Source organism: Streptosporangium sp. NPDC002721, from assembly GCF_042888905.1.
Classification (GTDB): Bacteria; Actinomycetota; Actinomycetes; order Streptosporangiales; family Streptosporangiaceae; genus Streptosporangium.
Map to the genome: position 1 here is coordinate 197266 of NZ_JBIAQI010000014.1, position 57044 is coordinate 254309.

General features: G+C 71.3%; 47 protein-coding genes and 1 pseudogene (1 of these 48 running past the window's edge). 31 read left to right on the forward strand and 17 right to left on the reverse strand.

Annotation, left to right across the window (positions count from 1 at the left end; all coding sequences use genetic code 11):
* Positions 1 to 178 precede the first annotated feature (178 nt).
* Positions 179 to 1114 carry a type I pantothenate kinase gene (coaA, locus tag ACFYWM_RS21825; RefSeq protein WP_389917265.1) on the reverse strand — a complete coding sequence of 312 codons (936 nt, stop codon included), beginning with the start codon at positions 1112 to 1114 and terminating at the stop codon, positions 179 to 181.
* Between the two features lie 314 nt (positions 1115 to 1428).
* Between coaA and glmS the strand changes: the two genes are divergently transcribed.
* Entirely contained in the window at positions 1429 to 3276 is a 1848-nt protein-coding gene (gene glmS / locus ACFYWM_RS21830; protein ID WP_389917266.1) for a glutamine--fructose-6-phosphate transaminase (isomerizing), read from the forward strand.
* Positions 3277 to 3453: 177 nt separating this feature from the next.
* On the forward strand, positions 3454 to 4869 hold the full coding sequence (locus ACFYWM_RS21835) for a PhoX family protein (protein ID WP_389917267.1): 1416 nt from the start codon (positions 3454 to 3456) through the stop codon (positions 4867 to 4869).
* A gap of 24 nt (positions 4870 to 4893) precedes the next feature.
* Here the strand turns inward: ACFYWM_RS21835 and ACFYWM_RS21840 are convergent, their stop codons facing one another.
* Complete coding sequence (locus tag ACFYWM_RS21840) at positions 4894 to 5583, reverse strand: SDR family NAD(P)-dependent oxidoreductase (protein WP_389917268.1); 690 nt, start codon at positions 5581 to 5583, stop codon at positions 4894 to 4896.
* Positions 5584 to 5737: 154 nt separating this feature from the next.
* Between ACFYWM_RS21840 and ACFYWM_RS21845 the strand changes: the two genes are divergently transcribed.
* The 10 genes from ACFYWM_RS21845 to tsaD all read left to right on the forward strand — a co-directional run bounded on the left by ACFYWM_RS21845 (position 5738) and on the right by tsaD (position 14199).
* A complete protein-coding gene (locus tag ACFYWM_RS21845) occupies positions 5738 to 6088 on the forward strand; it encodes a holo-ACP synthase (protein WP_389917269.1) in 351 nt (116 codons plus the stop codon).
* A 10-nt stretch (positions 6089 to 6098) separates the two neighbouring features.
* On the forward strand, positions 6099 to 7799 hold the full coding sequence (locus ACFYWM_RS21850) for an NAD(P)H-hydrate dehydratase (RefSeq protein WP_389917270.1): 1701 nt from the start codon (positions 6099 to 6101) through the stop codon (positions 7797 to 7799).
* On the forward strand, positions 7796 to 8923 hold the full coding sequence (gene alr / locus ACFYWM_RS21855) for an alanine racemase (RefSeq protein ID WP_389917271.1): 1128 nt from the start codon (positions 7796 to 7798) through the stop codon (positions 8921 to 8923). The genes ACFYWM_RS21850 and alr overlap by 4 nt, the downstream gene beginning before the upstream one ends.
* Positions 8924 to 8943: 20 nt before the next feature.
* Complete coding sequence (locus ACFYWM_RS21860) at positions 8944 to 10035, forward strand: alpha/beta fold hydrolase (RefSeq protein ID WP_389917272.1); 1092 nt, start codon at positions 8944 to 8946, stop codon at positions 10033 to 10035.
* Between the two features lie 61 nt (positions 10036 to 10096).
* Positions 10097 to 10549: a tRNA (adenosine(37)-N6)-threonylcarbamoyltransferase complex ATPase subunit type 1 TsaE gene (gene tsaE, locus ACFYWM_RS21865; RefSeq protein WP_344742967.1), complete on the forward strand. Its 453-nt coding sequence runs from the start codon at positions 10097 to 10099 to the stop codon at positions 10547 to 10549.
* A 214-nt stretch (positions 10550 to 10763) separates the two neighbouring features.
* Positions 10764 to 11432 carry a hypothetical protein gene (locus ACFYWM_RS21870; protein ID WP_389917273.1) on the forward strand — a complete coding sequence of 223 codons (669 nt, stop codon included), beginning with the start codon at positions 10764 to 10766 and terminating at the stop codon, positions 11430 to 11432.
* Between the two features lie 6 nt (positions 11433 to 11438).
* On the forward strand, positions 11439 to 11999 hold the full coding sequence (locus tag ACFYWM_RS21875; RefSeq protein ID WP_389917274.1) for a class F sortase: 561 nt from the start codon (positions 11439 to 11441) through the stop codon (positions 11997 to 11999).
* A gap of 64 nt (positions 12000 to 12063) precedes the next feature.
* Positions 12064 to 12726, forward strand: coding sequence for a tRNA (adenosine(37)-N6)-threonylcarbamoyltransferase complex dimerization subunit type 1 TsaB (gene tsaB / locus ACFYWM_RS21880; RefSeq protein WP_389917275.1), 663 nt, complete (start codon positions 12064 to 12066; stop codon positions 12724 to 12726).
* A complete protein-coding gene (gene rimI, locus ACFYWM_RS21885; RefSeq protein ID WP_389917276.1) occupies positions 12723 to 13175 on the forward strand; it encodes a ribosomal protein S18-alanine N-acetyltransferase in 453 nt (150 codons plus the stop codon). Before tsaB ends, rimI begins: the two co-directional genes overlap by 4 nt.
* Entirely contained in the window at positions 13168 to 14199 is a 1032-nt protein-coding gene (tsaD, locus tag ACFYWM_RS21890) for a tRNA (adenosine(37)-N6)-threonylcarbamoyltransferase complex transferase subunit TsaD (RefSeq protein ID WP_389917277.1), read from the forward strand. Before rimI ends, tsaD begins: the two co-directional genes overlap by 8 nt.
* A 122-nt stretch (positions 14200 to 14321) precedes the next feature.
* Here tsaD and ACFYWM_RS21895 read toward each other — a convergent pair whose 3' ends face one another.
* Positions 14322 to 15380: an alkene reductase gene (locus tag ACFYWM_RS21895; protein ID WP_389917278.1), complete on the reverse strand. Its 1059-nt coding sequence runs from the start codon at positions 15378 to 15380 to the stop codon at positions 14322 to 14324.
* Between the two features lie 108 nt (positions 15381 to 15488).
* Here ACFYWM_RS21895 and ACFYWM_RS21900 point away from each other — a divergent pair, with 108 nt between their 5' ends.
* Positions 15489 to 16148 (forward strand): MarR family winged helix-turn-helix transcriptional regulator, encoded by a 660-nt coding sequence (locus tag ACFYWM_RS21900; RefSeq protein WP_389917279.1) that lies wholly within the window; start codon positions 15489 to 15491, stop codon positions 16146 to 16148.
* A 222-nt stretch (positions 16149 to 16370) separates the two neighbouring features.
* Here ACFYWM_RS21900 and ACFYWM_RS21905 read toward each other — a convergent pair whose 3' ends face one another.
* Together ACFYWM_RS21905 and ACFYWM_RS21910 are read right to left on the reverse strand one after the other, a co-directional pair.
* Positions 16371 to 17660: a hypothetical protein gene (locus ACFYWM_RS21905; protein ID WP_389917280.1), complete on the reverse strand. Its 1290-nt coding sequence runs from the start codon at positions 17658 to 17660 to the stop codon at positions 16371 to 16373.
* 238 nt (positions 17661 to 17898) lie between these two features.
* Positions 17899 to 19065 carry a methyltransferase domain-containing protein gene (locus ACFYWM_RS21910; protein WP_389917281.1) on the reverse strand — a complete coding sequence of 389 codons (1167 nt, stop codon included), beginning with the start codon at positions 19063 to 19065 and terminating at the stop codon, positions 17899 to 17901.
* A 243-nt stretch (positions 19066 to 19308) separates the two neighbouring features.
* Between ACFYWM_RS21910 and groES the strand changes: the two genes are divergently transcribed.
* The 3 genes from groES to ACFYWM_RS21925 all read left to right on the forward strand — a co-directional run bounded on the left by groES (position 19309) and on the right by ACFYWM_RS21925 (position 22292).
* Positions 19309 to 19620 carry a co-chaperone GroES gene (gene groES, locus ACFYWM_RS21915; protein WP_329090052.1) on the forward strand — a complete coding sequence of 104 codons (312 nt, stop codon included), beginning with the start codon at positions 19309 to 19311 and terminating at the stop codon, positions 19618 to 19620.
* Between the two features lie 91 nt (positions 19621 to 19711).
* Positions 19712 to 21334: a chaperonin GroEL gene (gene groL, locus ACFYWM_RS21920; RefSeq protein WP_389917282.1), complete on the forward strand. Its 1623-nt coding sequence runs from the start codon at positions 19712 to 19714 to the stop codon at positions 21332 to 21334.
* A gap of 319 nt (positions 21335 to 21653) precedes the next feature.
* The gene (locus ACFYWM_RS21925; RefSeq protein ID WP_329090055.1) at positions 21654 to 22292 is read left to right on the forward strand and encodes a sigma-70 family RNA polymerase sigma factor; all 639 of its coding nucleotides are present in this window, start codon (positions 21654 to 21656) and stop codon (positions 22290 to 22292) included.
* Positions 22293 to 22538: 246 nt separating this feature from the next.
* Here ACFYWM_RS21925 and ACFYWM_RS21930 read toward each other — a convergent pair whose 3' ends face one another.
* Both ACFYWM_RS21930 and ACFYWM_RS21935 read right to left on the reverse strand, forming a co-directional pair.
* Entirely contained in the window at positions 22539 to 22916 is a 378-nt protein-coding gene (locus ACFYWM_RS21930; protein WP_326635634.1) for a DUF5319 family protein, read from the reverse strand.
* 78 nt (positions 22917 to 22994) lie between these two features.
* Entirely contained in the window at positions 22995 to 24032 is a 1038-nt protein-coding gene (locus ACFYWM_RS21935) for a LuxR C-terminal-related transcriptional regulator (RefSeq protein ID WP_389917283.1), read from the reverse strand.
* A gap of 494 nt (positions 24033 to 24526) precedes the next feature.
* Here ACFYWM_RS21935 and guaB point away from each other — a divergent pair, with 494 nt between their 5' ends.
* The 3 genes from guaB to ACFYWM_RS21950 all read left to right on the forward strand — a co-directional run bounded on the left by guaB (position 24527) and on the right by ACFYWM_RS21950 (position 28387).
* Positions 24527 to 26008: an IMP dehydrogenase gene (guaB, locus tag ACFYWM_RS21940; RefSeq protein WP_389917284.1), complete on the forward strand. Its 1482-nt coding sequence runs from the start codon at positions 24527 to 24529 to the stop codon at positions 26006 to 26008.
* A 154-nt stretch (positions 26009 to 26162) separates the two neighbouring features.
* Positions 26163 to 27281, forward strand: a complete 1119-nt coding sequence (locus tag ACFYWM_RS21945; RefSeq protein ID WP_389917285.1) for a GuaB3 family IMP dehydrogenase-related protein — start codon at positions 26163 to 26165, stop codon at positions 27279 to 27281.
* Positions 27282 to 27382: 101 nt separating this feature from the next.
* Positions 27383 to 28387: a hypothetical protein gene (locus ACFYWM_RS21950; RefSeq protein ID WP_389917286.1), complete on the forward strand. Its 1005-nt coding sequence runs from the start codon at positions 27383 to 27385 to the stop codon at positions 28385 to 28387.
* A gap of 24 nt (positions 28388 to 28411) precedes the next feature.
* Here ACFYWM_RS21950 and nagA read toward each other — a convergent pair whose 3' ends face one another.
* The gene (gene nagA, locus ACFYWM_RS21955) at positions 28412 to 29548 is read right to left on the reverse strand and encodes an N-acetylglucosamine-6-phosphate deacetylase (protein ID WP_389917287.1); all 1137 of its coding nucleotides are present in this window, start codon (positions 29546 to 29548) and stop codon (positions 28412 to 28414) included.
* 326 nt (positions 29549 to 29874) lie between these two features.
* Here nagA and ACFYWM_RS21960 point away from each other — a divergent pair, with 326 nt between their 5' ends.
* Complete coding sequence (locus ACFYWM_RS21960; protein WP_389917288.1) at positions 29875 to 31605, forward strand: glycerol-3-phosphate dehydrogenase/oxidase; 1731 nt, start codon at positions 29875 to 29877, stop codon at positions 31603 to 31605.
* Between the two features lie 194 nt (positions 31606 to 31799).
* Here the strand turns inward: ACFYWM_RS21960 and ACFYWM_RS21965 are convergent, their stop codons facing one another.
* Positions 31800 to 34712: a M36 family metallopeptidase gene (locus ACFYWM_RS21965; protein WP_389917289.1), complete on the reverse strand. Its 2913-nt coding sequence runs from the start codon at positions 34710 to 34712 to the stop codon at positions 31800 to 31802.
* A 267-nt stretch (positions 34713 to 34979) separates the two neighbouring features.
* Entirely contained in the window at positions 34980 to 37277 is a 2298-nt protein-coding gene (locus ACFYWM_RS21970) for a beta-propeller domain-containing protein (RefSeq protein ID WP_389917290.1), read from the reverse strand.
* Positions 37278 to 37423: 146 nt separating this feature from the next.
* On the opposite strand from ACFYWM_RS21970, the gene ACFYWM_RS21975 reads away from it, so the two are divergent.
* From ACFYWM_RS21975 to ACFYWM_RS21985, 3 genes are all read left to right on the forward strand, one after another.
* Positions 37424 to 38947 (forward strand): succinic semialdehyde dehydrogenase, encoded by a 1524-nt coding sequence (locus ACFYWM_RS21975; RefSeq protein WP_389917291.1) that lies wholly within the window; start codon positions 37424 to 37426, stop codon positions 38945 to 38947.
* Between the two features lie 87 nt (positions 38948 to 39034).
* Positions 39035 to 40726: a GMC family oxidoreductase N-terminal domain-containing protein gene (locus ACFYWM_RS21980; protein WP_389917292.1), complete on the forward strand. Its 1692-nt coding sequence runs from the start codon at positions 39035 to 39037 to the stop codon at positions 40724 to 40726.
* A gap of 150 nt (positions 40727 to 40876) precedes the next feature.
* Complete coding sequence (locus ACFYWM_RS21985) at positions 40877 to 41443, forward strand: hypothetical protein (RefSeq protein WP_389917293.1); 567 nt, start codon at positions 40877 to 40879, stop codon at positions 41441 to 41443.
* 248 nt (positions 41444 to 41691) lie between these two features.
* Here the strand turns inward: ACFYWM_RS21985 and ACFYWM_RS21990 are convergent, their stop codons facing one another.
* A complete protein-coding gene (locus tag ACFYWM_RS21990) occupies positions 41692 to 41904 on the reverse strand; it encodes a DUF397 domain-containing protein (RefSeq protein ID WP_389917294.1) in 213 nt (70 codons plus the stop codon).
* Complete coding sequence (locus tag ACFYWM_RS21995; protein WP_389917295.1) at positions 41895 to 42716, reverse strand: Scr1 family TA system antitoxin-like transcriptional regulator; 822 nt, start codon at positions 42714 to 42716, stop codon at positions 41895 to 41897. The genes ACFYWM_RS21990 and ACFYWM_RS21995 overlap by 10 nt, the downstream gene beginning before the upstream one ends.
* Before the next feature lie 379 nt (positions 42717 to 43095).
* Here ACFYWM_RS21995 and ACFYWM_RS22000 point away from each other — a divergent pair, with 379 nt between their 5' ends.
* A complete protein-coding gene (locus tag ACFYWM_RS22000; protein WP_389917296.1) occupies positions 43096 to 43497 on the forward strand; it encodes an ATP-binding protein in 402 nt (133 codons plus the stop codon).
* Positions 43498 to 43502: 5 nt separating this feature from the next.
* Here ACFYWM_RS22000 and ACFYWM_RS22005 read toward each other — a convergent pair whose 3' ends face one another.
* On the reverse strand, positions 43503 to 43805 hold the full coding sequence (locus ACFYWM_RS22005; protein WP_389917297.1) for a hypothetical protein: 303 nt from the start codon (positions 43803 to 43805) through the stop codon (positions 43503 to 43505).
* 121 nt (positions 43806 to 43926) lie between these two features.
* Between ACFYWM_RS22005 and ACFYWM_RS22010 the strand changes: the two genes are divergently transcribed.
* The gene (locus ACFYWM_RS22010) at positions 43927 to 45201 is read left to right on the forward strand and encodes an ATP/GTP-binding protein (protein WP_389917298.1); all 1275 of its coding nucleotides are present in this window, start codon (positions 43927 to 43929) and stop codon (positions 45199 to 45201) included.
* Between the two features lie 104 nt (positions 45202 to 45305).
* A complete protein-coding gene (locus tag ACFYWM_RS22015; protein ID WP_389917299.1) occupies positions 45306 to 46052 on the forward strand; it encodes an RloB family protein in 747 nt (248 codons plus the stop codon).
* Positions 46053 to 46077: 25 nt separating this feature from the next.
* Here the strand turns inward: ACFYWM_RS22015 and ACFYWM_RS22020 are convergent, their stop codons facing one another.
* Complete coding sequence (locus ACFYWM_RS22020) at positions 46078 to 46545, reverse strand: Lrp/AsnC family transcriptional regulator (RefSeq protein WP_389917300.1); 468 nt, start codon at positions 46543 to 46545, stop codon at positions 46078 to 46080.
* Positions 46546 to 46610: 65 nt separating this feature from the next.
* On the opposite strand from ACFYWM_RS22020, the gene ACFYWM_RS22025 reads away from it, so the two are divergent.
* Entirely contained in the window at positions 46611 to 48005 is a 1395-nt protein-coding gene (locus tag ACFYWM_RS22025) for a pyridoxal phosphate-dependent decarboxylase family protein (RefSeq protein ID WP_389917301.1), read from the forward strand.
* A gap of 3 nt (positions 48006 to 48008) precedes the next feature.
* Here the strand turns inward: ACFYWM_RS22025 and ACFYWM_RS22030 are convergent, their stop codons facing one another.
* Positions 48009 to 48416: a winged helix-turn-helix transcriptional regulator gene (locus tag ACFYWM_RS22030; protein WP_389917302.1), complete on the reverse strand. Its 408-nt coding sequence runs from the start codon at positions 48414 to 48416 to the stop codon at positions 48009 to 48011.
* 83 nt (positions 48417 to 48499) lie between these two features.
* Between ACFYWM_RS22030 and ACFYWM_RS22035 the strand changes: the two genes are divergently transcribed.
* Positions 48500 to 49339, forward strand: coding sequence for an NAD(P)H-binding protein (locus ACFYWM_RS22035; RefSeq protein ID WP_389917303.1), 840 nt, complete (start codon positions 48500 to 48502; stop codon positions 49337 to 49339).
* Positions 49340 to 49980: 641 nt separating this feature from the next.
* Here the strand turns inward: ACFYWM_RS22035 and ACFYWM_RS22040 are convergent.
* A pseudogene (locus ACFYWM_RS22040) lies at positions 49981 to 51105 on the reverse strand (hypothetical protein); the annotation flags it as partial.
* Between the two features lie 704 nt (positions 51106 to 51809).
* Here ACFYWM_RS22040 and ACFYWM_RS22045 point away from each other — a divergent pair.
* A complete protein-coding gene (locus tag ACFYWM_RS22045; protein WP_389917304.1) occupies positions 51810 to 53327 on the forward strand; it encodes a DUF885 family protein in 1518 nt (505 codons plus the stop codon).
* A 143-nt stretch (positions 53328 to 53470) separates the two neighbouring features.
* Here the strand turns inward: ACFYWM_RS22045 and ACFYWM_RS22050 are convergent, their stop codons facing one another.
* The gene (locus ACFYWM_RS22050; protein ID WP_389917305.1) at positions 53471 to 54217 is read right to left on the reverse strand and encodes an SDR family NAD(P)-dependent oxidoreductase; all 747 of its coding nucleotides are present in this window, start codon (positions 54215 to 54217) and stop codon (positions 53471 to 53473) included.
* A gap of 175 nt (positions 54218 to 54392) precedes the next feature.
* On the opposite strand from ACFYWM_RS22050, the gene ACFYWM_RS22055 reads away from it, so the two are divergent.
* Positions 54393 to 55499: an SDR family NAD(P)-dependent oxidoreductase gene (locus tag ACFYWM_RS22055; protein ID WP_389917306.1), complete on the forward strand. Its 1107-nt coding sequence runs from the start codon at positions 54393 to 54395 to the stop codon at positions 55497 to 55499.
* 111 nt (positions 55500 to 55610) lie between these two features.
* Positions 55611 to 57044, forward strand: partial view of a glutamine-hydrolyzing GMP synthase gene (gene guaA / locus ACFYWM_RS22060; RefSeq protein ID WP_389917327.1) — the 5' portion only. Its footprint extends 138 nt past the window's final position; only the first 1434 of its 1572 coding nucleotides appear in the window; it begins with the start codon at positions 55611 to 55613; the stop codon falls past the right edge of the window.

A 57044-nucleotide genomic window follows, 5' to 3' on the forward strand; every position in this document is an offset into this window, starting at 1 on the left:
GTGGCGGCGCGGGATCTGGAGGGACCCGCGCCGCCACGCCTTGAAGCCGGGAAATCGGTTGGTGGCCGGGGAGTGTGAGGGGCCGGGAGGTCCCTCGCCCGGGGTGTGGGGCGGAGCCCCACGGGGTGCGGCCCGAGTGTGGATCGCGCGGAGCGCGGTGGGTGGGAGGACCAAGTGGTCAGATGCGGCGGAGGCGGACGCGTTGGATGGAGTGGTTGGCGCCCTTGTGGAGGACCAGGTCGGCGCGGCCCCTGGTGGGGGCGATGTTCTCGACGAGGTTGCGCTCGTTGATGTCTCGCCAGACGTTCCTGGCGAAGTCGGTCGCCTCCTCCTCCGACAGGTCGGCGAGATATCTGAAGTAGGACTTCGGGTCCTCGAAGGCCGTGCGGCGGAGCTTGTGGAAGCGGTCGACGTACCAGTCGCGGATGTGCTCGACCTTGGCGTCCACGTAGATGGAGAAGTCGAAGTAGTCGTTGATCGCGAGGGCGGTGGGCGGAGCGGGCTGCAGGACGTTGAGGCCCTCGACGATGAGGATGTCGGGGCGGCGCACGGTCTGGGTCGCGCCGGGCACGATGTCGTACTCCAGGTGGCTGTAGACCGGAGCCGTCACCTCCGGCAGGCCCGCCTTGACGTCGGCGACGAACCTGACCAGGGCCCGCCGGTCGTAGCTCTCGGGGAAGCCCTTCCTGTGCATGATGTCCCTGGCGGTGAGGACCTCGTTCGGGAACAGGAAGCTGTCGGTGGTGATCAGGTCCACCCGGGGGTGCTCGGGCCAGCGGGCCAGCAGGGTGTGCAGCAGCCTGGCCGTGGTCGACTTGCCGACCGCGACGCTTCCGGCGATGCCCAGCACGTACGGCGCCTCCCGCTTCCCGCCGCCGAGGAAGGTGTTGAGCGCCGCGCTGCGCTGCCTGGCCCCGGTGAAGTGCAGGTTGAGCAGCCGGGTGAGCGGCAGGTAGATGTCGGTGACCTCGGCCAGGTCGATCGGGTCGTCGACGCCGCGCAGCTCCTCCAGCTCGTCCTCGGTGAGGGTGAGGGGCGTGTTCTTGCGGAGATCGCTCCACTGAGCCCGGCTCAGCTGCACGTACGGTGTCGCGGTGTCCAAACCGTTGGCCATGGTCAGAGAGCCTACTGATCGCCCTGATGTGCGCTCCCGTCGGGTGCTGATCCGCCGGGAGTACGTTCCCGTCGGGTGCTGATCCGCCGGGAGTACGTTCCCGTCGGGTGCTGATCCGCCGGGAGTACGTTCCCGTTGGGTGCTGATCCGCCGGGAGTACGTTCCCGTTGGGTGCTGATCCGCCGGGAGTACGTTCCCGTCGGGTGCTGATCCGCCGGGAGTACGTTCCCGCCGGGTACCGGGCGGGATTCTTGGGTCGGCGAGGGGGTTCTCCATAGACGCGGTGGACGATCTCTCAGGGAGGAGGTAGGACAATGTGCGGAATAGTGGGATATACGGGACAGCGGTCGGCGATCGAGGTCGCGGTCGAGGGGCTGGGCCGGCTGGAGTACCGGGGGTACGACTCGGCGGGGATCGCGCTGGTCGGGGCGGACGGCCTGGCCGTGGAGAAGCGGGCCGGGAAGCTCGCCAACCTCCGGTCCGCGCTGGTCTCGCGGCCCACACCCCTGGCCGAGGCGACGACGGGGATCGGGCACACCCGGTGGGCCACCCACGGGGCCCCGACCGATCGCAACGCCCACCCGCACACCGACTGCGACGGGCGGATCGCGGTCATCCACAACGGGATCATCGAGAACTTCGCCGCGCTCAGGACCGAGCTGGAGGGCGCGGGGCACCGGATCGTCTCCGAGACCGACACCGAGGTGGTGGCGCACCTGCTGGAGGAGTTCGCCGCCGGGGGGCTCATGGAGGCGATGCGCCGGGTATGCCTGCGGTTGGAGGGGGCGTTCACCCTGCTCGCGGTCTCGGCCGACGAGCCCGACGTGGTGGTGGGGGCGCGGCGCAACTCGCCGCTGGTGGTCGGCAGGGGGGACGGGGAGAACTTTCTCGGCTCGGACGTGGCGGCGTTCATCGCGTACACGCGCGAGGCGGTGGAGCTGGGCCAGGACCAGGTGGTCGAGCTGCGTCCCTCGAAGATCACGGTCGTCGACTTCCAGGGGCTCCCGGCCGTGACGCGCGACTACCACGTCGGCTGGGACGCCGCCGCCGCCGAGAAGGACGGCTACGACCACTTCATGCTCAAGGAGATCGCCGAGCAGCCCCGGGCCGTCGCCGACACGCTGCTGGGCAGGATCGGCCAGGACGGGCGGCTGGTACTGGACGAGATGCGGCTGTCGGACCAGGAGCTGCGCGACATCAACAAGATCATTCTGGTCGCCTGCGGGACCTCGTACCACGCCGGGCTCATCGCCAAGTACGCCATCGAGCACTGGGCCCAGCTGCCCTGCGAGGTCGAGCTGGCCAGCGAGTTCCGCTACCGCGACCCGATCCTCAACCGCGACACGCTGGTCATCGTGATCAGCCAGTCGGGCGAGACGATGGACACCCTCATGGCGGTACGGCACGCGCGCGGGCAGCGTTCCCGGGTGCTGGCGGTCTGCAACGTGAACGGCTCCACGATCTCCCGCGAGTCCGACGCCGTCCTCTACACGCACGCGGGACCCGAGGTCGCGGTGGCCTCCACCAAGGCCTTCCTCACCCAGCTGATGGCGTGCTATCTGGTGGCGCTCTATCTCGCCCAGGTCAGGGGGGTGAAGTTCGGCGACGAGATCACCCAGATCGTCGACCGGCTGGCGCAGACGCCGTCCAAGGTGAGCGAGGTCCTGGCGACCGTCGAGCCGGTCCGCGCGCTGGCCAGGTCGCTGGCCGACGAGCGGTGCGTGCTCTTCCTGGGACGGCACGTGGGCTTCCCCGTCGCGCTGGAGGGGGCGCTGAAGCTCAAGGAGCTGGCGTACATGCACGCCGAGGGCTTCGCGGCCGGGGAGCTGAAGCACGGGCCGATCGCGCTGATCGACAAGGGGCTCCCCGTCGTGGTCGTCGTCCCCTCGCCGTCCGGCCAGCGGGTGATCCATGACAAGATCGTGTCCAACATCCAGGAGATCCGGGCCAGGGGCGCGAGGACCCTCGTCATCGCCGAGGAGGGGGACGTCGAGGTCGGGCGGTACGCCGACACGCTGATCCACATCCCGGCCGTGCCGACCCTGCTCCAGCCGCTGGTCGCCACGGTGCCGCTCCAGGTCTTCGCCTGCGAGCTGGCCACGGCCAAGGGGCACGACGTCGACCAGCCCCGCAACCTCGCCAAGTCGGTCACGGTGGAGTGAGCCCCGCCGGGGAGTTCTCCACAGCCTGTGGACAAAGCCTATGGATTACCCACAGCCAGAAGTGGGTATAGGAAGCACCCGTCTTTTTGTCAGATTAACTGTTGATATATGCCATATAGCGGTTTACTGGGACGGATTAACGTGGCGTGAATCCACCGGACCCAGGGGAGCCGCAAGATGGATCGTCGTCGTTTCCTCGCCCGGAGCGGTGCGCTGGCCGCGCTCGGGGTGGCCGGGCCCTTCGCCGGTGTCGCGCGGGCGGGGGCGAACGGGGAGCTCCTGCCCGGTCTCGGGTACGGGCCGCTGAGGCCGGTCAAGGACGAGCGTGACGGCGTGGTGCGGCTCCACCTGCCCGACGGCTTCCACTACAGGTCCTTCAGCGCCGCCGGCGACAAGTTCGGCGACGGGTCCACCGTCCCCTCCAGGCACGACGGCATGGCCGCGTTCCGGGGGCCCTCCGGCAGCGCGATCCTCGTCCGCAACCACGAGGTCAACGGCCCGGTCGGCGCGTTCGGCGACCCGGCCAGGGCCTACGACCCGGCGGCGGGCGGCGGCACCTCGACCCTGCGGGTCACCCGCTACGGCAAGGTGCTCAAGTCGGCCCCCAGCCTGACCGGCACCCAGATGAACTGCTCCGGCGGCCCGATGCCCTGGGGTGCCTGGGTGACCTGCGAGGAGACCGTCAACGGGCCGGACGTGGGCAACGACTCCACCGGCCAGGACAACAGCAGGCTCACGCAGAAGCACGGCTACATCTTCGAGGTCCCGATCGACGGCAGGGGCGGGGGGCCGATCAGGAACGCCGGGCGGTTCGCCCACGAGTCGGCCGCGTTCGACGGCTTCACCGGCGCGATCTACCTCACCGAGGACAACTTCAACTTCGCCTCCGGCTTCTACCGCTACCTGCCCCCGAAGAACCCGCTGGTGGCCCGCCGCGTCCTCGACGGGGGCAAGCTCCAGATGCTGGCCGTACGGGGCGCCCCGGGCAAGGACCTCTCGCTCGGCCAGCCCAGGGGGGCCTCGTACGCGACCACCTGGGTGGACATCGACGACCCCGACCCCGCCTTCATCGGCACCCCCGCCAACCTCGTCGCGAGCCAGGCCGTCGGCAACCAGGGCAGGGCGAAGGGGGCGGCGCTCTTCTCCCGGCTGGAGGGGGCGGTCAACCACCACGGCACGATCTACTTCGTCTCCACCCAGGGCGGCGCGACCGCGCCCGGCGACACCCCGGCCAACGGCTTCGGCAAGGGACGCGGCCAGGTGTGGGCGTACGAGACGTGGAGCGGGCGGCTCAGGCTCGTCTACGAGTCGCCGGGCTCGGTCACCCTCGACCTGCCCGACAACGTCACCGCCAGCCCCCGGGGCACCCTGGTCCTCTGCGAGGACGGCTCGGGCGACAACTACCTGCGCGGCCTCACCCGCCGGGGCGAGATCTTCGACTTCTCCCGGCTGGTCCCCGTCGAGGGCGACTCCGGCGCCGAGTTCGCCGGCTCGACGTTCGGCCCCGGCGGCCACACCCTCTACGTCAACATCCAGGCGACCAGGGGGATGAGCTTCGCCATCTGGGGTCCTTGGCAGCGCGGCGGCTTCTGACCCCCGGAGCGGGGAGGACCCGGCTCACCAGGGAAGGGGGCCGTCCTCCGAACTGAACGTGCCGGTCGGGCCGTCGCCGTCGAGGGTCGCCATCCGCACGGCCACCGCCGCGCCCCGGGCCGCCGTACGGGCGCCGGTGTGACCGGTCAGGTCGGTGGCGCAGTGACCGGGGTCGACGCCGTTGACCAGGACGCCGGACCCGCGCAGCTCGTTGGCGTAGAGCACGGTGATCGCGTTGAGGGCGGTCTTGGCGGAGTTGTAGGCCAGCATCGCCCAGTCGGGGTTGATGCCGTCCCCGGCCGAGGTGAGGGCCAGCGAGCCCAGCCGGGTGGTCATGTTGACGATCCTGGCCTCGCCGGAGGCCCGCAGCAGCGGGATCATCGCGTGGGTGACCGTGACGACCCCGAACACGCCGACCTCGTAGGTGGCCCGCATGTGCCCGGCTGTCACGTCCGCGGGCGCCACGCCGTAGTCGCCGCAGAGCGCGGCGTTGTTGACCAGCACGTCGAGCCTCCCGAACTCCTCACCGACGATCTTGGCGGCGTTCAGGGCCGCCGCCTCGTCGGTGACGTCGAGAAGGAGCGGACGGGTGCCCTCGGGGGCGTGGCTCCCGTCGCGGACCCCGGCGAACACCGTCATCCCGCGTCCGGCGAGCTGCCGGGCGATCTCCCGGCCGATGCCCCGCCCGGCTCCGGTGACCAGCGCGATCCTCATGGGCTGTTTCCCCTCTGTTGGGATTCGGTGAAGTCGCACAGTCTGGGCGGGATCGCTTGGAGGTGACCTGCGGGTCAGTTGTGAAACCGGGGACCGATGGTTCACGGGCACCCGGCGGCGTCACGGCACCGGCCGTCTCTTCTAGCCTGGGAAGATGATCGTTGGTATCGGCGTCGACGTCGTGGACACGGCCAGGTTCGAGGCGACGCTGGCGCGGACGCCCGCGCTGCGGGGACGCCTGTTCACCGAGGGGGAGAGGACGCTGGGCACAGCCTCCCTGGCCGCCAGGTTCGCGGCCAAGGAGGCCGTCGCCAAGGCCTTGGGCGCGCCTCCCGGCCTGCGGCACCTGGACGCCGAGGTGGTGGGCGGGGAGCACGGGCGGCCCGAGCTTCGGGTGACCGGGCGGGCCGCGGAGGTCGCCAGGGCCCTGGGTGTGGCCCGCTGGCACATATCCCTCACCCACGACGGGGGCGTCGCCATCGCCTACGTGATCGCCGAGGGATAGATTCGGTGGAATGCGGACCGCGTACACCTCCGACCAGATCAGGGCGGCCGAGGCGGCGCTGATGGCGACGCTGCCCGAGGGCACCCTGATGGAACGGGCGGCCACCGGGCTCGCGGTGGCCTGCGCCAGGATGCTCGGCGGGGTGTACGGCTCCCGCGTCGTGCTGCTCGTCGGCGGCGGCGACAACGGCGGCGACGCCCTGTACGCCGGGGCCCGCCTGGCGGCCAGGGGCGTCAGGGTCGACGCGCTCCTCGCCGGGACGCGCGTCCACGCGGCGGGTCTTGAGGCCCTGCGCCGCGCGGGCGGCCGGGTGACGGACCTGCGCCCCGACCACGGCCCCGCGGGGGACCCGGCCCCGGCAAGCCCGGCTCCGGGAACCTCGGGGGACCCGGCCCCGGGAAGCCCGGCTCGGAAAACCTCAGAGGACCCGGCCCCGGGAAGCCCGGCCCCAGGAATCTCGGAAGACCCGGCGGGAGCGCGCGCCCCGCGCGGCGGCTCCGGCCCCACCCCCGGGAAGCGGGCCGAGGACCCGGCGGGAGCGCGCGTCCGCGACCTGCTCGACGCGGCGGACCTGATCGTGGACGGGATGCTCGGCATCGGCGGGACCGGGGCGCTCAGGGAGCCGTACGCGACCCTGGCCCGGCTCGCGAACGACGCGCCCGGCGAGGTCGTCGCGGTGGACGTGCCGAGCGGCGTGGACGCGAGCAGCGGCCGGGTGGAGGGCCCGGCGGTCCGCGCGGACGCCACCGTGACGTTCGGGGCGTGGAAGAACGGCCTGCTCGTCGACCCCGGGTCCGGGCACGCGGGCCGGACGGAACTCGTCGACATCGGCCTCGGCCCCCACCTGCCCGACCCCGACACGGCCGTGCTGACAGACCCCGACGTGGCCGCGCTGCTGCCCAGGCCCGGCGCGTCGTCCGACAAGTACCGCAGGGGCGTCGTCGGGATCGCGGCCGGCGGCGAGCGCTACACCGGCGCCGCGGTGCTCGCCGTGGGCGGGGCGCTGCGGGCCGGGGTGGGCATGGTCCGCTACGCGGGGGTCGCCGAGCCGGTGGCCCAGGTACGGGCCCGCTGGCCCGAGGCCGTGATCACCACGCTCGCCCCCGGCGAGGGCGTCGGGGAGGTGGGCCGCGTACAGGCGTGGGTGCTCGGCCCCGGCCTCGGCACCGGCGACGAGGCGCGCGCCATCGCCCGCTCGGTGCTGTCGAGCGAGGTCCCCGTGCTCGTCGACGCCGACGCGCTGACCCTGGTCGCCCAGGACAGGTCCCTGCTGCGCCGGGGCGCGCCGGTGCTGGTCACCCCGCACGCGGGCGAGCTCTCCCGCCTGATCGGCGTGCCGAGGGAGCGGATCGAGGCGCGGCGCCTGGAGAACGTCCGGCGGGCGGCGGCGGAGCTGGGCGTGACGGTGCTGCTCAAGGGCTCGACCACGCTGGTCGCCGAGGACGGGCGGCCGGTCAGGATCAACCCCACCGGCAGCCCCTGGCTCGCGACCGGCGGCACCGGCGACGTGCTGGCCGGTCTGGCGGGCGCGCTGCTGGCCGCCGGGCTGAGCGGGTACGACGCGGCCTCCTGCGCCGCCTACCTGCACGGGATCGCCGGTCGGCGGGGCCCTCTCACCGCCTGGGACGTCGCCGAGGCACTGCCCGAGGCGGCGCGCTCCCTGGTCAACGGCACCGGGCACGGTGGCTCACCTGCCAAACTGGGAGGATGAGTTTCCCGACGACCCCCGCCGAGGCGAGGGTGGACCTCTCGGCGATCCGCGAGAACCTGGCGCTGCTCGCGAGCCACGCCCCCGGCGCCGAGGTGATGGTCGCGGTCAAGGCCGACGCCTACGGGCACGGGCTCGTCCCCGTCGCGCGCGCCTGCGTGGAGGCCGGGGCGGGCCGGCTGGGCACCGCCTACATCCGCGAGGCCCTGGAGCTGCGGGCCGCCGGGATCACCGCGCCGGTCCTGGCCTGGATCATCCCGCCGGGCGAGCCGCTGGAGCAGGCCGTCGGGCAGGACGTCGAGCTGTCGGCGGGCTCGGCAGCCAAGGTCGACGCGATCGCCGACGCCGCCGCCGCGATCGGCGGGACGGCCAGGGTCCACCTCAAGGCCGACACCGGAATGTCACGCGGCGGCGCGACGGCGGCCGACTGGTCCGCCCTGCTGGACCGGGCGCTGCGGCGCCGGGCCGAGGGCACGATCGAGATCGTCGGGCTCTGGTCCCACTTCGCCTGCGCCGACATCCCGGGAGACCCGTCCGTCGCGGCCCAGCTGGCCGCCTTCGACGAGGCGCTGCTCATCGCGGAGAAGGCGGGCGCGGGGGGCTCCCACGTCGTCAGGCACATCGCCAACTCGGCGGCCATCCTGACGCTGCCGCAGGCGCGCTACGACCTGGTCCGCCCGGGTCTCGCGGCCTACGGGCTGAGCCCGGTGCCCCAGCTCGGCGACTTCGGGCTGCGCCCGGCGATGACGCTCGCCGCGCGGATCGCGCTGGTCAAGCGGGTGCCCGCCGGATCGGGCGTCTCCTACGGGCACCTGTACGTCACGGATCGGGAAACGACGCTTGGCCTCGTCCCGCTCGGGTATGCGGACGGGGTCCTGCGGCACGCCACCAACCTGGCGGAGGTGCTGGCCGGCGGCCGCAGGCGGCGGATCGCGGGCAGGGTCTGCATGGACCAGTTCATGATCGACGTCGGGGAAGACCCGCTGGCGGAGGGTGACGAGGTGATCCTGTTCGGCGACGGCTCGCGCGGTGAGCCCACCGCCCAGGAGTGGGCGGATTCCCTCGGCACGATCACGCATGAGATCGTGACCAGGATCGGTTCGCGGGTCCCGCGCGTTTACCGGTGAAAGGCAGCTCAGGGGGTCGCATGAGTAGTACCAGACGGCGCAGGGTCGGTATCGCGGGCGCGATCGTCGGTGTCGCGTCGGCGGGGGTGGCCGCCGGGGCCCTCGCCAAGCGGTACGCCGTCGGGCGCATCAGGCTCCGCCCGGACCTGGAGGCGAGCGAGCCGCTCGGAGAGCTGCGCGGCCACCCCACCACGGTCACCACCTCCGACGGCGTCCCTCTGTACGCCGAGGTCGACGGCCAGGAGGAGGCCCCGCTGACCGTGGTCTTCTGCCACGGCTACACGCTCAACCTCGACTCCTGGCACTACCAGCGGCGCGACCTGGGCGGCACGCACCGCCTGGTCCTGTGGGACCAGCGCTCCCACGGCCGCTCGCCGCGCATCCCGATGAAGGACTGCTCGATCGACCGGCTCGGCGACGACCTGGCCGAGATCATCGAGGCGCTGGTGCCCGGCCCGTGCGTGCTCGTCGGCCACTCCATGGGCGGCATGACGATCATGGCGCTGGCCGACCGGCACCCGGAGCTGTTCGGCGACAGGATCAGGGGCGTCGCGCTGATCTCCACCTCCACCGGCAAGCTCGGCGAGATCTCGCTGGGCCTGCCCGCGCTGCTGTCGAAGGCGGTGCACAAGGTCACGCCGGGCACGGTGTCGCTCCTGAGGCGCGGCGGCTCGCTGGTCGACAAGAGCCGCCAGGTCGGCAACGACGTGGCCTTCCTGGCCCTGCGCCACCTGGGTTTCGGCGATTCCAGGAACGTGAGCCCCACGGTCGTCGACTTCGCCGAGTCGATGATCCGCTCCACCCCCTTCGAGGTGATCGCCGAGTTCTACCCGGCGCTGATGTCGCACGACAAGCTGAACGCGCTGCGCGTGCTGGAGGAGGTCCCGACCTCCATCATGGTCGGAGACAAGGACTGGCTCACGCCCGTCGAGCACAGCAGGGCGATGGCCGCGGCGCTGCCGAGCGCCCGGTTCACCGAGGTTCCGGAAAGTTCGCACCTGGTCCAGCTGGAGCGTCCTAACGTGGTCAACGACGCCCTGCACGACCTGCTCAAGCGGGTGGACGCGGGCGACGACGCCGACGCCGGGGACGCCGGGGACCTGGACCGGTGAGCCTACGGGCCCCGGGAGGCGTCGTGAGAGACCGAGAGGCATCGACAGGAGTGACGAAGCGGTGAGAATCGTGGCGACCGCCGAGGAGATGCGGGAGCTGGGCGAGGAGCTGGCGGCGCTGCTGCGCCCGGGAGACCTGGCGGTGCTGTCGGGCCCGCTCGGCGCCGGCAAGACGACCCTGGTGCAGGGGATCGCCGAGGGGCTCAAGGTGCGCGGCCCGATCACCTCGCCGACCTTCGTCATCGCCCGGGTGCATCCCTCCCTGTCGGGAGGCCCGCCGCTGGTCCACGTCGACGCCTACCGCCTCGGGGGCGACCTGGAGGTCGACGACCTGGACCTGGACGCCTCGCTGGAGGAGTCGGTGACGGTCGTGGAGTGGGGCGAGGGCCTGGTGGAGGGGCTCGCCGACGACCGGCTGGAGATCCTCATCGGCAGGGGCGCGTCCGGCGAGCCGGGCGAGGAGCGGACCGTGACCCTGCGGGGGGTCGGACCGCGCTGGCACGGCGTCGTCTGAGCCGTCAGGTCATCTGAACAGCGTCATCTGAACAGTGTCGTCTGATGTGCCTACGAAGCCGGAGAAATCCTGGCACGCTGGCACTACGCCCCATTGGTCTAGATCGTCAGGCGTGATGATCGACTCTGGCGGGTTTGCCCATGTTTAATGGGGAACAGGTGGGAAATCGTGCCGGGCGAGGGTCGTCGGCCGGAGGGCGAAGTGGAGTTCGACGGTGCCAAGCGTCAAGCGTGTCGCGGTTCTGGGAGCCATCGTCCTTTTCGGACTGGTCGGGTGCTCGGCGGGTGCCGAAACGGCCAACCCGTCTGGCACTCCCACCCCAACCCCGCCTGATTCCGGCATCAGCCGGCAGGACATCGAGGTCCAGCTCCAGCCGGCCCGCGCCAAGGCCGGGCAGAAGGTATGGATCCTGGCCAACTGCCCGATCCCGCAGGGAGGCCCCGAGCATCGCGGTACCGCCTCCTCCCGGATCTTCCGCACCCCGGTGACCCTCGACCCGATCCTCGCGACGCCCACGCCCGACCCCGCCTCGACCGCCACCCCGACGCCGCGCCCGTGGGTGCGCGGCCAGGCCACCGTCGCCGAGGGCACCGCCCCCGGGGTCCACGAGGTCAACGCCAGGTGTGAGGGGACCAACGACACCGGCAGCGCCAACCTCAGGATCGTGGCCGACACCGAGCCGAGCTCAACCCCCTCCTCCAGGCCCACCTCCAAGCCGACCAGGACGATCATCAGCACCGAGGCGCCGGGTACGGGCGGCGGCGGCACCGCGGCCGGAGGCCCCAACGACTCGGGCGCCCCGATCGGCACGACCGGTGTCCTGCTCGCCCTCGCCCTGGCGGGCGGCATCGGCATCGCGGTCGTGCGTCGCCGCCGTTCGTAGTCCTCGATGGCCGATTCAACCCGCTGGTCCAGGATCGTCCTGGCCGGAGTGATCACCGGTGCCGTCATGGTCGCGTTCGGCAACAGGGGCGACGTCACGGAGAAGGAGAAGGCGCCCGCCCGCACCTCGATCGTGCCCAGCCGCATCGACATCCCGTCCCTGGGGATCAAGGCGCCCCTGATGAAACTCGGCGTGACGGACGGCCGGGTCGACCTGCCACCGTACGAGAAGCCGAACGTCGCGGGGTGGGTCAAGGACAGCGCGGTCCCCGGCGACGAGGGGTCGGCGGTGATCCTCGGGCACGTGGACACCAAGACCGCGCCCGCGGTCTTCTACAAGCTCAAGGACATGCGGGAGGGGCAGGTCATCAAGGTCGTGCGCAGCGACGGCAAGGTGGCCCAGTACCGGGTGGACACCATCGAGCAGATCAGCAAGCACCGCTTCCCCGCCGACAAGGTCTACCTTGAGGACGGCCTGCGGCTGATCACCTGCGGCGGGAAGTTCGACTGGGACAGCAACGAGTACCAGGACAACCTCATCGTCTACGCCACCCTGGTCAAGACCTGAACGCGGGGCCCACCCCGGGGGAGGTGCCCCGGAGACCCCGCGGGACGGGATAGGCTAACTGTTCGTGCTGGTCCTGGCCTTTGACACCGCCACCCCCGCCGTCACCGCAGCTCTGCACGACGGTGAGAGGGTCCTCGCCGAGTCGACCACGGTCGACGCGCGCCGTCACGGTGAGCTGCTCGTGCCCACGATCGAGACGGTCCTGCGCGAGGCCGGAGCCTCGCTCGGCGACGTCACCGCCGTCGTCGCGGGCTCGGGCCCCGGTCCCTACACCGGCCTCCGGGTCGGTCTGGTGACCGCCCAGGCCCTGGCGACGTCGCTGGGCGTCCCCGCGTACGGCGTGTGCACCCTCGACGCGCTCGCGTACGGCAGCGGGCTGGCCGAGCCGTTCCTGGTGGCCACCGACGCCCGGCGAAAAGAGGTGTTCTGGGGCCACTACCGGGACGCGCGCACCCGGCTGTCGGGCCCCGCGGTGGACCGGCCCCAGGACCTGCCCGGCGAGCTCCCGCTGGTCGGCGCCGGCGCGCGGATGTACGCCGAGATCGTCGGCGCCTCCCGGCTCCTGGACGCGCCGGAGTACCCCCACGCGGGCGCGATGGCGGCGCTCGCGGCCGGGGAGCTCGCCGAGCCGGGAGCCCCGGAGGCCGTGCTCGGCCCGCCCCGCCCGATCTACCTGCGCCGCCCCGACGCCAAGGTGCCCTCGGCGCCCAAGAAGGTCTCCACATGACCGTCGTGCTGCGCCGGATGACCGCCGAGGACCTGCCCGCGGTGATGGAGGTCGAGCGGAAGACCTTTCCCGCCGACGCCTGGAGCGAGGGCATGCTCCGCGGCGAGCTCGACGACCAGCCGAGGACCAGGCACTACGTGGTGGCCCTGGTCGACGACGTGATCGTCGGCTACGCGGGCCTCGCCGCGGCCGGGGACCAGGCCGACGTGCAGACCATCGCCGTCCTGGCCGAGTGGCGCCGGACCGGCGTCGGCGGCGCCATGCTGACCGAGCTGCTGGCCGAGGCCGCCCGCCGCGAGGCCGTGTCGGTCTTCCTCGAGGTGCGCTCCGACAACCCGGGCGCGCAGGCCGTCTACGACAGGTTCGGGTTCGAGCGGATCGGCGTACGCCGCCGCTACTACGAGGACGGCACCGACGCGATCATGATGAGGAAGGATCTCCATGAGTGACGAACCGGTGGTCCTGGGCATCGAGACCTCCTGCGACGAGACCGGGATCGGCATCGTCAGGGGTCACAGCATGCTGGCCAACGCCATCGCCTCCAGCGTCGAGCAGCACGCCCGCTTCGGCGGGGTGGTGCCCGAGGTCGCCTCCAGGGCGCACCTGGAGGCGATGACCCCGACCATCGAGCTGGCGCTGGGCCGGGCGGGGATGCGCCTCGCCGACATCGACGCGATCGCGGTCACCGCGGGGCCCGGCCTGTCCGGGGCGCTGCTGGTCGGCGTCGCCGCCGCCAAGGCGTACTCGCTGGGCCTGGGCGTGCCGCTGTACGGCGTCAACCACCTGGCCGCCCACGTCGCGGTGGACCAGCTGGAGCACGGCGCCCTGCCCAAGCCCTGCATCGCCATGCTGGTCTCCGGCGGGCACTCGTCCCTGCTGCTGGTACCCGACGTCGCCAGGGACGTCATCTCGCTGGGCTCCACGGTGGACGACGCGGCGGGCGAGGCGTTCGACAAGGTGGCCAGGGTGCTGGGCCTGCCGTTCCCCGGGGGCCCGCACATCGACAGGGTGGCCCGCGAGGGCTCCGGCGCGGCCATCGCGTTCCCGCGCGGCAAGTACGACGACGGGACGCTCGACTTCTCCTTCTCCGGCCTGAAGACGGCCGTGGCCCGGTGGGTGGAGGCCAGGGAGAAGGCGGGGGAGCCGGTCCACGTCCCCGACGTGGCGGCGTCGTTCCAGGAGGCCGTCGTCGACGTGCTGACCCGCAAGGCGCTGCGCGCGTGCGCCAAGTACGACGTCCAGGACCTGCTGATCGGCGGCGGGGTGGCGGCCAACTCCCGGCTGCGGGCGATGGCCCAGGAGCGCTGTGACGCGGCCGGTGTCCGGTTGCGGGTCCCCAGCCCCGGGCTGTGCACGGACAACGGCGCCATGGTCGCGGCCCTGGGCTCGGACCTGGTGGCGGCCGGCATCACGCCGTCGGGGCTGGACATCCCCGCCGACTCCTCGATGCCCATCACCACCGTCCACGTCTGACGGGCCGCGCGGTCCGGGTGGCTCGGGCGGTCCGGGCGGGGCGGGCCCGGATGCCCGCCGGCCGTCGCGCCCCCGTCGGGCGGCGGCTGTGCGGGCTCTTCCGGCTCTTTTGGCGAGGTGTCCTAGGCGGAGTGCAGGGCCAGCACCGGGTAGTCGGTGTAGCCGCGGTGGTCGCCGCCGAAGGCCGCGTTGAAGTCGGCCTGGTTGAGCTCGGCGCCGAGGCGCAGGCGGAGCGGCAGGTCGGGGTTGGCCAGGAACGACTGGCCCAGCGAGACCAGGTCGGCGCCGCGCTCCAGCCACTGGGAGGCCCGGGCCGCCGGGTCGCCGATCGAGGGGTCGTTGACGATCAGGGCGTTCGGCCAGGACTTGACGATCTCCTGGTTGAGGTCGTCGGAGGGGCCGGCCACCAGGTGCAGGTAGGCGAGGTCGAGCGCGGCGAGCTCGGAGACCAGTGCCGGGTAGACCTCGTGCAGGTCGCCCTCGACCAGGTCCCCCGCGCCGTTGCCGGGCGAGAGCCGGATGCCGACCCTGGAGGCGCCGATCCGGTCGGCGGTCGCCTTCGCGACCTCCACGCCGAAGCGGATCCTGTTGGCCACCGACCCGCCGAAGTGGTCCTCGCGCAGGTTGGCGTTCTGCGACAGGAACTGGTGGATGAGATAGCCGTTGGCGCCGTGCAGCTCGATCCCGTCGAAGCCCGCGTCGACGGCGCGCTCGGCGGCGTCGGCGAAGTCCCGGACGGTCGACTCCACCTGGGCGGTCGTCAGCTCGCGCGGGGTCTGGTAGTCCTGCAGGCCGGAGGGCGTGAAGATCTGGCCCGCCGGTCGTACGACGGACGGCCCGATGGGCAGCGCGCCGGTGTTGTCGGGGTGGCCGATCCGGCCGGAGTGCATGATCTGGGCGAAGATCCTGCCGCCCGCCGCGTGGACGGAGTCGGTGACCTCGCGCCACCCGGCCACCTGCTCGTCGGTGTGCAGTCCGGGGGTGTTCATGTAGCCCTTGCCGTCCTGGCTGGGCTGCACGCCCTCGGTGATGATTAAGCCCGCGGAGGCCCGCTGGGCGTAGTAGAGGGCGGTCAGCGACGAGGGGATCCCGTCGACGTAGGACCGCGACCGGGTCATGGGGGCCATCACCAGGCGGTTGGGCAGCTGGAGACCGGCGAGCGAGAACGGTGTGAAGGGCATGACGACTCCTTTATTGGCTGGCCAACTTGGCTAGCCAATGAGTAGTTCTACAACTTGGTCGGCCAACATGCAAGCGGTAGTGTCGGGGAAGGACGGAAGGACCTGAACATGGCGGAGCCGCTGATCGACGAAGAGCGCGACGTGCCCGGGGGACGGGCGGCCCGCGAGGACGCCCCGGCCGGGCAGGCACCCGAGCGCGGGGCCGGGGACGCGGCCGAGGAAGGGATCGGAGACGCGGCCGGGGCGTGCGACACCGCCGCGGACCGCGGTGAGGCCGCCAAGGGGTGCGGCGAGTACGACAGCGACCTCAACTGCCTGATGGCCAACGCGACGCGCGGCCACCGTGTGGTGCTCGCCGGCCTTCTCGGGGAGATCGACCTCTATCCGGGCCAGGAGCGCGTGATGGGCGCCCTGTGGGACAACGGCCCCCAGTCGCAGAACAGCCTGGCGAGGATCGTCGGCATCGACGTGTCCACCATGACCAAGACCCTGCAGCGCCTGGAGCGCAGCGGGTTCGTCAGCCGCAGGCCCGACATGGCCAACCGGCGGATCAGCATCGTCGACGTCACGCCCAGGGGGCACGCGCTCCGCCCCGAGGTGGACCGGGTCCTCACCGAGATGCACCGCCGGATGACCCAGGGCCTGACGGCCCGGCAGACCGACGAGCTGCTGGCCCTGCTCTCCGTGGTCAGGAACAACCTGTGCCGCGAGGAGAGAGCCGTCAAAGGCGCCGGGAGCCACGAGGACGGCGCCGCGCGCACCGGCTGACGGCGGTCGTACGGGACCCGGACGGGTCGGGAGGCGTGACCGGGGGCGGTTCCACGGGCCCTGGGTGCGGGCCGGTGAGACGTGAACCCAGGGCGGTGCCGCGCGGGCCGGTTGACGGTGGTCGTGCGGGCCGGGCGTGACCCGGGGTAGGGGCGGCGTCGGCTGACGGCGGTCATGCGGGGGCGTGCGACCCGGGCTTGGCCCGGACGGGGCCCCCGGGAGTCAGTCCTTGTCGGCTCTGGTGGGGCGGAGCAGGGCCTCCGCCAGGGCCAGCATGGTCTCCTCCAGGGCGCCCAGGCGGCGGGTGAGGTCGGTGTGCGCGGGCTCCACGGTCTCGCTCAGCGCCTCGGAGAGCTGGTCGCGGTCGGGCAGGGCGCGGAGCGTCTCGGCCAGCGGGGCCAGCGCGGCCTCGGCCCGGATGACGCGCTCGTCCAGGGAGTCGAAGCGCTCGCGCTGCTCGTCGGTCTGGTCGCCGATGAGCGCGCCGACGCCCAGCACGGCGGGCAGGACCTCCAGGCGCTCGTCCAGGCTCTCCAGGCGCTCCGCGGACTTCTCCGCGTGCCCGTCCAGCGTGGACAGCCGGGAGTCGATGACGTCCATCCGGCCGGTGAGGCGGCCCTCGATGTCGTCGAGGCGCTCCTCGAGGGTGTCGAAGCGGCCACCGGCCGCCATGCGGTGGCCGTCCAGCCGGTCGATGCGGCTGTCGATGCGGTTCTCGACGGCGGCGGCGCGCTCGTCGATCCTGGGCACGACCAGGTCGACCCTGGCGCCCACCTGCTCCACCCTGCCGCTCACCAGGTCGACCTTGCCGTTGACCTGCTCGACGGCGGCGAGCATCCGGTCGGCGGCGGTGCCGACCGCCTGCTGGACGCTCGCCGCCAGGTCGAGCATCCCCGCCTCGACGCGCCCGGCGCGCTGGGAGAGGTCGGCCAGCGCCCTGTCCAGGCGGCTGAACCGGTGCGCCGCGATGCCCATGTCGGCCTGGAGCCTGCCGAGGTGCTCGGCCAGCTGCCGCACCTGCTCGTCGAGGCCCAGGGTGCCGTCGGAGATGGCCCGCAGGCGGGTGAGCGCCTCGTCCACGCTCTCGCCCACGGTGCCGAGGTCGGTCCACAGGCTCGGCAGCTCGCCGAGGGGGGTGACCCGGTCGCGGACGGTGTCGACCCGGCGGCCGAGGGAGTCGACCCGCTCGCCGACGGCGTCGACGTGGTCGCGCACCGCCTCGACGTGCTGGGCCAGGCCCTCGGCCCAGGAGGGCGGTTTGGCGGCGATGTCGTCCAGGCGCCCGTGGACGGACTCCAGCGTGCCGTTCAGCCCGCCGATCTCGCGCTCCCTGACCTCGCGCAGCAGCCACTCCATGCCCTCCAGGCGCTGCCGGATCTCGTCGAGCACCGCGCCCTGGGTCCGCTGCTCGTAGACGTGGTCCTGCGCCGCGCGGGCGAGGAGCTCGCGCATCCGGTCGGAGATGGCGGTCTGGCTGCCTGCCTGGAGCAGGGTGTGGTCGGAGTGATCCACCGAGAGCTCCTTCACTCGCCGACGCTCAGCCGCGCGGTTGGATTTGATGGGATTTGCCGATGAACGAGATGAAACCGCAGGTGAGAGAGAACTCCCGCCCGGCAACCTTAGCCCTTGGATCAAGGTTTTCCGGCGGCGAGATTAAAAGACAGGAATTGCCGGTTGGATGGAAGAATTGACTATTTTGGCTGGTCAACCAGGACTGATCCGGCCGGTTATGGGAGACCGGTCCGGCCGGTCAGCAGGGATCGCACACGAAAGCGAAAGGCCGGTCGCCGATTCGGGTGAGAATGACCACCGCGGATTCGTCACCGGAAAGCCGGAGCTCTTTCCTGAGGCGGTCGACGTCCACCGCGGAGCCCCGCTTCTTGATCGTCACATTCCCCGCGCCGCGCTCGCGGAGCACCGCGCGCAGACGCTTGAGCGAGAACGGCAGCGTCTCGTGGACCTCGTACCGTGAGGCCCACGGCGTCGCCACCGCGGCGTCGCCGGTGACGTAGGCGATCTGCGGGTCGAGCAGGCGCCCGCCGACCGACGCGGCGATCTCCGCGACCAGGTGGGCCCGGATCGCCGCGCCGTCCGGCTCGTAGATGTAGCGGCCGACGGGGCCGACAGGGGGGTCGCCGAGGGCGGGGTCGGGCGTCATCGTGGCGCCCGAGGGCAGGATCGTGGCCCGGCGCCCCGTCCCGCCCGCCAGCTCGCCGCACCAGATCACGGCCTCCTTGACGTCGCCCTTGTACGAGACCCACTCGGCCTCCGCGCCCTCGGGGACGAACTCGTACGGGATCCCGGGGGCGACCTTCAGGCAGGCGGCCCCGGCCTTGGCCACCATCTCCAGCACGGCGGGCCAGGGCGGCGAGTAGCCCATCGGGTCGAAGGTCCTGCCCCGGGCCGTACGGCGCGCGGGGTCGGCGAACAGGACGTCGAAGGCGGCCGGGTCGAGGGTGGAGGCGTCGGCGGCGCGGACCGAGACCCGGTCGCCGAGGCCCAGGGCGTCCGCGTTGGCCCGGGCGACCGCCGCGGTGAGCGGGTCGGTGTCGACGGCCTCCACCGAGCACCCGGCCCTGGCCAGGGCGAGGAGGTCGCCGCCGATGCCGCAGCAGACGTCGGCGACCCGCGAGCCCGCCGGGACGCGCCGGGCCCGGTGGTCGGCGACCTCCCGGCGGGTGGCCTGCTCCAGGCCGGTCCGGGTGAAGTACATGAGGTCGGCGTCGGCCCCGAACTTCTCCCGCGCGCGCAGCCGGAGCGTGGCCTGCGTGAGCGCCGCCGAGGTCAGGTCCGCGTCGTAGGTCCTTCTCAGCCTCGTCACGGCCGCCACCGGGTCGTCGCCGGCGACCCCGGCCGCCGCGTCCAGGGCCTCCTGGCCGCGTGGGGTCAGGAGTTCCAGGAATGCGTCGAGATTCACACCAGCCGACGCTACCGCCTCATCCGCAGGGCTTCGCGAGGGGCTTCCACCTGGCTTGACGTTCGCGTGAAGCGCAGAAGGGGTGCTTCGTGTTGACTGTCAAGGCCACCTTGCATACTGTTCCGTATTGGCACTCTCCCGGTGAGAGTGCCAAATACATGCGACGAGGCAGGTCTGACACCCGCGACGGCAGACCGCTGGTCGCCTCTTCTAGATCGTTCACATCTGAAGGGGAGGTCCGACGTGACGACCGCCACCAAGGTTCCCGTTAAGCCGCTCGGCGACCGCATTGTGGTCCAGCCGCTTGAGGCCGAGCAGACCACCGCTTCCGGTCTGGTCATCCCGGACACCGCCAAGGAGAAGCCGCAGGAGGGCAAGGTCCTCGCGGTGGGTCCCGGCAACTGGGATGAGGAAGGCGAGAAGCGCATTCCGCTCGACGTCAGCGAGGGCGACGTGGTCCTCTACAGCAAGTACGGCGGCACCGAGGTGAAGTACAACGGCGAGGAGTACCTCGTGCTCTCCGCCCGTGACGTGCTCGCCATCATCGAGAAGTAATTCTCAACTTCACAAAGATGACGTATCGAGCCCCGGGTCGCGACAGCGCCCGGGGCTTTGATGCGCCGACGTACTTATAGAGAGGATTGTCATGCCGAAGACCCTGTCGTTCGAGGAGGACGCGCGCCGAGCTCTCGAGCGCGGCGTGAACGCTCTCGCGGACGCGGTCAAGGTGACGCTGGGCCCGCGTGGCCGCAACGTCGTCATCGACAAGAAGTTCGGTGCGCCCACCATCACCAACGACGGTGTCACCATCGCCCGCGAGGTCGAGCTGGAGACGCCGTACGAGAACCTTGGCGCCCAGCTGGCCAAGGAAGTGGCGACCAAGACCAACGACGTCGCCGGTGACGGCACCACCACCGCGACCGTCCTGGCCCAGGCCATGGTCCGCGAGGGCCTGCGCAACGTGGCCGCCGGAGCGCAGCCGCTCTCCCTCAAGCGCGGCATCGACCTCGCGGCCAAGGCCGTCAGCGACCGGCTCATCGAGTCGGCCCGCCCGGTCGAGGACAAGAAGGAGATCGCGAACGTCGCGACGATCTCCGCGCAGGACGCCAGGATCGGCGAGCTGATCGCCGAGGCGTTCGACAAGGTGGGCAAGGACGGTGTCATCACCGTCGAAGAGTCCAACAGCATGGGCCTGGAGCTCGAGTTCACCGAGGGTCTCCAGTTCGACAAGGGTTACCTGTCGCCCTACATGGTGACCGACCAGGAGCGCATGGAAGCCATCCTGGAGGACCCCTACATCCTGATCACCCAGGGCAAGATCGCCTCGGTCTCCGACTTCCTTCCGCTGCTCGAGAAGATCGCGCAGACGAAGAAGGCCCTGCTGGTCATCGCCGAGGACGTCGAGGGCGAGGCCCTCGCGGTCCTCGTCACGAACAAGATCCGTGGCACCTTCACCTCCGTCGCCGTCAAGGCGCCGGGCTTCGGCGACCGCCGCAAGGCCATGCTGCAGGACATCGCCATCCTCACCGGTGGCCAGGTCGTCAGCGAGGAGATCGGCCTCAAGCTGGAGCACGTCGGCCTGGAGGTGCTGGGCACCGCCCGGCGCGTCGTCATCACCAAGGACTCCACCACCGTCGTCGACGGTGCCGGCGAGGCCTCGGCGATCGCCGACCGCGTCAAGGAGATCAAGCTCGCCATCGAGCAGTCCGACTCCGACTGGGACCGCGAGAAGCTCCAGGAGCGCCTCGCCAAGCTCTCCGGCGGCGTCTGCGTGCTCAAGGTCGGCGCGGCCACCGAGGTGGAGCTCAAGGAGAAGAAGCACCGCCTTGAGGACGCCATCTCGGCGACGCGCGCGGCGATCGAGGAGGGCATCGTCTCCGGCGGTGGCTCCGCGCTCATCCACGTCGCCAAGGTCCTCGACGACCTGGGCCTGACCGGTGACGAGGCGACCGGCGTCTCCATCGTCCGCAAGGCGCTCGTCGAGCCGGCCCGCTGGATCGCGGAGAACGCCGGCCTCGAGGGCTACGTCGTGACGTCGAAGGTCACCGAGCTGCCCGTCGGCCAGGGCTTCAACGCCGCCACCGGCGAGTACGGCGACCTGATCGGCCAGGGCGTCATCGACCCGGTCAAGGTCACCCGCTCGGCCGTCCAGAACGCCGCCTCCATCGCCGGCATGCTGCTGACGACCGAGGCCCTCGTGGTGGACAAGCCCGAGGAGGAGGCCCCGGCCGCCGCCGGCGGCGGTCACGGCCACGGTCACGGCCACTGATCGGCCACTGATCGGCCACTGATCGATCGCGGCCTCCGATCGGCCGCTGATCGAACAACGGTTCCGAACGGCTCGCGTCTCCCAGGAGGCGCGAGCCGTTCGCGTTTCGCGGTAAACCAAAAACGATCTCAGGCGTCACGCTGGACAGAAGACCAAACGCGGTTCTAACGAATAGCCGACGTATTTGGCAATCGAATGAAATATTTGCACATTCTGTAGTCGATGTCGTCACCGCTCGATTACGCCCCGTTATCTCCGCCTCAATGTGACCAATCCGTAGCCGTTTGCGATGACGACAGTCACTACCAGGGCGGGCATCATGCCTAACGTGACCGAGGGATGCGTCGCCGACGCCAAAAATGGGGTGAGGCTTGCGACGAGGTCTGATGGGGTCGCCCACAGGGATGATCTCAAGGATCTGACGAGCCTCGCCGTTCAGGGGGATCGCACCGCGATCGAATCTCTGATCGCGCAACTGCGGCCGATGGTCGTCCGATATTGCCGTGGTCGTCTGGGCCGGGTTTCCGGTCAGTATCACATCGCGGACGACGTGGCCCAGGAAGTATGCATAGCGGTGCTGTCCGCACTGCCCCGCTACCGTGACATGGGACGCCCGTTCGCGTCCTTCGTCTTCGGCATCGCGTCTCACAAGGTGGCCGACGCGCTGCGCAGCTCCGTACGATCCGCCGTGCCCACCCAGGACCTTCCTGACGGGCCCGACGAGGGTCCGGGGCCGGAGGAGACCGTGGTGCGTTACATCGAGGCCGAACACGCCCGCCGGCTGCTGTCGCGGCTGCCGGACAACCAGCGCGAGCTGCTCATGCTTCGAGTGGTGTCGGGCCTTTCCGCCGAGGAGACCGGTAATGTACTTGGCATGTCACCAGGTGCGGTTCGTGTGGCCCAGCACAGGGCGCTGGCCCGGCTACGAGCGATGGCGGAGCTGGAGTCGATAGCTTGACCGCGCAGCCGTCGAGCAGGGGGCGCGAGCGCAAGCCCGAACCGCGGGACGGGGCTCGCGACGACCCGGAGCGAGAACGATCATGACAACGGTTCACCCGCGACGTCCGGCTCGGAGATACGGGCCGGACGAGGACCCGGCGGTAGCCGAGACCGAGGAGCTCGTGGAGGCGCTCTCCGCCCGGAGGTCCGTCCCCACCTCGGACGCCGCGGTCGCCCTGCTGGCGGCCCTGACCGGCGACGTGGATCAGCGGTGTTCTTCGGTGTCGATCACGCCGTCCACGTAACCACGGGCGTACTCCCAGCTCACGTAGTCGGTGGGGTTGGGCTGGTAGGCGGGCTCGTGCACCTGGGGCTGGCCGTTCTCGATCATCTGGCGCAGGTTGCCGCGCAGCAGCTCCCAGTCGAAGTAGTGCTGCTCCCCGCACTCGGGACAGTCGAGCACCAGGCCGAGCACCCCCTGAGGCTCCAGCAGTGAGCGGAAGACCTCCACGTCGGCGAGGTCGGTCATGGCCTCGTCGCGCTCGTCCGTCGTCAGCGGCTCGGGATCGTCGGGATCGCCCAGCGCCGCCGCCGGGTCGTCGGGGTCATCCGCGAACGGGTCGCGAGGGACATCGTCGAGCACGATCCCACCTTATGGCCTGGATGTGACAGACAGGTTCCGAACTGCACGAGTAGGACGCTTCCGGGCGGCACGGGCAGGTCAGGGGCGCGGAACCGGCTCGGGGCCCCGGGCGAGCCAGCCCCGCCGGGAGGCCTCCACCCCCGCCTGGAACCGGGACTGCGCACCCAGCTCGGCCATGGCGTCGGCGAACCTGGCGCGCACCGTGCGGACCGAGACGCCCAGCTGGCGGGCGATCATCTCGTCGGACACCCCCTGGGCGGCCAGCCGCAGCACCCGGACCACCCCGTCGTCGCGGTGGGTCCAGGGCAGGCGGGCCCCGCGGGCCCACAGCTCCTCGAAGAGCGAGCTCAGCGCGGCCACCACGACCGGAGCCCTGACCAGGTGGAAGTTGTAGGCGTTCTCGGCGAGCGCGCCGCCCCACTGGGCGGGCATGCCCGCGGCGTCGTCGCCCGCGACGAGGAACCAGCTGGGCAGCGTGTCGAAGGTGCGCACCTCGGCCCCGGCCCGCTCGAACCGGTCCAGCTTGTCGCGCAGGCCGGGGATCTCCAGGGTGTGGACCGGGATGGCGAACCGGCAGGAGAGCAGTCCGTCGCGCTGGGCGTCGATCCACTGGTCGGCGTAGCGGTGCGCGAAGTCGCTCATCGTCCGCCGGTCGGGGATGCCCGACAGCAGTTTCAGCGGCGGGGCCTGGACGGCCATGCCGATCACGCTCTCGTACAGCTCGTCGGCGCCCCCGACCAGGTCCACGGAGAACTGGCCGGTCTGGTAGTCGCGCCCGGCGTCGTACTGGTGGATGAAGCCGCGGATCGAGCCGAGCACGGTGTCGATCCTGCGGCTCTCGGCGGCGAGCCGGTCCAGCCTCTCCGCGATCAGGTGGCCGAGGGCCGCGGCCGGGTGGCGGGCGAGGTACTCGCCCCCCTGCTCGTCGACGACGCCCAGCCGCACCAGGGTGGCCAGCTCGCGGGCGAGCGGCTCGGGCGAGCGGTTGGTGGCCTGGGCCAGATCGGCGCAGGTGGCGCGGTGCAGGCGCAGGACCGCGTTGTAGAGGACCGTCTGGGCCGGGGTGAGCCCCAGCGTCTCCAGCGGGTCGGGAAGGGTGGGGGTGTGGGTACTCATCAGCGAGGGACTCCTGCACGTGACACGAGATCTGGCGAGGATAACCCGGCGAATCATCCCTGTCCGGGCGTTGCTCCTACTCGCATGCCGCCGTGTGCAGCTTCGTGCAATTGCACGTTTGACCATTGCGAGACGAACGCATCGTGACGCACTCTTGACGCAGCGTCGGCAGAAGGCGCGGATCACGCCGCCAGCCGGATGCGGAGGGGGGTTCGGTTGGCGTCACGGCATCTCCGCGCCGATGCCGGTGATCCGGAGGACCGAGCGGGTCACCGACCGCTCGGTCCTCCGCTTTTCCCCCTTCTCCCCGGGCCCTCGGGGGCCCGTCTTCCCCCCGGGCTCCCCGGGGCCCGCCTGTCCGCGGGGAAGCCCAGGAGGACCTTTGCGTCCCGGATTTCCCCCGGGTCCACCGGGTTTGGCGCCAGACTCTAAACTGTGACCCGGGGGTCGGCGCCTTTCCCCGTCATGAGAGCGCCGCGGCAGGAGGGTTGCAGATGGCCAAGTTCACCGAGCCGGGGCTCACGTTCGACGACGTGCTCCTCGTTCCCGCGTATTCGGACCTGCAGCCGGGGCAGGCCGACACCACCACGCGGCTGTCGCGCGGCATCACCCTGCGGATCCCGCTGGTCTCCGCGGCGATGGACACGGTGACCGAGGCCCGCATGGCGGTGGCGATGGCGCGCCAGGGCGGCATCGGCGTCCTGCACCGCAACCTGTCGATCGAGGACCAGGCCCAGCAGGCCGACCTCGTCAAGCGCTCCGAGGCCGGGATGGTCACCAACCCGGTCACCTGCTCCCCGGACGACACGCTGGCCGACGTCGAGCGCCTGTGCGCGACGTACCGGATCTCCGGCGTCCCGGTGACCGACGAGACCGGCGTGCTGGTCGGCATCGTCACCAACCGCGACATGCGCTTCGAGACCGACCACAACCGTCCGGTACGCGACGTCATGACCCCGATGCCGCTGGTCACCGCGCCGGTCGGGGTGTCCACCGACGACGCGTTCGCCCTGCTCAAGCAGAACAAGATCGAGAAGCTCCCGCTGGTCGACGCCGGGGGGCGGCTGCGCGGGCTCATCACGGTCAAGGACTTCACCAAGAGCGAGCAGTACCCCCTCGCCACCAAGGACGCCGACGGCCGGCTCGTCGTGGGGGCGGCCGTCGGCGTCGGCGGCGACGCCGAGAAGCGGGCGATCGCGCTGATCGAGGCCGGGGTCGACGTGATCGTGGTGGACGTCGCGCACGGCCACTCCAAGGGCCTCGCCGACATGATCGCCAAGATCAAGTCCAACAGCCGGGTCGACGTGATCGGCGGCAACATCGCCACCCGCGCGGGCGCCCAGATGCTGGTCGACGCCGGGGTCGACGCGGTCAAGGTCGGAGTCGGGCCCGGCTCCATCTGCACCACCCGCGTGGTCGCCGGTGTCGGCGCCCCGCAGGTGACGGCGATCCACGAGGCCTCGCTCGCCGCCGGTCCGGCCGGGGTCCCGGTGATCGGCGACGGCGGCCTGCAGTACTCGGGCGACATCGTCAAGGCCATCGCGGCCGGGGCCGACACGGTCATGCTCGGCTCCCTGCTGGCGGGCTGCGAGGAGTCCCCGGGTGAGCTGATCTTCATCAACGGCAAGCAGTTCAAGTCGTACCGGGGCATGGGCTCGCTCGGCGCGGTCCGCAACCGCGAGCGCGGCGGGGCCTCCTTCAGCAAGGACCGCTACGCCCAGGGCGACGTCGGCAACGAGGACAAGTTCATCCCCGAGGGCATCGAGGGGCAGGTCCCCTACCGCGGCCCGGTCGCCGCGGTGGCCCACCAGCTCATCGGCGGCCTGCGCCAGGGCATGTGGTACTCCGGGTGCCGTACGGTCGCCGACATGCACGTCCGGTGCGAGCTGATGCCGATCACGGCGGCCGGCCTCAAGGAGAGCCACCCGCACGACATCCAGATGACGGTCGAGGCCCCCAACTACCACGGTCGTTAGAGCGGCCCGCGCCGGGCACGCGGCAGAACGTGGCGTGCGCCGTGCGCGCCCGGGACGCCGCGCGCACGGCCGTACCGCATGGAACGCGGCGTGCATGGCGCACGCACGGAACGCGGCGTGCGCTGTGCACGCACGGAACGGGAAAGACAGGCATATGACTCAGGTGGAGATCGGCCGCGGCAAGAACGGCCGTCGTGCCTACGCGCTCGACGAGATCGGCATCGTTCCGTCCCGTCGCACCCGCGACCCGGAGGAGGTCTCGATCGCCTGGCAGATCGACGCCTACCGCTTCGAGCTGCCCGTCGTGGTGAGCCCGATGGACAGCGTGGTCTCGCCGAGGACCGCGATCGAGGTCGGCAGGCTCGGCGGTCTCGCCGTGCTCGACCTCGAAGGGCTGTGGACCCGCTACGACGACCCGATGCCGCTGCTGGAGGAGGTCGCCGAGCTCAAGGGCGAGCCCGCCACGAAGCGGTTGCAGCAGATCTACGACGCGCCGATCAAGGAGGAGCTGATCGGCCGCCGCATCGAGGAGATCCGCGCCGCCGGGGTGGCGACGGCCGTCCGGCTCTCCCCGCAGCGCACGGTCCAGTACCACAAGGCCGTCATCGACGCGGGCGTAGACATCTTCGTGATCCGCGGCACCACGGTCTCCGCCGAGCACGTCTCCGGCAGGGCCGAGCCGCTCAACCTCAAGCAGTTCATCTACGAGCTCGACGTCCCCGTGGTCGTCGGGGGGTGCGCCACCTACACCGCGGCGCTGCACCTGATGCGGACCGGCGCGGCCGGGGTGCTCGTCGGCTTCGGCGGCGGCGCCTCGCACACCACCCGCACGGTGCTGGGCGTGGTGGTGCCGATGGCCACCGCGATCTCCGACGTGGCCGCGGCCCGCCGCGACTACATGGACGAGTCGGGCGGCCGGTACGTCCACGTCATCGCCGACGGCGGCATGGGCACCTCCGGCGACATCGCCAAGGCGATCGCGGTGGGCGCGGACGCGGTCATGGTCGGCTCGCCGCTGGCGAGGGCCGTCGAGGCTCCCGGCCGGGGCTTCCACTGGGGTTCGGAGGCGCAGCACCCCGAGCTGCCCAGGGGCAAGCGGGTCGAGTTCGGCACGGTCGGCACGCTGGAGCAGATCCTGCACGGCCCCTCCTCGGTGGCCGACGGCTCGATGAACCTGATGGGCGCGCTCAAGCGCACGATGGCCACCGCCGGATACTCCGATCTCAAGGAGTTCCAGCGGGTCGAGGTCGTCGTCGCCCCGCAGGTCAGCTGACGTTTCGAGGGGTGAGGGCCCACTCGGGTCCCTTCCCCGGGAGCTCCCGCGCCGGCGATAACCGAAATGACGTGCTCGAAGAAATCTGTGAGCATTCACACGTGCCAAATGATCGGGAGCTCCGGGTCGCCCTCAAGGAAGGGCCGTTCCATGTCGCGTTACGTGCCGCGGTGGAGACCCGCGGGCTGACCCTGAGCGGGCTCCGCCAGCATCTCGGGGAACGCGGCCTCCGGGTCGGGATGACGAGCCTGAGCTACTGGCAACAGGGTCTGCGCCGTCCTGAGCGCCCCGAGTCGCTGCGTGCCGTACGCGCCCTGGAGGAGATCCTCGTCCTGCCGCCGCGCTCCCTGATGGCCCTTCTCGGCCCGCCCCGGCCGCGCGGGCGGGACGCGGGGAAGCCGCCGGTGGGCGCCCTGCCCTACTCCGCGATCATGGAATCCTCCCGGACGCTGTCGGCGATGATCCACGATCTGGACGGGGTGGCCGACGACCGGCGCCTGCACATCGCCGGGATGTACGAGACGCTGCAGATCGGCCCCGACCGCAGCACCGTGCGGCGCGAGACGCTCCAGGTGGTGCAGGCGCACGAGGAGGCCACCGACCGCTACCTCATGGTCTACCGGGGCGACCTGGGATGCGACGTGGAGCGCGTGCGCGTCCGGGCCCTGGAGGACTGCCGGGTCGGCCGGGTCCGCCGCGACCGCCCGACCGCCCTGGTCGTGGCGGAGCTTTTGTTCGACAAGGTGCTGCGGCCCGGCGAGACGCAGATCATCCGCTACGAGCTGGCCGACCCGAGCGGCGTGGAGACCGTCGAGTACGAGCGGGGCTTCCGGCACCCGGCCGGGCAGTACGTGCTCCGGGTGAACTTCACGGCGGAGGCCCTGCCGGTGCGCGTCCAGCGGTTCGCCCGGCACGGCTCCGGTACCGGCTCCGATCCCGGCCCTGGCCTCGGCTCCGGCCCTGGTCCCGGCCCTGGTCCCGGCTCCGGCTCCGGCTTCGGGGAAGAGGAACTCGGCGAGCTCTCCCTCAACGCCCACAACGCCGTGCACCTGGTGGCCGGGTCGCTGGAACCCGGCCTGGTCGGCATCCGCTGGGACTGGGACTGACCCGCCCGCGCCCGTTTCGGGGGCTCAGCGGGGCTCGGTGATCCAGGTGCCCCCGCGCATGACGCCGGAGACCTCCAGGTCGTCGGTGAGCACCACCAGGTCGGCCCGCTTGCCGACCGCGACGGACCCCAGGCGGTCGGCGAGACCGAGGACCCGCGCGGGGGTGAGGGAGGCGATCTCGGACGCCTCGGAGAGCGACAGGCCCACCTCGCGCACCGCGCGCCGGAAGGCGACGTCCATGGTGAGGGTGCTGCCCGCGATGCTGCCGCCCTCGGCGAGCCGGGCCACCCCGTCCACGACGTTCACGGTCATCGGGCCGAGCCCGTAGACGCCGTCGCCGGCGCCCGCCGCCGACATGGCGTCGGTGATCAGCGCGGTCCTGCCGGGGCCCGCGACCTCGAAGGCCAGGCGCGTCATCGCCGGGTGCAGGTGCACGCCGTCGTTGATCAGCTCGACCGTGACGCGCTCGTCCTGGAGCAGCGCGGCGATCGGCCCGGGGTCGCGGTGGTGCAGCGGCGGCATCGCGTTGTAGAGGTGGGTGGCGACGCTGCCGCCCGCCTCGATGCCGGAGATCGTCTGCTCGTAGGTGGCGTCGCTGTGGCCGAGGGCGGCGATCACGCCGTTGGCCGTCGCCTCCCGTACGGTGTCCAGCGCGCCGGGCAGCTCGGCGGCGATGGTGATCATCCGCACGTGGCCGCGCCCGGCCTTGAGCAGCCCGGAGAGCTCCCCGGGCGAGGGGTCGCGCAGCAGCGCCGGGTTGTGCGCCCCGCACCGGGCGGCGGAGATGTAGGGGCCCTCGAAGTGGATCCCGGCCAGCAGGCCGTCCTCGCACAGGTCGGCGAGGGAGGAGGCGGCCCTGGCCAGGTCGTCCGGGGACGCGGTGACCAGGCTGGCCATGAGCGTGGTGGTGCCGTGGCGGGCGTGCAGGTCGACGGCCCGGCTCGCCTGGTCCGGGTCGCCGGTGGGGAAGGAGCCGCCCGCCCCGCCGTGGTTGTGGATGTCGACGAAACCCGGTACGACGTACCGGCCGGCGAGACCGAGCCCGGCGCCGGGGGCCGAGCCCTGGCCCACGTGGGTGATGCGGCCGTCTTCGATGGTGAGCCAGCCTTCGTGGACACCTTCGGGGGTCACGACGCGGGCGTCGGCGAGTGTGATGCTCATGCTCCCCATCCTCGCGGGTCACCGGGAGAACCGGCTCCCGGCACTCCCGTGACCGGGATCTCACATGAGAATCCTGGATCTTGTAGTGGGGGCGTTGCCGAGAACCCGGACGGGCCGTTCCCCGGTCTCTCGCCCTTCCCCGGCGAGGGGTTCCCGTGGATTGCCCCTCCTTTGGCCTCCCGTTGTCTTCCCGCTGTTCACGGGGGTATGGCGTGAATCACCGTCGCCGTTTCCTACCGGTCGGTAATGGTGCCTAGGGTAGATGGGTAGATACCTCACGTAAGGCGACAAGCCGCACCCCAGGGGGTTGCACAATGACGGCGCGAATGGGCACCGGACGGCTCGGTCCTGCCGAGCGGTCCGCCGCACTGGCGCAGATGAGCGCCGAGGAACTCGACGTGGTGGTGATCGGAGGCGGGGTCGTCGGAGCGGGAGTCGCGCTGGACGCGGCGACCCGAGGCTTGTCGGTCGGGCTGCTGGAGGCGCGGGACTTCGCCTCGGGGACCTCCTCCAGGTCGTCCAAACTGATCCACGGCGGCCTGCGCTACCTGGAACAGCTCAACTTCGATCTGGTCAGGGAGGCGCTCCAGGAGCGGGCCCTGCTGCTGCAGCGGATCGCCCCGCACCTGGTGCGGCCGGTGCCCTTCCTGTTCCCGCTGACGCATTACGGCTGGGAGCGGCCCTACGTCGGCGCGGGACTGGTGCTGTACGACACGATGGGCTTCTCCACCGGCCTCGCCCGGGGAGTGCCCGGCCACCGGCACCTGTCGCGCAAGAGGGCGTTGCGGCTCGCGCCCGCGCTGCGCAAGACGGCGTTCTCCGGCGCGGTGCAGTACTGGGACGCCCAGGTCGACGACGCCCGCCACGTGATGACCACCCTGCGGACGGCGGCCATGTACGGGGCCAACGTCGCCTCGCGGGCGCAGGTGGTGGGTTTCCTGCGCGAGGGGGAGCGGGTCACCGGGGTCCGGGTGCGGGACCTGGAGGGGGGCAGGGAGCTGGAGGTACGGGCCCGCCAGGTGGTCAACGCCACCGGGGTGTGGACGGACGACGTCCAGGAGATGGTCGGCGGGCGCGGGCAGATCCATGTACGCGCCTCCAAGGGGATCCACTTGGTGGTGCCGCGCGACCGGATCCACTCCCTCACCGGGATCATCCTGCGCACCGAGAAGTCGGTGCTCTTCGTCATCCCCTGGGGCCGTCACTGGATCATCGGCACCACCGACACCGCCTGGAAGCTGGACCGGGCCCATCCGGCGGCCTCCCGGTCGGACATCGACTACGTCCTCGACCACGTGAACGAGGTGCTCTCGGTCCCGCTCACCCGCGAGGACGTCGAGGGCGTCTACGCCGGGCTGCGCCCGCTGCTGTCGGGGGAGTCGGAGGAGACGTCCAAGCTCTCCCGCGAGCACGTGGTGGCCCATCCGGTTCCGGGGCTGGTCATGGTGGCCGGGGGAAAATACACGACATATCGTGTTATGGCGAAGGATGCGGTCGACGCCGTGGCGCACGGCCTGGACCAGCGGGTCCCGCCCTCCTGCACCGACCGGGTCCCGCTGGTCGGGGCCGAGGGCTACCAGGCGATGTGGAACTCCCGGCAGCGGCTGGCCCAGTCCTCCGGGCTGCACGTGGCCAGGATCGAGCACCTGCTCCAGCGGTACGGGTCGATGATCGACGAGGTGCTGGCGCTGATCGAGCGGGACCCGTCGCTGGCCAAGCCGCTGACGGGGGCCGACGACTACCTCCGGGCCGAGGTGGTCTACGCGGCGACCCACGAGGGCGCCCGGCACGTGAACGACGTGCTGACCCGGCGTACGCACATCTCGATCGAGACCTTCCACCGGGGCCTGGGCGTGGTCGAGGAGACGGCCCGGCTGCTCGCCGAGCCGCTGGGCTGGGACGCCGAGCAGGTCAAGCGCGAGGTGGAGTACTACACCAAGCGCGTGGAGTCCGAGCGGCTCTCCCAGGAGCAGGACACCGACCAGGAGGCCGACGCCATCCGCCTCGGCGCCCCGGAGATCGTTCCGGTGGCCAGTCCCGAGACGAACCCGGTCTAGCCGGCCCGTCGGCCCGGTCTCGCGCCGGGTCTGCCGGTCGGCGCAGCCGGGCGCCCGGCTGCGCCGGGCCGGACACGGAAAGTCCCCGGGTCCCGAGAAACTCGGGACCCGGGGACTCCTCCGGAGGGACTGACGGGGCTCCGGAGGGCCTGCCGGGTCCCTCGAAAGGGACCCGGCAGGGCGTCTCGGGGGAACTAGCGGGTGAAGGCCTGGAACTCGGCCGCGCGCAGGTGGTCCCTGGCGGGGCTGGCGGTGGCGCAGTCGGTGGCGGAGTTGGGGTCGGCGTCCTGCTCACCGGCGTAGACCGGGTTGCCGGTGCACTGGGTGGAGACGGCCCGCAGGGTCAGGTGGGTCGCGGTGGTCGTGGGGATCTTGAAGGACTCGACGATCAGGTCGGCGCCGCGAGGACGCGGCCTGCGGGTGTCGAAGGCGTCGGACGGGCTGGTGTAGACGACCGAGAAGGACGCGGGGGAGGAGCAGTCCTTCTTGGTCGCGTCACAGGCCAGGACCTCGAAGGCGCGCAGGGCGCTGAAGCGGTTCTGGCTGCCGGGGTCGGCCGGGTCGGCGGGGGTCGGGGGCCGGAGCAGGGCGCTGACCTGCACCCGGCGGATCTTCTCCGGCTCGGTCCCGGCCAGGTCCACGGTGACGGCCTTGCCCTTGACCGGCCCGGTGAGGGAGGCCCAGTTCGTCGCCTCCGTCTCGTCGATCAGCTTGGCCTGGTTGGCCCCGTCACCGGCCGCGGTGGCGCCCAGTGCCGCCGAGGCGAGGTTGCGCGGCAGCGCGAGCGGCAGCGGCAGCTTCACGCCGGGCAGCACCGCGAACTTCACCCGGGTGTGCCCGAACCCGTTGCCCGCGACCACGAAGTCGTAGATCCCGGGGGTCATCTCGACGGTGTCGCCGAGCGGGGTCGCCGGGTCGGTGTCGGCCACCGGGACCACGCGGGCCTCGTAGTCGCCGACGTACAGCCGCAGCGCGGCGTCCTTGGAGTCGAGCAGCGGCTTGAGCTGGATCTTCCCGTTCCTGCCGGCCGGGTCGACGAAGCTCGGCGTCGGGTCGGGGTCGTTGCCCCCGACGCTCGCCGCGCCCTGGCCGAGGCCGTGCTCGGCGAAGGCGCGCCACATGACGGCCTGGTTCGCGCCGCCGAAGCGGATGGCGTCGGCCGCGAGCAGCGCGTCGCGGTGGTCGACGTAGCTGACCGCGCCGGAGGCCATCAGCAGCAGCGCGTCGAAGGAGACCTGCGCCCAGCGGCGGTTGCCGGGGCACTGCGCGAGCGGGGTCGTGCCGTCGGCGCACGCCTTCTGCCTGGCCGGGGTGCCCTGGCCGTACTTCTGCACGAAGGCCTTGCGCACGTCGTACTGGGTCGCGGACCAGATCTCGCCGTCGGCGTGCACCTGCTGGCCGACGATGTCGTACCCGATGCCGCTGTAGTTCAGCGGGGACTTGGACATGTCGTAGTTGCGGATGCCCGCCTTCCTGTCCCCGGTGACGTAGCCGCCGGTGACGTACGGGGTGTCGCCCGCGGGGCGGTAGCCGTACTCGGCGAGGTACTCCATCGCGAACAGGTCGGAGGTGCTCTCGTTCATCGCCCCGGCCTGGGCGCCGCTCCATCCGGCGTTCGGGCCGCCGACCATGCGGCCGGAGATCGCGTGGGTGTACTCGTGCCCGATCACCGACATGTCGTAGTCGCCGTCCACGCAGGGCGAGTAGAACGAGCCCGCGATCGGCTGCCACATGTACATGTTGGTGATGGGCGCGACCCCGTCGGGGCCGGTGATCTGGTTGGCGTTGTCGCGCACGCTGAGCACCCGGGCGCCCGCCTGGGCGTTGCCCTGCTCGGGGTCGCCGCCGAGGCCGCCGCGCTCGCCGTTGTCGTTCTGCATGTTCCAGGCGGTCTCGGTGAAGCCGAGCCGGTAGGACCAGTCGTGCATGCGGTTGTGCATGACGTGCAGGTTGGAGATGGCGGCTTCGAGGTCGGCCTCGCCGGGCTGGTCGAGGACGGCCGGGTCACACTTGGCCGTGTACCACTTGTTGGTCCACGGGTAGAGGTAGTCGCGGCTCGGCGTGGCCACGTTGCTGCGGGTGCCCACCGAGAACGCGTCGCCGCTGGCGCGGTTCTCCACGGTCTTGGCGGCGTTGCCGACGCTCGTGTTCGTCGGGGCGTCCGTGGCGTGGTCCACGTCCCACGCCTTGCCGGTGCCCGGGTCGGCCCCGACGACGTCGCAGCCGGGACCGGGCTTGGCGCACCAGGTCGCGCGGGTGTCGGTGGAGGAGTAGTCGGCCGGGGGGTTGGCGGTGAACCCCTTCCACCTGGGGTCGTCCGGCGCGCTGTGGTGGTCGACCAGGTTCTCGCGGGTCAGGATCTCGCCGCTGACCGCGTCCACGTGCGTCGTGTACGCGGCGGGCTCGCCCTCGCCGCCGCCGATCAGAGTGATCTGGAACGCGTTGTGCGTCCCGTCGGGCGCGGGCACCGCGGTGGCGGTGGCCTTCTTGACGGTGGCCGTGGCCAGGTCGATCCCGCCGTCCCTCGCCGCGATCTCCAGCGCCTGCCGCTCGGTGAGCCTGGCCGCCGGAGGCGCCTCGGAGGAGCGCGAGAGGGTCGAGGTGACGTGCAGGACCTTGCCGCCCTTCACGCCGACCACGACCTGGCCGTCCACGCCCGCGGGCAGGCCGCCGAACCTCTGCCGCAGGAGTACGGCGTACCCGTCGCCGATGGGGTTGGCGGCGATCTTCTCCAGCGCGTCCACGGCCTCGCCGGAGAGGCCGAAGAGGCTCTCGTTCGCCTTGAGGTAGGCCCGCGCGGCCCGCTCGGGGTCGGCGTCCAGGCCCTCGGCGAGGGGGGCGGAGCCGGTGACGACGGCCGGGGTGCCGAGGTTGTTCCACCGGATCGTCGCGGCGCTCGCCGCCGCCGACCTGGAGAGCGAGGCGGGGGGTGCGACGCTGCCGCGCCGGTTGTCCAGGTCGGGCTTGGCGCCGTGTTCGGCCTGGAAGTCGTGGACCTTGGGGGGTTGCCCGCCGGGTTCGCCCTGGGCGACCCCCGGTAAGGGAATGACGAGCACCGCGGCGGCGGCGGCGATGACGGTAACGCGTGACCAGGGTTTGGTCGGCACCGGTCCTCCTGCGAAAGATGGCCGTCGCCGGCCACGCCACACGCGGATCACGTGCGTTGCGCAAGAGGTAACACCGATTCAAGTGTCATGACAAGATCTTGTAAAGGTGTATATGTCGGTGTTATGGGGCGTTCCAGAGGGTGTTCCGGAGAGCGCTGTCGGGGGCGCTAAAGGGGGCGCCCCCGGCGGTCGGGCCGGGGGCGCGGGTCGGGGAGCCGGACGAGGTCAGGGCGGGTCGGGAACTTTTGACGGGGGAGTCCGGGAAGGTCAGGAGAACGGGATCCAGGCCTGGTCGGACAGGTCCTTCATGTCGCTCACCTTCAGGCCGAGGTCGGAGACCGTCCACAGGCTGTCGCCGACGACGACCGAGCGGCGGATGCCCGGGTCGTACCACGCCCTGCGGCCGTTGTTCGAGGACTTGGGCACGGGATGGACGACCGTTCCGGTCCTGGTGACCGCGGAATCGTCGATCTTGAGGACCAGGGCGGTGCCGTTGGTCGGCTCGGTGCCCGTCCACGAGCTCAGCGGGAGGACCGCCATCCCGGTCTTCGCCCAGTACAGGAAGGCGTGCGGGTCCCACTCGGCCTCCGACCCCGAGTCCTTCTGGAACATCTGCGACAGGCGGCGGGGATTGGCCGGGTCACTGACGTCGAACAGGGACACCTGGGTGCCGAGCGTGCGGCCCTCCTCACTCGCCTCCTGGCCCACGCCGATCAGCCGCCCGTCGCCCGCCGGGTGCAGGTACGCCGAGTAGCCGGTGATCTTCAGCTCGCCCGTCTTCCTGGGCGCCCGAGGGTCGCGCAGGTCGAGCGTGTAGAGCGGGTCCACCTGCCTGAACGTCACCACGTAGCCGACGGGGCCGATGAAGCGGACCGAGTAGATCCGCTCGCCCTGTCCGAGGCCGCCGACCTCGCCGGTCCTGGCCAGGGTGCCGGCGTCGAGCACGTAGACGGCGCTGGAGGTGTCCGGCGCGGCGGTCGGGGAGCCGGTCGAGGTGTCCCGCGTGCCGGTCGAGGTGGTGGCGATCCGCAGGTGCCCCTCGTGCTCCGACAGGGAGTACTGGTTGAGCAGCCTGCCGGGGACCTTGCCCGAGGCGACGTAGCGGGGCGCCCCGGCCGCGGTGATGTCGAACCGGTGGATCTCGGTCTCCTCCGGCGGAGGCTCAGGGATCAGCTCGTTCGTCGGGGTCGCTTCGGCCGTGGGGGTCGTCTCGGACGTCGGGGTCGTCTCGGTCGTGGGGGTCGCGGGGGCGGTGCCGGTCGTCGTGGGGTCCGGGACCGGTGAGGCGGGCGGCTCCGGGAGCAGGCTCGGTGCCGGTTCGGCCTGCGCGACGGACGCCTGACCGGCCTTCGACACGGACGCCGGGGTGGCGGCGGGGATGAACGTCGAGGGCCCGGGAGTGGGGGTGACGGTCGCGGACCCGGACGGCGAGGGCGCCACCGGGGCGGGAGTGGCGGTGACGGTGAGGGTGGGAGCGGGTGTCGCCGGGGCGTCGTCGACGATCACCGGGTCGACCGGCCGGGGCCACCACCAGCGCGGGTTGCTGGCCACGTACAGGCTGGTGCCCGTCCCGTAGACGGTGTCGCCGTCGGCCGCGACGGCGATCGGGGCCGTCTCGGCGAGCGCCCGCGACAGGTCGAGGCTGTGCACGGCCAGCATCGACGTCCCGCTGTACTCCGCGGGGTGGCTGACCTGCCCGCAGTCGACCGTGCGGTCCGAGGCCGTGCCGTCCGCGGTCGTCAGCTCGTACTTCGGCAGCCACGCCTCGATCGGCGCCTTGGCGACGATCTCCGCGTTGCGCCGGGTGCGCTCGTTGTCCGACAGGTCGGGCCCGGGGTCGGGGAACTCGATCCTCGGCTGGCTGCGGACCACGATCCGCACGGTCGAGCCGACCATCCTGGCGTCCACGTGGGCGCCCTCGGGAGTGAGCGAGCCGATCACCTTCGGCTTCCCGGACAGGTCGACGAGGACGTAGCGCGGCCCCGGGCTCGCCGCGCGCTTGGCCGTCGCGCCGTAGGGGATGATCCCGCCGCCGGAGAACAGCACCAGCGCCCGGTCGCCGCTGAGCAGCAGGTCGGCCGGGGCCCACGCCTGCTCGGGGTTCACGAGCTTCAGCGTGCCGGTGACCTTCCTGGTCGCGGTGTCCACCACCCGCAGCACGCCGCGGTTCACGGTGATCACCCGGTCGCCGTCGGTCTTCACCAGATCGGGCTCGTCGACCCCGGCCTCGTGCGTGTTCGTGGTGGAGTGCTCGGGCGCGCCGGTCGCGCTCTTGGCGGAGGCGTCGGCACGCGCCGTCGTCTCCGCGTACATGACCACGGGACCGCCGACGCCCCAGGGGCCGACGTTCTTCGCCGTCGCCGCGCGCAGGCCGGCCAGCATGTCGTCGCAGTCGCTGTAGGAGACCAGCTTGACGTTCCCCAGATCGACCGGTGCCGTCGTACGACCTCCGGCGGTCCTCGTCTCCGTCGAAGTCCCAGCCGGAGTCCCCGTCGAGGTGCACGCCGTGGCGAGCAGTGCGGCGGCGAGGGTGACCGCGCCGGCCGTACGGATCGATGTCCTCATGCCCCTACGACGGATCGGGGGGACAAGTGGTTCAACACCTCGCTACCCGCCGGTAGCCACGGCACGCCTCCCACGATTACGCTGCGAACATGGCCGTTCCCCCTGAAATGACACGGGCCGAGATGACACGGATCCTCGCTCCCCGCATGATCGAACGCGTCGTGCGGCACGTGACCTCCGACGGTAAGACGCGGGAGATCACGGCGCCGTTCACCGGCGAGGTCCTCGCCGAGATGCCCGTCTCCACCGCCGACGACGTCCGTTCCGCCCACGCCGTGGCGCGGGAGGCACAGCGGGCGTGGGCGGCCAGGCCCGCGCGGGAGCGCGCCGAGCCCTTCATGCGTCTGCACGACGCCATCCTCGACCGCCGCGAGGAGATCCTCGACGTGGTCCAGTGGGAGACCGGCAAGGCCCGCAGGCACGCCTTCGAGGAGGTCCTCGACGTCGCGGGCTGCACCCTGTACCACGCGCGGCGGGCCCCGGGCCTGCTGGAGCCGAGGAGGCGGGCCGGGATCCTGCCCGTCGCCACCAGGACGGTCGAGATACGCCAGCCCCGGGGGACGGTGGCCCTGATCTCGCCGTGGAACTACCCGCTCTCGCTCGGCGTCACCGACGCCGTCCCCGCGCTGCTCGCCGGGAACGCCGTGGTGCACAAGCCCGACACCCAGACCGCGCTGTCCACGTTGTGGACGATCGACCTGCTGGTCTCGCTCGGCATGCCCAGGGAGATCTGGCAGGTCGTGCTCGGCGACCCCGAGGAGGTGGGCGAGGCGCTGCTCGACGGCGCCGACTACGTGGCGTTCACCGGCTCCACCAGGGGCGGCCGGAAGATCGCCGAGGGGGCGGCGAGGCGGCTGATCGGCTGCTCGCTGGAGCTCGGCGGCAAGAACCCGATGCTCGTGCTCGACGACGCCGACCTGGACGCGGCGACCCAGGGCGCGCTGCGCGCCTGCTTCACCAACGCCGGGCAGCTGTGCCTGTCCGTCGAACGGCTCTACGTCCACGACTCCGTGCACGACGCGTTCGTGGAGCGGTTCGTGCGGCAGGTCGGCAACATGAGGCTCGGCGCCGGACTCGACTGGAACGTGCAGATGGGCTCGCTCTCCTCCCGGCGGCAGCTGGAGGCGGTCGGCGCCCACGTGGACGACGCCGTCGCGAAGGGCGCCAGGGTCCTCGCCGGTGGGAGGGCGCGCCCCGACCTCGGCCCGCTGTTCTACGAGCCGACCGTCCTGGCCGACGTCGACGAGACCATGGACCTGTGCCGGGCCGAGACCTTCGGCCCCGTCGTCGCGATCTACCGCTTCGGCGACGACGACGAGGCGGTCGAGCGGGCCAACGACACCGCGTACGGCCTCAACGCCTCGGTCTGGACCCGCGACGTGCCGCGCGGGCGGGCGCTGGCCTCCCGGATCAGGGCGGGCTCGGTCAACATCAACGAGGGGTACGGCTCCGCCTACGCCTCCTATGACGCGCCCATGGGCGGCATGAAGTCCTCGGGCCTCGGCCGGCGCCACGGGAGCGAGGGGCTGCTGAAGTACACCGAGGGACAGACCGTCTCCAGCCAGGCGTCCTGGCTGGGCTTCGAGCCGATCCTCGGCATGGCGTACGAGAAGTACGCCGACACCCTCGCGACCGCCTTCAAGGCCATGAAGACGCTCCACCTCAAGTGAGGCTCCGGGGCCTCCGGGACCGTCACGGTCACCGGAGGCCGCCGGGAGCTACGGCGGTGTTCGGGGCGTCACTGGAAAGGAGCCGTCGTGTTCGACTACGACGTGCTGGTGATCGGGTCGGGGTTCGGCGGGAGCGTCTCGGCGCTGCGGCTGACGGAGAAGGGCTACCGGGTCGCCGTGCTGGAGGCCGGGCGCCGCTTCGACGACGCCGCGCTCCCGAAGACCTCCTGGCGGATCCGTGACTTCCTGTGGGCCCCGGCGCTGGGCCTGAAGGGCATCCAGCGCATCCACGTGCTCCGGGGTGAGAAGGGCACCGGCGTGATGGTCCTGGCGGGCGCCGGGGTCGGCGGGGGCTCCCTGGTCTACGCCAACACCCTCTACGAGCCGCCGGACGCGTTCTTCCGGGACGCGCAGTGGTCGTCCATCACCGACTGGAAGGCCGAGCTGGCCCCGTACTACGACCAGGCCTCACGCATGCTGGGAGTGACGCTCAACCCGACGGTCACCCCGGCCGACGAGGTGGTGCGCGCGGTCGCCGAGCGGATGGGCGTGGGCGACACCTTCCACCTCGCGCCGGTCGGCGTCTTCTTCGGCGCGCCCGGCGTGGAGGTGGACGACCCCTACTTCGGCGGGGCGGGGCCGCGCCGCAGGGGCTGCACCGAGTGCGGCGAGTGCATGACGGGCTGCCGCCACGGGGCCAAGAACACGCTGGTCAAGAACTACCTCCACCTGGCGGAGCGGGCCGGGGCGACGGTTCTCCCCGAGACCACGGTCACCTCGGTCGTCCCGGTGGAGGGCGGCTACCGCGTCGAGACGCGCGGGACGGGCGCGCCCTGGCGCCGCCGCGCGCTCACCGCCGAGTACGTGGTCCTCGCGGCGGGGACGTACGGCACCCAGCGCCTGCTGCACCGGCTCAAGGCCTCGGGGGCGCTGCCCCGGCTCTCCGACCGCCTGGGCACCCTCACCAGGACCAACTCCGAGGCGCTGCTCGGCTTCGAGCGCCCGTCGGTCGAGGGGGAGAAGCTCAACCGGGGGGTGGCGATCACCTCCTCGATCCATCCCGACGCCCACACGCACATCGAGCCGGTCCGCTACGGGGACGGTTCCAACGCGATGGGCATGCTCCGCGCCCTGCTCGTCGACGGCGGCGGCGCGCCCCGCTGGTTCAAGTTCCTCGGCGAGGCCCTGCGCGCGCCGCACCGGGTGGCGAGGCTGCTCAACCACCGCCGGTGGTCCGAGCGCGGCATCATCGCGCTGGTCATGCAGGCCAAGGACAACTCGATCACCCTGTCCTCCCGCCGGGGGCTGTTCGGCCGGAGGCTGCGCTCCGGGCGGGGCCACGGCGAGCCCAACCCCACCTGGCTGCCCGCCGGTCACGAGTTCGTCAGGCACGCGGCCGAGGAGGTCGGCGGCACTCCCGCGGGCTCCTGGCTCGACCTGTTCGACATCCCGGCCACCGCCCACTTCCTGGGCGGCTGCGCCATCGGCGCCGGGCGCGACACCGGGGTGATCGACCCCTACCACCGGGTCCACGGCTACGAGGGCCTGCACGTCGTCGACGGCTCGGCCGTCTCCGCCAACCCGGGCGTCAACCCCTCCCTGACCATCACCGCCCAGGCCGAGCGGGCGATGGCACTGTGGCCCAACCGAGGCGAGCCCGACCCGCGCCCGGCCCAGGGTTCCCCGTACACCCGCCTGTCGCCCGTCGCCCCCAGGAACCCCGCCGTCCCGGCCGCTGCCTCCGGAGCCCTGCGGCTGCCCATCGTGGGAATCACCTGACGGCAGGCACCGGTCCCGCCGTGAGGCCGGCCACGGTGAAGTCGCCTTGACCTCACCTGGTAGGCCGAAACACAAGCGGGTTTCGTGGTCCTGTGATTTGGTTTTCCGGATCGCGGGACCACCGCGTCAACCGTCACCAAGAGGAACCGCGTGAACAGACCAGCTGGGACCGTCGTGCCCGGGGACGCCGAGAACACCTTCATCCGTGCCGAATTTCCGGTGAACTACGCACAGTTCTACCTGCACGACGGGAACCCGTACCGGCCCGAAACCCCGGCACCGGGAGTACCGGCGGATTCGGATGCGGGCATCCTGCGAACCGCACGAGGAGGAGCTTTCCTCGTCACCGGCCTCGCCGTGGGAAACGTCAACCTGACCGTATCCCTCCACCACCACGAGCCCGAACCGCTCCTGCGGGAATACGAGGACGTGGTCGAGGCCAGTCTGCGGATCGACATCCCCCCTCTCCACGTCGATTCCTGGGGTGACCACAAGAGCATCGAACTACCGCCGCTGCCGTCCGAAACCGATTGGTACCGCCTGCGTTACCACGCCCGCGACATGGACCGGGCCCGCGACCTGAGGTCCAAGGAGCCCATCGACTCTTTTCACCTCCAGATATGGCCCGCCCCTCATCGCGATGTCGACATCCTCCAGGTGGTGTCGGAACACGCCCGCTACCGGGTATCCCGCCTGAACCGTCAGGAACCTGGTTAAGCCTTTTGGAAGTGCTCGTTTTCGAGTGATCCCAGGGAGGTCAGGGCCTTCGCCGCTGCTGTCAAAGCCAAATGCCCCGGCCGGCGCGGCGGGGGCAGAGGACGCGGATGTCTGGAAGGTGAGAGCCCGCTCTGCGTCACGTCGCGGCCATGAGTCGCGGCCAAAGCCCCGACACGCTTGGAGTTGATCCGTACGAGGAGAGCTTCCTGATCGTTGACCAGGAAGCTCTCCTGTTTTCGGAGCGGAGGCTAGAAGTCGAACTCGCCCTTCTTCGCCCCGTCGACAAACGCGTCCCAGACCCCGGCGCTCACCACGAACGGCGCCTTCTCAGGGGCCTCAGTGTCACGCAGGCCGACCCTCCCGCCGGACAGCGGGGCCGCCTCAAGGCAGTTTCCCTGGTTTGATCCACTCTTGGTGGCCTTGCGCCAGGTCGCAGTCCTCAGCTCATCGCTCAGATCCACAGTTTCTCCGCCTCTCTGATCAAATCGACGGACACGGACTGAGGTTGTGCCTCAGCTCGCAGAGCGTCATATCTGCTGTGGATAGCTTCGACATCTTCCGAGCGATTTGTCACGTGTCCGCAAATTGTGGATTCGATATAAACATTGTCCGGACTTCCCGGAAGCTGTGCGATGGCGAAACCGCCGAGAAGGCCTGTCGCCACTCCCAGCGCCATGGGGATAACCTGGATGCCGATTCGCGGAGACTCCACCGCCTCCACAAGACGTTCGAGTTGCCGACGCATGACTTCCTTTCCGCCGATCGGACGGCGCAGAACGCCTTCGTCCAATAGCGCACGAAACATCGGCGGGACGTCGCGAGTGAAGATCGCCTGTCGTTCCATCCGGGCGGCGACAGCCTTCTCCACCTGTTCGTTGGTTATGCCGGGCTCGCCACGGATGACCCATCTTGCATATTCCTCGGTCTGGAGAAGACCTGGGACGACGAGCGGTTCCCAGGTGTGCAGGGTGTGCGCTCCCTGCTCGATGTCCAGCCAGCCGCGAAACCACTGAGGGCTCGCCGCGCGGGTGATGTGCGTCCACAGGTTGATGATCTCCCCACCTGCTTCCAGGGCGTCGTCGCAGCGCTGGGCGAAGTTGCGGCTGGGCGTGCGCTCGCCCCTCTCGATGAAGCCGATCAGGCTCTGGCTGAACTGGATGATCTCCGCCAGCCGATCCTGCGACAGCCCGACTCTTCTCCGATGTCTGCGCACTTCGGCGCCGAAGACGACCAGAGGCTTCGCGGCTCCATTGGCTTCAGAGAATGCGGACATTTCATCTCCGTCCGACGAATGGGGAACCACTCCAGCGGCACAGAAAAGCACAGCCGAACACAAACTGTCTTAGCTGTGTGCTGACGTTCCGCTACTCAACGTAGCTCCTTTGGGGGCACTCTGTGAAGTACTTCGTGAGCCAGGAAGGCCGCCTTAGAGGCTTTCTCGTGCATGTCGCAGAGAACGCTCGAAAGCCAATTTCTGAATCGCCAGAAATGTCCAGAAAGAGGGGTGGGGAATGGGTGTCGGGCCGCCGGAACCGCATCTCCTGGCGATCAATCCCCGCGTTCGCGAGACACGGACATGTCACTCTCTCGCCACCCTGACGAGGGCGGAAACACGCACCACGACAGACAACAGACGAAAGCAAGGAGCCACGATGCCAGACGTCCCGGACGCCCCCCGTACCGCCTGCTGGGACGTGCCTCACGACCCCTCGGCGATCGCCAAGATTCGCGCTCTGGTGGACGACACCCTCACCGCCTGGATGTTGGCACACCTCGCCGACGACGTGGTCCTCGTGGCCGGGGAGCTTCTCGCCAACGCCGTCGTCCACGGCGCCGCCCCCGCCGCCCTCTCCCTACGGGCCGGAGCCGGCGAACTCCTTCTGGAGGTGACCGACCATGGGCCGGGACAGCCCCGGCACCTCCGTCTGGACACCGACGCCCCGCACGGCCGGGGCCTCACCATCGTCGAGGCCCTCTCCCACGCCTCCGGCATCACGCCGCTCCACGACCACCCCGGCAAAACCGTCTGGGCCCGCTGGTGGCTTCCCTCCTGAACGACTCACCTGGCCGCCTGGACATCGTCCTGAGCCCGGGAGTCGGACTGTGGCCGGTGTTGGGTGAGCGTCACGAGATCCTCGCTCACCCCGGTCACCTCGACTCCCGCCGAGCGCCCCTGGACGATCGCGGACGCGATCGCCTCCACCGCCCCGCCGGCCTCGCGGTCGAACGCCGCGACGCCGGGCCCTCCCGCGACGGGGTCGAACGACACCGTGGCGTCGTCCCATCCGGCCTCGTACAAGGCGTCGATCACCGTCTCACCGCTCGGAGCAGTGAAGTGGAGTTCGAAACTGTAGACAGTCATGGGACATGGTAATCCTGTGCTGGCATCCGTTGGGGGAGCGTCATAGGCTGTTACGCGCAGGTTTTGTGCACCAGAATGTAGATGACGGTGCATAAATCCCTGTCTCGGCAGGAGGTCTACGGTGCTTATCCGTTTCCGGGTGGCCAACCACCGGTCCATCCGTAATGAGCATGAGCTGTCGCTGATCGCGACGGAGTTCGATGAGGGCGCGGGACGCAGGACCGGTCTCAAACACCGTGGGCGAGACGTGTCGGCGCAACCTGTGACGGGTGTGTTCGGAGCCAACGCGTCGGGGAAGTCGAACCTGCTCAGTGCTTTCCGGCTCATGCGCGACGCGGTGCGAGACTCCTTCGCCGACTGGGCCAAGGTGCCGGAGGTGGTTCCCCGGCAACCCTTCAAGCTCGATCCCGCCTCGCGCGAGGAGACGACCTTGTTCGAGGTGGATCTCGCCCTGGGCAGGGATCCTGTCCGCTATACCTATGGCTTCGAGCTGTCGGACGAGCGGGTGGAGGCGGAGTGGCTGCACTCCTATCCGCACGGCCGCCGCAACGTCTGGTTCGACCGGGAGGCGGGCCGTACTGAGTCGGAGGGAGGGGAATTCATCTTCAGGGGAGAGGGCTTCAGGGGAGAACGGGAAGCCCTGGTCAGGTTGACCCGTCCCAACGCCCTGTTCCTGTCCGTCGGGGCGACCCTCAACGATCCCCAGCTGTCGGCCGTGCACAGGTGGTTCCTCAACGACCTGTGGCCGGTGACACCGGGAGGAGATCTCGGCGCCCGGGTGGACTGGACCAAACGGCTCCTCACACGCTCGGATCAGGAGGAGAACCACCGCCGGCGGATCACGCGGTTGCTGCAGTCGGCCGACCTGGGGGTGACCCGCCTCGACACGGACCCCGAGACCGGCGAGATCAGGTTATGGCATCGCACACCGGACGGCGGAGAGGCGGCGTTGGACTTCCACACGGAGGAGTCCCTGGGCACCCACGCCTGGTTCGCCTTTCTCGGGCCCATGCTCACGGTGCTGGACCGGGGGTCGGTCCTGCTGGTGGACGAGCTGGATTCGAGCCTGCACCCGACACTCGCGGCCGAGGTCGTGCGAGTCTTCCAGAACCCCGCGTCCAACCCGCGTGGCGCACAATTGATCTTCACGACGCATGACGCGACCCTGCTGGGCAGCGAGGTGCTCGACAGGCCGCTCAACCGTGATCAGGTGTGGATCACGGTGAAACAACGCTCGGGAGAGACGGAGTTGTACCCGCTTACAGAGGCCAGGCCACGCAAGGAGGAGAACCTGGAGCGCGGTTACCTGCGTGGCCGCTACGGCGGAGTACCTCGGGTCACCGCCGGAAAAATCGTCCGTGAACTGTCCGGGCAAGAGGCGAAGGCGACGGCGTGAGCAAGCGGACGGGGAAGGAGCGGGAACCGGGAAGGCGGAGAAGACGCGGACGTCTGGAAGACGAGCGCCCGCTGGCTCCGAGGCCCGGTTCGCACTCGCGTGAGGTGCGGGTGCTGTACGTGGCCTGCGAGGGCGAGTCCACCGAACCGGACTACCTGGACTACCTGAACGACCAGTTCGGGGACGGCGGCGACCGGGGACGGCAACCTTTCCGAATCCAGCTCGTCCCCCGCAGGGATGGGAGGACGCCTTCGGGGATCGTCGAAGCCGTACGGAAGGTCGCGGGTGAGGACGAGGCATGGGCGCTTTTCGACCGTGATCGGTGGAACGACATCCCGCAGGCGGTCAAGGCCGCCGCCGCCTCCAGGGTCGAGCTCGCGTTCTCACACCCGTCGTTCGACCTGTGGTTATTGCTGCACTTCCAGATGTTCGGGGGAGCGCAGAGCGGCAGCGGCAAGGTCGTGGTCGAGAAGCTGCGGCAGGCCAGGGGGGCGGACGCCTTCAAGGAGTATGGCAAGAAGGGAGAGAAGAGCATCAGGGGCGCCCGCCGCGACGCCCTGAAAGGACTGGAGGGCAAGGCGGTGGCGCACGCCCGGAGTCTGGTGGCCTCCTGCGCCCAGGGGTCCTGCGCGCCCGGTCGTGCGAAGATCGGGCCGGTCGACCTTGAGGCCGAACCGGAGTCTCCCCAGGAGTGGGCGGCCCGTTCCGGACATGCCCCGGAGTGCCAGGTCCTCCAACGTGACCCGTCCACCGACGTGTGGCGTCTGCTGATCGCCTTGGGCATCGACGGCCGGAAGCCCGTTGAAGGCGCGCCCGCGGAGACGGAAGCGGCCTCCTCCACATCCGTCTAGGCCGCGGTCCTCTTTCCGAACGGGGTCAGCCGGTGGGGCGTTGGATGGGCTGGGTCTCGGTGCGGTAGATGAGGGTCGTCTCGACGTGCACGATCTCGGGCCGGACCAGGAACTTCTCCAGCAGCAGGCGGTGCAGGCGGTCGGCGTCGGCGACCGCCACGTGGACCAGGAAGTCCTGAGGGCCGGCCACGTGGAACAGGGCGATGGTCTCGGGCAGGCCCAGGACGAAGGCCCGCAGCGGGTCGACGAGCTGGCTGGTGTGCGGCCGGACCCGCAGGGCGAGCAGCGCCTGCAGGGGGCGGCCCAGCGTCGCCGGGTCGACCTCGGCGCGGAAGGCGCCGATCACCCCGCGCCTCCTGAGGGAGCGCACCCGCTCCAGCGCGGTGGAGGGGGCGACGCCCACCCGTTCGGCCAGGTCCTTGTTGGGGAGCCGCGCGTCCTTCTGCAGCTCGGCCAGAATCCGCCGGTCCACCGAATCCAATTCGACGCTCACCGGGTTCACCTCCGTCGAATTCGGCTCACATGGCGAGCCGTCGTGAATTCCACCAGTATCCCCGTGTGACATGGAATGTTGAGGAATTCGTGAACGCGGCGTCCGTGACCGTCGAGGAACTGGCCACCTACGTCGACGAGAGCCAGCGGGGGGCGACACCGGTCATCCGCCGCAGGCCCCCGCGCGAGCTGGCCGAGCGGCTCGGGCTCGTCCGGTGGATCCGCGAGGGCGGGATGACGCCGGAGAGGTACCGGGAGTTCCTGCGCACCTACCTCGCCGAGGGCACCCGGCTGCATCATCCCGCCTACCTCGGGCATCAGGTCGCCGTCCCCGACTTCCCCACGGCGCTCGCCGACTTCGTGCACGGCGCGCACAACAACCCGATGGCGATCTACGAGATGGGCGCCTCGGCGGCGACGGTCGAGTTCGAGGTGCTGCGCTGGATGCTGGACAAGGCCGGTTTCGGCGAGTCGGGCGGTGGGGTGCTGACCCACGGCGGCTCGCTGGCCAACCTCACCGCGCTGCTCGCCGCGCGGGCGTCGGCGGCCCCGGAGGCGTGGACCGAGGGCGTCCCCGGCGACCTCGCGCTGCTCGCTCCGGCGTCGTCGCACTACTCGCTCACCCGCGCCGCCGCGATCCTCGGCCTGGGGGAGCGGGCCGTGGTGCCGCTGGAGGTGGACGGGCTCGGCAGGATCGACGTCGCCCGCCTGCCCGAGGCCCTGGAACGGGTGCGCCGGGCGGGACGGCGGCCGATGGCCCTGGTGGCGAACGCCTGCGCGACCGGGACCGGTCTCTACGACGACCTGCGCGGGATCGGGGAGTTCTGCGCCGCCAACGGCGTCTGGTTCCACGTGGACGGCGCCCACGGCGCCTCCGCGCTGCTGTCCGGGGAGCACCGCCACCTGCTCGACGGGATCGACCTCGCCGACTCGCTGATCTGGGACGCGCACAAGATGCTGCGTACCTCCAGCCTGGCCGCGGCGGTGCTGACCCGGCGCGAGGGCGACCTGGACGCGGCCTTCCGGCAGCGGGCCAGCTACCTGTTCTACGGGGAGCAGGGCTTCGACCTCATCGGCAGGACCGTGGAGTGCAGCAAGGCCGAGCTGGGCCTGAAGGTCTTCCTCAACCTGGCCTGGCGGGGCGAGCGGGGCCTGGGCGAGTACGTCGCGAGCCGCTACGCCACCGCGCACCGCTTCTGGGAACTGGCCCGCGAGCGGCCGGGCTTCGAGTGCCCGTACGAGCCGGAGAGCAACATCGTCTGCTTCCGGTACGGCACCGGCGACCAGGCGGACATCCGCGAGCGCCTGATGGAGGACGGCGCCTTCCAGCTGACCTCGGCCGAGATCGGCGGGGTCCGCCACCTGCGGATCGCCGTGATGGCCCCCGCCACGGACGACAAGACGCTGGAGGCGCTGCTCGACCGCATCGCCGCACCGGAGGCCGCACCCGGTTTTCGCTGAGCCTCAGTGGATTCCGGAGTCGGGGTGGGCGGCGTCCCAGCGGCGGCGCGACTCGGCGATGCCGTCGCGGTGCTCGGCCGACCAGTCGACGAGGGTCCGCAACAGGTGGGTGAGGCTGTGGCCGGACGGGGTCAGCTCGTAGTCGACCTGCGGCGGGACGACGGCGTGGACGGTCCTGGAGACCAGGCCGTCGCGCTCCAGGCGGCGTACGGTCAGCGTGAGCATCCGCTGCGAGATGCCGGGCACGGCCCGCTGGAGCTCGCGAAACCGGCGCACCCCCCGGGCCAGCTCCACGACCACCAGCACCGACCACTTGTCGCCGATCCGGTCGAGGACCTCGCGGATGCCGCAGTCCTCGCCCCCGCAGGAGACGACCGGCTCCGTGGTTACCGCCGTGTGCCCGACTGACATCAAAGTGCCTCCTTATGCCATGTGCCCTGGTTGTCGATGATGGACCCGGTTACCGGAGAGAACCACTCACGCGGGGAGATTCCATGATTCTCATGACAGGGGCGACGGGCGCGCTGGGACGGCTCGTCGCCGCGCGGCTGGCCGGGCGGGACGACGTGGTGATCGGCAGCCGCGCCCCGGAGGCGGTCGCCACGGGGAGACCGACCCGGCTGATCGACTTCGGGTACCCCGCCTCGCTGGCGGAGGGCTTCGCCGGGGTGGACACGCTGCTGCTGATCTCCGCTGGCTACGGCGAGGACGACGTGGTGATCGCCAGGCACGGCGCGGCGATCGAGGCGGCGGAGAAGGCGGGGGTCTCGCACATCGTCTACACCAGCCTCAGCGCCGCCGGGGACCACCTGGCCTACGCGCTCGCCCACCGCTGGACCGAGCGCAGGCTCCGCGAGGGGGTCGCGAGCTGGACGATCCTGCGCAACGGCCTCTACGCCGAACTGCTCGCGACGCTCGCGCCCGTCGCGGACGGCAGGATCACCGCGCCGCTGGGCTCCGGGCGGCTGGCCGCGGTGGCCCGCGAGGACCTGGCCGACGTGGCCGCCCTGGTCACGACCGGCGCCCCGGCGCACGCGGGCCGGACCTACGAGCTGGTCGGGGAGGAGGTGGTCGGCGGCGCGGAGCTGGCCGCGGCCCTCACCGAGGCCACGGGAGGAGCCGTATCGTACGAGCCCGGCACCCTCGCCGGGGCCCGCGAGGCGTTCACCGCCCTCGGCCTGGCGCCCTTCCAGGTCCCGATGCTGGTGAGCACCTACTCCTCGATCGCGAACGGGTTCATGGACGCGACGGGCGGAGACCTGCGGAGCCTGCTCGGCCGGGCTCCCCGGTCCGCCCTGGAGGTCATCGTCGCGGGACTTCGCGAACAGGGGTAAGGACGCGGCGGCCGAGGGCCCCCTGCCCGGCCGCGGAGAGGGCAGGGGGCCCGTGTGATCAGTTGTCGGTGCAGAACATGTGGATACGGCAGTTCGTGACGCGGCCCGCCTCGCTGGAGGCCGGCTCGCGCTCCTGAAGACCCTGAAGGTCCTGAACGTCGAACGACATCGATTTCACCCCCTCGCCGATCTCGTGGCCGCGCCGGGCGCGGACCGCTTCTCCCTCCGCCGTCCCGGAGCGGGCGGCGAGCCCCGCCGACCCCGCCGACCGCGTTGGGCCACGGCGACGGGCTGTCCTCCCGGGGGTCCATGGTCTCCACCAGCCATGCCAGCCCGTCCGCCAGCAGGAGGTCCGCCCGTCGTACCCCGTCCGTCATCGAAAGGTCAGCTCGTCGTACGCCGTCCGGTCGCGCCTTCGTGCCGGTGGCGGGGGCCGCCGGGTCGAGCGTGTCCAGGTACCTCGCGCAGCGGCTCAGGGACCAGCGCTCCTCCGGTTCGGTGACCAGCCCTTCGACCATGGGACGGAGGAGGGCGAGGGTGGGGTTGGCCGCGGACACCATGGCGACGTGGTCGAGGAGGCGCCGCCCGCGGGCCGGGCCCGTCGCGCCGTCCTCGGGGAGCTCCAGCCCGGCGCCGGTCGCGAGGAAGTACGCCAGCCCGCCGAGGCCGAACAGGTCGGCGGCCTCTCCCGGGGCCGGCCGGAGCTCGCCGGTGTGCGGCACCAGCTCCGGGGCCAGGTAACCGGGGGTTCCGCCGATCATGACGATGTCGCCCGACACCGTCGCGTGCTCCAGGTCGACGAGCCGGAGGTCGCCGCCGGGCAGGAGCATCACGTTGTCCGGCGAGAGGTCGCGGAAGACGTGGCCGAGGTCGTGGACGGCCCGCAGCGCGTCGACGAGGCGCCGCAGGATCGGCAGGACCCCGGCGGCGCCGTTCCCGAAGCCGTCGTGCCCGAGGGGTCCGGCGTTCCCCTCGGACCAGCGCCGCAGCGTCGTCCCGGGCACGCGCTCCTCGACGAGGAACGCGTGCCCGCCCTGCTCGAAGAAGTCGACCACGGCCGGGACGACCCCGCTGGGCGCCAGGGCCTCCAGCCGCGACCTCTCCGCCGCCAGCCGGTCGCGCGCGTCCCGGCCCCCGAGGTCGGACGAGGCGTGCGGCCGGCCCTCCTTGATCACGACTTCGGCGCCGCTCTCGGTGTCCTCCGCGATGTACACGCCGCCCCTGTTGGCGTGTCGCACCGCCTCGCGGACCACGAAACGGCCGTTCAGCATCACTGCGCGCCGCTCCGGCCTCCCGGGGGTGCCGGGAGTGGTGAACGGTGAGGTGGCGAAGGAGGGCGGGGAGAAGTGTGGCAGCCGCTCGTCGTGGATCGTCGCCCCCTCCGGGGTGCGGAGCCGGATCTCGTAGAAACCGTCGTTGCCGAGCACCCGGTGCCCGCCGAAGGCGCCGTAGCGGTAGTGGACGATCCCGCCGGGCCGGTAGGGACGGTCCGACAGGATCGCCGGGCCGGGGAGCCCCCGGGTGGCCTCGTCGAGCAGCGGCGCCAGCCGGGCCGCCTCGGCGCTGCCCGGCGGGTAGGCGGTGACGAACTTCCCCGCCTGGGCGCGGGCGCAGTGGGGGGCGAGGAGTTCCCAGTAGTCGGCCAGCCGCGCGGGGAACTTGAAGGCGCATCCCTCGGCGGCCAGTACCCGTACGACCCGGGAGAGCACGATCGGGGCGGAGAGCATCGTCGCGGAGACGTGGAGTTTCCAGCCCTGCGCGGGCATCGCGTATCCGCCGGGAACGACCAGGCACCAGAACTCCCCGTCGCCGACCGACCAGTCGCGGGCCGGGAACCGGCCGATCTCTGCGATCGCGATGTCACGCAGAAGGGCGCTGTCGCCCGGGGGGATTCTCACGGGAGGTCATCCTTCGGCTGTCACGGTTCGACGTCATACGGGAAACACGTCGTACGGGAAACACGTCGTACGGGAAACGCGTCATACGGGAAACACGTCGTACGGGAAACACGTCGTACGGGAAACGCGTCATACGGGAAACACGTCGTACGGGAAACACGCTGCCCGGGAATTCGTGTCACGCGGGTGAGGGACGCGCGAGGTGCTCGCGTCGGGGAGTCACGCCGGTGGCGTGGGTCACGCCGGGGACGCGGACGTCGCCGGTCCCGTCACCGGGACCGCGTCGTGGTGATCGCGCATATGTGAGATCGGCGGAGCCGCCGCGTTCTTCCGCCTGCCGGCGCTGGGCAATACGAAAACACGGTGGATATAGGGTGCGCCACGTAAAAGTACGCACTTCTCGTTCGGCGGGAGCGGCCTGCCTAACATTTAATCCGCTTATTTCATATTCCCATATATTAATTCCGGTCCGCCGCACCCCGGCTTCACGTGGACGTGCACCAGGTACGCCCTCGGACGCACGGGTGTCGTTCCCGGGCTCGGAAGAGCCCTCCTGATATAGCGTCGCGTCCATGACCGAACTCGACGGCCGCCTGCGCGCGGTGTGCGACCTCACCGTCTCCGGCGTCCGGGAAATGGCCGGGCGGCACGAGTACGACGGCCTGATCCAGGACCTGTCGCCGGAGGGGGTGCGTGCCGGGCTGGCCGCGCTGGGCAGGGGCCCCCTGCCCGGCGACCCGTACGACGCGGCGCACCTGCAGATCTTCGAGGAGGCCGTCCGGGTGCAGTTCGGCGAGCTGGAACTGCACCGCCGCAGCCCCCTGGAGCACCTCGGCAACCTCGACCTGGCCACCTACGACCGCGAGTACGCCCCCGAGGCCGAGCGGCACGCCGCCAAGCTCGCGCACCTGGCCCGCTGGCCCGAGGCGGTGGACAACGCGGTCGCCTCGCTCGACCTGCTCAGCGCCCCCGTAGCGACCGCCCTGCTCGGGGCGGTGCGCGGCCTGGCCGCCGGGGTGCCCGGGGACGCCGAGGAGAGCGTGCGCGAGGCGGCGTTCAGGGCGCACGCCCGGCTGGTGCAGCACGTCGAGAAGGCCGCGCACACCGGAGACCCGGACGCCTCCCTCGGCGCCGAGGGGCTCGCCGCGCTCATGGGCACCGGCGACGGTCTCCCTGTCGACCTGGGACGGCTCGCCGAGCGCGCCGACGCCGAGCGCGACCGCCTGATGGCCCGGCTGACGGAGTCCTGCGCCGCGCTGGGGTTCGCCGGACGGCCGCCGCTGGAGGTCGCGCGCGAGCTCGTCAGGCAGCACCCCGGCCCCGACGGCGTGATCGAGGCGGCCAGGATCGGCACCGAGCGGGCGATCGCCTTCACCAGGGAGAAGGACCTGGTCCCCCACCACGACGGGGAGTGCCGGGTCGGCATCGCGCCCGAGTCGCGCCGGTGGGCGATGGCCATGATGAGCTGGTCGGCGCCCGCCGAGCCCGACGGCCCCTCGTGGTACCACGTCACCCCGCCCGACCCCTCGTGGCCCGAGCGCGACATCGAGGAGTGGCTGGAGGTCTTCAGCGAGACCACGCTTCCCGCGATCAACGTGCACGAGGTCGCCCCCGGGCACTTCTCCCACGGCCGCGCCCTGCGCCACGTCCGCTCCGACGTGCGGCGGACGCTGATGTCGCTGGCCTTCGCGGAGGGCTGGGCGCACTACGCGGAGGAGCTCTGCGTCGAGGAGGGTTTCGCCCCCGACGACCCGCGCTTCGAGATCGGCGTGTGGCTGGAGGCGCTCATCCGGGTGACCCGGCTGGCCTGCGCGATCGGCGTGCACTCCGGCGCGATGACCGTCGAGGAGGGCGCCCGCCGCTTCGCCGCCGACACCCACATCGCCGGTCCCGCGGCCCACTCGGAGGCGGCGCGGGCCACCTTCGACCCCACCTACGGCCGCTACACCTGGGGCAAGCTGGAGATCCTCGACCTCCGCGACCGCGCCAGGGCCGAATGGGGGTCGGGCTTCGGCCTCAACCGCTTCCACACCGCCATGCTCGCCCTCGGCTCCCCGCCCCTCGGCCTGCTCGACCACGCCCTGCGGTAGCACTCGGGTCGCCGTCAGGACGGCCGGTGCGGGCTCTGCGCGGGTCTCGTACGACCGTCCGGGCGGGGCGTCGGGCGGCGCGGGCTCAGCGGTCGAAGGCGGTCACGGCGGTCACGGCGGTCACGGTGGCGGGCGGTGCGGGCTCAGCGGTCGACGGCGGTGGCGCCGCCGTCGACGACCAGGTGGGTGCCGGTGATGAAGGACGCCTCGTCGCTCATCAGGAACCGTACGGCCGCGGCGACCTCGGCGGGACGGCCCAGGCGGCCGAAGATCGACCTGCGGGTGAAGGACTCCAGATAGCGCGCGTCGCCGCCCGTGGCGGCGGTGAGCATCGGGGTGTCGACGTAGCCGGGGCAGACGGCGTTGACCCGGATCGGCGCGAGCTCGTGGGCCATCGAGCGGGTCAGGCCGAGCATGCCCGCCTTGGACGAGCAGTAGGCCGGGATGAACGCCTGCCCGACCAGGCCCTCGATCGAGGAGATGCCGACGACCGCCGAGCCCTCCTGGCCGCGCAGGTCCTCCAGCAGGGCCCTGACCAGCAGGGCGTGCGCGCGCAGGTTGACGTCGAGCACCGCGTCCCACGAGGCCTCGGTCAGGTCGCCGAGGGCCATGGGGGCCGCGATCCCGGCCGCGTGCACGAGGCCGCCGATCGAGGCGAGGGCGTCGCGGCTGGTGGCGGTCGCGACGGGGAAGGCCGACGAGTCGGTGACGTCGACGGGGACGGCGACCGCGGTGACGCCCTTCGCGGCGGCGAGCGAGGCGGTCTCCTTGGCGCCCCTCTCGTCCAGGTCCCAGATCGCCACCGGGCGCCCGGCCTCGGCGAGCGCCAGCGCGCAGGCCCTGCCGATCCCCGACGCCCCACCGGTGACGACGACTCCGGTACCGGTCATCGGCGACCTCCTCGATTGTCGATGGGTCTCACGTTAGCCTCGCGCCCGAACTGCCGCCGGGTACGAGAGCTTTGTGCCCGAACTGTCGCCGGGTGCGGTACGAACCGGGCGCGAGGTGTGAACCGCCGGTCCGGAGGTAACACGATGCGTGAGCCACGATGCTGGAGGAAGCGCCATGCGTGAACTGTCGGGCAAGGTCGCGGTCGTCACGGGCGCGGGCAGCGGGATCGGGAGGGCGCTCGCGCTGCGCCTGGCCGCGGAGGGGATGTCCCTCATGCTCGCCGACGTCGATCCCGGCGGCCCCGCGGAGACCGCCTCGCTGGTGGAGGGGAGCGTGGACAGGGAGAGCGCGGACCGGGGAAGCGCGGACCGGGGAAGTGCGACGGAGGACAGGACGCTCGGGGGCCTCGGGGGCCTCGGGGGCTCCGAGGGCTCCGGGGGGTCCGGGGGCTTCGGGGGCTTCGGGGGCTTCGGGGGCAAGGTGCTCACCGAGATCACCGACGTCTCCGACCCGGTGGCCGTGAACCACCTCGCCGACCGTACGTTCGGCGAGCTGGGCGCGGTCCACGTGCTGTGCAACAACGCGGGGGTCTTCCAGGGCGGCCGGATGTGGACGCGGGAGCCGGAGGACGTCGCCTGGATGTTCGGGGTGAACCTGTGGGGCGTGCTCCACGGGATCCGGGCCTTCGTACCCCGCATGATCGACCAGGACACCGAGGGCCACATCCTCAACACCGTCTCCGCCGCGGGCCTGTTCTCCGTGCCCTATCTCGGCCCCTACGCGGTCTCGAAGTACGCCGCGCTCGCCGCCTCGCAGTCCCTCGCCCAGGATCTCGCGACGGCCGGGTCCAGGCTCCGGGTGACCGCGCTGTGCCCCGGCGGGGTGCGTACCGGCCTCAACAACTCCGGCCGCCTCCGGCCGGAGAACCTCGTGGCCGCCGAGCGCACCGAGGACGAGGCGGTCTCCTCCGCGATCATCGACGGTCTGGTGGAGGGGGGCGTCGACCCGGCCGAGGTGGCGCTCGCCGCGGTGGCCGCCATCCGCGAGGAGCGCTTCCTGGTCCTCACCCACCCCGGCCACGCCGAGGCCCTGCGCGAGCAGACCGAGGCCCTGATCGCCGGGGCGCTGCCCCTGTTCCCCGGCCAGGTTGATCGTGCGACCGATGCGGACCACGCAGACCGTGCAGACCGCGCAGACCGCGCAGACCGTGCAGATCGTGCAGACCAGGCGGACCAGGTGGGTGAGAGCGCCGGCGGGGGAGTCCTTCCCGGCCGCGGGTGACGGTAGATCTTTCCGACCGTATGGGACAGGCCGTACGGGACACGGGAGTGGGAGATCTTTCCGGCTACCAGCGGGTGCGCTGACGGGCGCCGATAGACTGGCGGCACCGCTCTGTTCCTTTTGGGGGTCTTGGTGTCTGAGTTCGACACGGTCCTGGTCGTCGACTTCGGCGCGCAGTACGCGCAGCTGATCGCGCGAAGGGTGCGTGAATGCCACGTCTACTCGGAGATCGTCCCCTCGACGATGCCGGTCGAGGAGATGATGGCCAAGAAGCCCAAGGCGATCATCCTGTCCGGAGGTCCCTCGTCGGTGTACGCCGAGGGGGCCCCGGCCGCCCCCGCGGGCCTGTTCCAGACGGGCGTGCCGACCTTCGGCATCTGCTACGGCTTCCAGGTCATGGCCCAGGAGCTCGGCGGGGAGGTGGCCAGGACCGGCACCGCCGAGTACGGCGGCACCCACCTCGACGTCGCGCGGCAGGGCGTGCTCTTCGCGGGGCTGCCCGCCACCCAGTCGGTCTGGATGTCCCACGGCGACAGCGTCTCGGCCGCCCCCGAGGGCTTCACCGTCACCGCCGCGACCGCCCAGACCCCCGTCGCCGCCTTCGAGCACCCCGAGCTGGGCCTGTACGGCGTCCAGTTCCACCCCGAGGTCCTGCACTCCGAGCACGGCCAGGCCGTGCTGAAGCGCTTCCTCGACGCCGCGGGCTGCCGCCCCTCCTGGACGATGCTCAACATCGTCGAGGACGCGGTCGAGGCCGTCCGCGCCCAGATCGGCCCCGAGGGCCGCGCCATCTGCGCCCTCTCCGGCGGCGTCGACTCCGCGGTGGCCGCCGCCATGGTCCAGCGGGCCATCGGCGACCGGCTGACCTGCGTCTTCGTCGACCACGGGCTGCTGCGCAAGGGCGAGGCCGAGCAGGTCGAGCGCGACTTCGTGGCCGTCACCGGTGTCAAGCTCCGCGTGGTCGACGCCCAGGAGCGCTTCCTGAAGGCGCTCGACGGGGTCACCGACCCCGAGGAGAAGCGCAAGATCATCGGCCGCGAGTTCATCAGGGTCTTCGAGGACGAGCAGCGCGCCATCATCGCCGACGGCCCCGTCGACTTCCTCGTCCAGGGCACCCTCTACCCGGACGTGGTCGAGTCGGGCGGCGGCACCGGCACCGCCAACATCAAGTCCCACCACAACGTGGGCGGCCTCCCCGACGATCTCCAGTTCTCGCTGGTCGAGCCGCTGCGCGCGCTGTTCAAGGACGAGGTGCGCCGGGCCGGCGAGGAGCTGGGCCTGCCCGCCGCCATGGTCTGGCGCCAGCCGTTCCCCGGCCCCGGGCTGGGCATCCGCATCGTCGGCGCGGTCAGTCGCGAGCGCCTGGAGATCCTCCGCGAGGCCGACGCCATCGCCCGCGAGGAGCTCTCCCGAGCCGGTCTCGACCGCGACATCTGGCAGTGCCCGGTCGTCCTGCTCGCCGACGTCCGCTCGGTGGGCGTCCAGGGCGACGGCCGCACCTACGGCCACCCGGTCGTGCTGCGCCCGGTCTCCAGCGAGGACGCC

What these genes read in the sequence shown, in the direction of transcription:
- coaA (WP_389917265.1), bottom strand. Translation starts at nt 1,114, where the DNA reads ATGGCCAACGGTTTGGACACCGCGACACCGTACGTGCAGCTGAGCCGG.
- glmS (WP_389917266.1), top strand. Translation starts at nt 1,429, where the DNA reads ATGTGCGGAATAGTGGGATATACGGGACAGCGGTCGGCGATCGAGGTC.
- ACFYWM_RS21835 (WP_389917267.1), top strand. Translation starts at nt 3,454, where the DNA reads ATGGATCGTCGTCGTTTCCTCGCCCGGAGCGGTGCGCTGGCCGCGCTC.
- ACFYWM_RS21840 (WP_389917268.1), bottom strand. Translation starts at nt 5,583, where the DNA reads ATGAGGATCGCGCTGGTCACCGGAGCCGGGCGGGGCATCGGCCGGGAG.
- ACFYWM_RS21845 (WP_389917269.1), top strand. Translation starts at nt 5,738, where the DNA reads ATGATCGTTGGTATCGGCGTCGACGTCGTGGACACGGCCAGGTTCGAG.
- ACFYWM_RS21850 (WP_389917270.1), top strand. Translation starts at nt 6,099, where the DNA reads ATGCGGACCGCGTACACCTCCGACCAGATCAGGGCGGCCGAGGCGGCG.
- alr (WP_389917271.1), top strand. Translation starts at nt 7,796, where the DNA reads ATGAGTTTCCCGACGACCCCCGCCGAGGCGAGGGTGGACCTCTCGGCG.
- ACFYWM_RS21860 (WP_389917272.1), top strand. Translation starts at nt 8,944, where the DNA reads ATGAGTAGTACCAGACGGCGCAGGGTCGGTATCGCGGGCGCGATCGTC.
- ACFYWM_RS21875 (WP_389917274.1), top strand. Translation starts at nt 11,439, where the DNA reads ATGGCCGATTCAACCCGCTGGTCCAGGATCGTCCTGGCCGGAGTGATC.
- rimI (WP_389917276.1), top strand. Translation starts at nt 12,723, where the DNA reads ATGACCGTCGTGCTGCGCCGGATGACCGCCGAGGACCTGCCCGCGGTG.
- tsaD (WP_389917277.1), top strand. Translation starts at nt 13,168, where the DNA reads ATGAGTGACGAACCGGTGGTCCTGGGCATCGAGACCTCCTGCGACGAG.
- ACFYWM_RS21895 (WP_389917278.1), bottom strand. Translation starts at nt 15,380, where the DNA reads ATGCCCTTCACACCGTTCTCGCTCGCCGGTCTCCAGCTGCCCAACCGC.
- ACFYWM_RS21900 (WP_389917279.1), top strand. Translation starts at nt 15,489, where the DNA reads ATGGCGGAGCCGCTGATCGACGAAGAGCGCGACGTGCCCGGGGGACGG.
- groL (WP_389917282.1), top strand. Translation starts at nt 19,712, where the DNA reads ATGCCGAAGACCCTGTCGTTCGAGGAGGACGCGCGCCGAGCTCTCGAG.
- ACFYWM_RS21925 (WP_329090055.1), top strand. Translation starts at nt 21,654, where the DNA reads ATGCCTAACGTGACCGAGGGATGCGTCGCCGACGCCAAAAATGGGGTG.
- ACFYWM_RS21935 (WP_389917283.1), bottom strand. Translation starts at nt 24,032, where the DNA reads ATGAGTACCCACACCCCCACCCTTCCCGACCCGCTGGAGACGCTGGGG.
- guaB (WP_389917284.1), top strand. Translation starts at nt 24,527, where the DNA reads ATGGCCAAGTTCACCGAGCCGGGGCTCACGTTCGACGACGTGCTCCTC.
- ACFYWM_RS21945 (WP_389917285.1), top strand. Translation starts at nt 26,163, where the DNA reads ATGACTCAGGTGGAGATCGGCCGCGGCAAGAACGGCCGTCGTGCCTAC.
- nagA (WP_389917287.1), bottom strand. Translation starts at nt 29,548, where the DNA reads ATGAGCATCACACTCGCCGACGCCCGCGTCGTGACCCCCGAAGGTGTC.
- ACFYWM_RS21960 (WP_389917288.1), top strand. Translation starts at nt 29,875, where the DNA reads ATGGGCACCGGACGGCTCGGTCCTGCCGAGCGGTCCGCCGCACTGGCG.
- ACFYWM_RS21970 (WP_389917290.1), bottom strand. Translation starts at nt 37,277, where the DNA reads ATGAGGACATCGATCCGTACGGCCGGCGCGGTCACCCTCGCCGCCGCA.
- ACFYWM_RS21975 (WP_389917291.1), top strand. Translation starts at nt 37,424, where the DNA reads ATGATCGAACGCGTCGTGCGGCACGTGACCTCCGACGGTAAGACGCGG.
- ACFYWM_RS21995 (WP_389917295.1), bottom strand. Translation starts at nt 42,716, where the DNA reads ATGTCCGCATTCTCTGAAGCCAATGGAGCCGCGAAGCCTCTGGTCGTC.
- ACFYWM_RS22000 (WP_389917296.1), top strand. Translation starts at nt 43,096, where the DNA reads ATGCCAGACGTCCCGGACGCCCCCCGTACCGCCTGCTGGGACGTGCCT.
- ACFYWM_RS22005 (WP_389917297.1), bottom strand. Translation starts at nt 43,805, where the DNA reads ATGACTGTCTACAGTTTCGAACTCCACTTCACTGCTCCGAGCGGTGAG.
- ACFYWM_RS22030 (WP_389917302.1), bottom strand. Translation starts at nt 48,416, where the DNA reads ATGTCAGTCGGGCACACGGCGGTAACCACGGAGCCGGTCGTCTCCTGC.
- ACFYWM_RS22035 (WP_389917303.1), top strand. Translation starts at nt 48,500, where the DNA reads ATGATTCTCATGACAGGGGCGACGGGCGCGCTGGGACGGCTCGTCGCC.
- ACFYWM_RS22045 (WP_389917304.1), top strand. Translation starts at nt 51,810, where the DNA reads ATGACCGAACTCGACGGCCGCCTGCGCGCGGTGTGCGACCTCACCGTC.
- ACFYWM_RS22050 (WP_389917305.1), bottom strand. Translation starts at nt 54,217, where the DNA reads ATGACCGGTACCGGAGTCGTCGTCACCGGTGGGGCGTCGGGGATCGGC.
- ACFYWM_RS22055 (WP_389917306.1), top strand. Translation starts at nt 54,393, where the DNA reads ATGCGTGAACTGTCGGGCAAGGTCGCGGTCGTCACGGGCGCGGGCAGC.